Origin of the sequence: Rhodopila globiformis (assembly GCF_002937115.1) — a bacterium.
Classification (GTDB): domain Bacteria; phylum Pseudomonadota; class Alphaproteobacteria; order Acetobacterales; family Acetobacteraceae; genus Rhodopila; species Rhodopila globiformis.
In genome coordinates this window covers 1-45,525 of sequence record NZ_NHRY01000032.1, presented here as the reverse complement: position 1 = coordinate 45,525, position 45,525 = coordinate 1, and the positions used below count along the sequence as shown (strand labels likewise).

43 protein-coding genes and 2 pseudogenes are annotated in these 45,525 nt (G+C 68.5%); 26 read left to right on the top strand and 19 right to left on the bottom strand.

Going from position 1 to position 45,525, the window contains the following annotated elements; translation table 11 throughout:
• Positions 1-208: 208 nt before the first annotated feature.
• Positions 209-877, bottom strand: coding sequence for a hypothetical protein (locus CCS01_RS32485; protein ID WP_146101523.1), 669 nt, complete (start codon positions 875-877; stop codon positions 209-211).
• Positions 853-2,028, bottom strand: coding sequence for a CaiB/BaiF CoA transferase family protein (locus CCS01_RS01300; RefSeq protein ID WP_104517022.1), 1,176 nt, complete (start codon positions 2,026-2,028; stop codon positions 853-855). Before CCS01_RS01300 ends, CCS01_RS32485 begins: the two co-directional genes overlap by 25 nt.
• Positions 2,029-2,226: 198 nt before the next feature.
• Between CCS01_RS01300 and CCS01_RS01295 the strand changes: the two genes are divergently transcribed.
• A complete protein-coding gene (locus CCS01_RS01295; RefSeq protein WP_158258178.1) occupies positions 2,227-2,526 on the top strand; it encodes a hypothetical protein in 300 nt (99 codons plus the stop codon).
• 284 nt (positions 2,527-2,810) lie between these two features.
• On the opposite strand, the gene CCS01_RS01290 is transcribed toward CCS01_RS01295, so the two are convergent.
• From CCS01_RS01290 to dapA, 4 genes are all read right to left on the bottom strand, one after another.
• Positions 2,811-3,140 carry an addiction module antidote protein gene (locus CCS01_RS01290; RefSeq protein ID WP_104517021.1) on the bottom strand — a complete coding sequence of 110 codons (330 nt, stop codon included), beginning with the start codon at positions 3,138-3,140 and terminating at the stop codon, positions 2,811-2,813.
• Between the two features lie 24 nt (positions 3,141-3,164).
• A complete protein-coding gene (locus CCS01_RS01285) occupies positions 3,165-3,470 on the bottom strand; it encodes a type II toxin-antitoxin system RelE/ParE family toxin (RefSeq protein WP_104517020.1) in 306 nt (101 codons plus the stop codon).
• A 353-nt stretch (positions 3,471-3,823) separates the two neighbouring features.
• Positions 3,824-4,306 carry an SsrA-binding protein SmpB gene (smpB, locus tag CCS01_RS01280; RefSeq protein ID WP_104517019.1) on the bottom strand — a complete coding sequence of 161 codons (483 nt, stop codon included), beginning with the start codon at positions 4,304-4,306 and terminating at the stop codon, positions 3,824-3,826.
• 480 nt (positions 4,307-4,786) lie between these two features.
• On the bottom strand, positions 4,787-5,665 hold the full coding sequence (gene dapA, locus CCS01_RS01275) for a 4-hydroxy-tetrahydrodipicolinate synthase (RefSeq protein ID WP_104517018.1): 879 nt from the start codon (positions 5,663-5,665) through the stop codon (positions 4,787-4,789).
• An 86-nt stretch (positions 5,666-5,751) separates the two neighbouring features.
• Here dapA and CCS01_RS01270 point away from each other — a divergent pair, with 86 nt between their 5' ends.
• The 4 genes from CCS01_RS01270 to CCS01_RS01255 all read left to right on the top strand — a co-directional run bounded on the left by CCS01_RS01270 (position 5,752) and on the right by CCS01_RS01255 (position 10,479).
• Positions 5,752-7,719 (top strand): lytic transglycosylase domain-containing protein, encoded by a 1,968-nt coding sequence (locus CCS01_RS01270; protein WP_104517017.1) that lies wholly within the window; start codon positions 5,752-5,754, stop codon positions 7,717-7,719.
• Positions 7,707-8,546 carry an alpha/beta fold hydrolase gene (locus CCS01_RS01265; RefSeq protein ID WP_104517016.1) on the top strand — a complete coding sequence of 280 codons (840 nt, stop codon included), beginning with the start codon at positions 7,707-7,709 and terminating at the stop codon, positions 8,544-8,546. Before CCS01_RS01270 ends, CCS01_RS01265 begins: the two co-directional genes overlap by 13 nt.
• Positions 8,543-8,998 carry a phosphatidylglycerophosphatase A family protein gene (locus CCS01_RS01260; protein ID WP_104517015.1) on the top strand — a complete coding sequence of 152 codons (456 nt, stop codon included), beginning with the start codon at positions 8,543-8,545 and terminating at the stop codon, positions 8,996-8,998. The genes CCS01_RS01265 and CCS01_RS01260 overlap by 4 nt, the downstream gene beginning before the upstream one ends.
• A 104-nt stretch (positions 8,999-9,102) precedes the next feature.
• Positions 9,103-10,479 carry a DUF2252 domain-containing protein gene (locus CCS01_RS01255; protein ID WP_104517014.1) on the top strand — a complete coding sequence of 459 codons (1,377 nt, stop codon included), beginning with the start codon at positions 9,103-9,105 and terminating at the stop codon, positions 10,477-10,479.
• A 300-nt stretch (positions 10,480-10,779) separates the two neighbouring features.
• On the opposite strand, the gene CCS01_RS01250 is transcribed toward CCS01_RS01255, so the two are convergent.
• Positions 10,780-11,064: a hypothetical protein gene (locus CCS01_RS01250; RefSeq protein WP_104517013.1), complete on the bottom strand. Its 285-nt coding sequence runs from the start codon at positions 11,062-11,064 to the stop codon at positions 10,780-10,782.
• A gap of 551 nt (positions 11,065-11,615) precedes the next feature.
• Complete coding sequence (locus CCS01_RS01245) at positions 11,616-12,467, bottom strand: SH3 domain-containing protein (protein WP_104517012.1); 852 nt, start codon at positions 12,465-12,467, stop codon at positions 11,616-11,618.
• Positions 12,468-13,083: 616 nt separating this feature from the next.
• On the opposite strand from CCS01_RS01245, the gene CCS01_RS01240 reads away from it, so the two are divergent.
• From CCS01_RS01240 to CCS01_RS01230, 3 genes are all read left to right on the top strand, one after another.
• Positions 13,084-14,445, top strand: a complete 1,362-nt coding sequence (locus CCS01_RS01240; RefSeq protein ID WP_104517011.1) for an aminotransferase family protein — start codon at positions 13,084-13,086, stop codon at positions 14,443-14,445.
• Positions 14,446-14,664: 219 nt separating this feature from the next.
• Positions 14,665-16,422, top strand: a complete 1,758-nt coding sequence (gene ggt / locus CCS01_RS01235) for a gamma-glutamyltransferase (protein WP_104517010.1) — start codon at positions 14,665-14,667, stop codon at positions 16,420-16,422.
• Positions 16,423-17,075: 653 nt separating this feature from the next.
• Positions 17,076-18,026: a hypothetical protein gene (locus tag CCS01_RS01230; protein WP_104517009.1), complete on the top strand. Its 951-nt coding sequence runs from the start codon at positions 17,076-17,078 to the stop codon at positions 18,024-18,026.
• 138 nt (positions 18,027-18,164) lie between these two features.
• On the opposite strand, the gene CCS01_RS01225 is transcribed toward CCS01_RS01230, so the two are convergent.
• Positions 18,165-19,409: a cytochrome P450 gene (locus CCS01_RS01225; RefSeq protein WP_104517008.1), complete on the bottom strand. Its 1,245-nt coding sequence runs from the start codon at positions 19,407-19,409 to the stop codon at positions 18,165-18,167.
• 191 nt (positions 19,410-19,600) lie between these two features.
• On the opposite strand from CCS01_RS01225, the gene CCS01_RS01220 reads away from it, so the two are divergent.
• Genes CCS01_RS01220 through CCS01_RS01210 form a run of 3 tightly spaced genes read left to right on the top strand, consistent with a single transcriptional unit; the run spans position 19,601 to position 20,689 of the window.
• Positions 19,601-20,086 carry a CinA family protein gene (locus tag CCS01_RS01220; protein ID WP_104517007.1) on the top strand — a complete coding sequence of 162 codons (486 nt, stop codon included), beginning with the start codon at positions 19,601-19,603 and terminating at the stop codon, positions 20,084-20,086.
• Positions 20,083-20,358, top strand: a complete 276-nt coding sequence (locus CCS01_RS01215) for a hypothetical protein (RefSeq protein ID WP_204848097.1) — start codon at positions 20,083-20,085, stop codon at positions 20,356-20,358. Before CCS01_RS01220 ends, CCS01_RS01215 begins: the two co-directional genes overlap by 4 nt.
• A gap of 49 nt (positions 20,359-20,407) precedes the next feature.
• Positions 20,408-20,689: a DUF427 domain-containing protein gene (locus CCS01_RS01210; RefSeq protein ID WP_104517006.1), complete on the top strand. Its 282-nt coding sequence runs from the start codon at positions 20,408-20,410 to the stop codon at positions 20,687-20,689.
• A 508-nt stretch (positions 20,690-21,197) separates the two neighbouring features.
• Here the strand turns inward: CCS01_RS01210 and CCS01_RS01205 are convergent.
• A complete protein-coding gene (locus CCS01_RS01205) occupies positions 21,198-21,620 on the bottom strand; it encodes a hypothetical protein (RefSeq protein WP_239991964.1) in 423 nt (140 codons plus the stop codon).
• 189 nt (positions 21,621-21,809) lie between these two features.
• Positions 21,810-23,180, bottom strand: a complete 1,371-nt coding sequence (locus tag CCS01_RS01200) for a TIGR03013 family XrtA/PEP-CTERM system glycosyltransferase (RefSeq protein ID WP_158258177.1) — start codon at positions 23,178-23,180, stop codon at positions 21,810-21,812.
• Between the two features lie 772 nt (positions 23,181-23,952).
• Here CCS01_RS01200 and uvrB point away from each other — a divergent pair.
• The 3 genes from uvrB (at position 23,953) to CCS01_RS01185 (ending at position 28,265) form a co-directional block, all read left to right on the top strand.
• On the top strand, positions 23,953-26,145 hold the full coding sequence (uvrB, locus tag CCS01_RS01195) for an excinuclease ABC subunit UvrB (RefSeq protein ID WP_104517004.1): 2,193 nt from the start codon (positions 23,953-23,955) through the stop codon (positions 26,143-26,145).
• Between the two features lie 1,075 nt (positions 26,146-27,220).
• The gene (locus tag CCS01_RS01190) at positions 27,221-27,553 is read left to right on the top strand and encodes a PepSY domain-containing protein (protein ID WP_104517003.1); all 333 of its coding nucleotides are present in this window, start codon (positions 27,221-27,223) and stop codon (positions 27,551-27,553) included.
• Between the two features lie 10 nt (positions 27,554-27,563).
• Positions 27,564-28,265: a general stress protein gene (locus CCS01_RS01185; RefSeq protein WP_146101522.1), complete on the top strand. Its 702-nt coding sequence runs from the start codon at positions 27,564-27,566 to the stop codon at positions 28,263-28,265.
• 297 nt (positions 28,266-28,562) lie between these two features.
• Here the strand turns inward: CCS01_RS01185 and CCS01_RS01180 are convergent, their stop codons facing one another.
• A complete protein-coding gene (locus CCS01_RS01180; protein WP_104517001.1) occupies positions 28,563-29,246 on the bottom strand; it encodes an NrsF family protein in 684 nt (227 codons plus the stop codon).
• Positions 29,239-29,841 (bottom strand): sigma-70 family RNA polymerase sigma factor, encoded by a 603-nt coding sequence (locus CCS01_RS01175; RefSeq protein WP_104517000.1) that lies wholly within the window; start codon positions 29,839-29,841, stop codon positions 29,239-29,241. The genes CCS01_RS01180 and CCS01_RS01175 overlap by 8 nt, the downstream gene beginning before the upstream one ends.
• 176 nt (positions 29,842-30,017) lie before the next feature.
• Between CCS01_RS01175 and CCS01_RS01170 the strand changes: the two genes are divergently transcribed.
• The 5 genes from CCS01_RS01170 to CCS01_RS01150 are packed head-to-tail and all read left to right on the top strand — an operon-like array spanning position 30,018 to position 33,429.
• Entirely contained in the window at positions 30,018-30,314 is a 297-nt protein-coding gene (locus tag CCS01_RS01170; RefSeq protein WP_104516999.1) for a BufA1 family periplasmic bufferin-type metallophore, read from the top strand.
• An 11-nt stretch (positions 30,315-30,325) separates the two neighbouring features.
• Positions 30,326-31,210, top strand: coding sequence for an MNIO family bufferin maturase (gene bufB / locus CCS01_RS01165; RefSeq protein ID WP_104516998.1), 885 nt, complete (start codon positions 30,326-30,328; stop codon positions 31,208-31,210).
• On the top strand, positions 31,194-31,985 hold the full coding sequence (locus CCS01_RS01160; protein WP_104516997.1) for an HvfC/BufC N-terminal domain-containing protein: 792 nt from the start codon (positions 31,194-31,196) through the stop codon (positions 31,983-31,985). The genes bufB and CCS01_RS01160 overlap by 17 nt, the downstream gene beginning before the upstream one ends.
• Complete coding sequence (locus CCS01_RS01155; protein WP_104516996.1) at positions 31,982-32,464, top strand: DoxX family protein; 483 nt, start codon at positions 31,982-31,984, stop codon at positions 32,462-32,464. The genes CCS01_RS01160 and CCS01_RS01155 overlap by 4 nt, the downstream gene beginning before the upstream one ends.
• A complete protein-coding gene (locus tag CCS01_RS01150) occupies positions 32,464-33,429 on the top strand; it encodes a hypothetical protein (RefSeq protein WP_104516995.1) in 966 nt (321 codons plus the stop codon). The genes CCS01_RS01155 and CCS01_RS01150 overlap by 1 nt, the downstream gene beginning before the upstream one ends.
• A 64-nt stretch (positions 33,430-33,493) precedes the next feature.
• Here CCS01_RS01150 and CCS01_RS01145 read toward each other — a convergent pair whose 3' ends face one another.
• From CCS01_RS01145 to CCS01_RS01135, 3 genes are all read right to left on the bottom strand, one after another.
• Positions 33,494-34,219 carry a transporter substrate-binding domain-containing protein gene (locus CCS01_RS01145; protein WP_104516994.1) on the bottom strand — a complete coding sequence of 242 codons (726 nt, stop codon included), beginning with the start codon at positions 34,217-34,219 and terminating at the stop codon, positions 33,494-33,496.
• Between the two features lie 89 nt (positions 34,220-34,308).
• The gene (locus CCS01_RS01140; RefSeq protein WP_193540093.1) at positions 34,309-34,977 is read right to left on the bottom strand and encodes a DsbA family oxidoreductase; all 669 of its coding nucleotides are present in this window, start codon (positions 34,975-34,977) and stop codon (positions 34,309-34,311) included.
• A 450-nt stretch (positions 34,978-35,427) separates the two neighbouring features.
• Positions 35,428-35,922 carry a hypothetical protein gene (locus CCS01_RS01135; RefSeq protein ID WP_104516993.1) on the bottom strand — a complete coding sequence of 165 codons (495 nt, stop codon included), beginning with the start codon at positions 35,920-35,922 and terminating at the stop codon, positions 35,428-35,430.
• A gap of 248 nt (positions 35,923-36,170) precedes the next feature.
• Between CCS01_RS01135 and CCS01_RS01130 the strand changes: the two genes are divergently transcribed.
• The 3 genes from CCS01_RS01130 (at position 36,171) to CCS01_RS01120 (ending at position 39,763) form a co-directional block, all read left to right on the top strand.
• Positions 36,171-36,908, top strand: coding sequence for an enoyl-CoA hydratase/isomerase family protein (locus CCS01_RS01130; protein WP_104516992.1), 738 nt, complete (start codon positions 36,171-36,173; stop codon positions 36,906-36,908).
• 6 nt (positions 36,909-36,914) lie between these two features.
• Positions 36,915-38,369: a class I SAM-dependent methyltransferase gene (locus CCS01_RS01125; protein WP_104516991.1), complete on the top strand. Its 1,455-nt coding sequence runs from the start codon at positions 36,915-36,917 to the stop codon at positions 38,367-38,369.
• An 86-nt stretch (positions 38,370-38,455) separates the two neighbouring features.
• A complete protein-coding gene (locus CCS01_RS01120) occupies positions 38,456-39,763 on the top strand; it encodes a murein hydrolase activator EnvC family protein (protein ID WP_104516990.1) in 1,308 nt (435 codons plus the stop codon).
• Between the two features lie 91 nt (positions 39,764-39,854).
• Here the strand turns inward: CCS01_RS01120 and CCS01_RS35865 are convergent.
• From CCS01_RS35865 to CCS01_RS32480, 3 genes and pseudogenes are all read right to left on the bottom strand, one after another.
• Positions 39,855-40,277 (bottom strand): annotated as a pseudogene (locus CCS01_RS35865) (putative toxin-antitoxin system toxin component, PIN family).
• Positions 40,261-40,521, bottom strand: coding sequence for a hypothetical protein (locus CCS01_RS01105; RefSeq protein ID WP_104516987.1), 261 nt, complete (start codon positions 40,519-40,521; stop codon positions 40,261-40,263). The pseudogene CCS01_RS35865 and the gene CCS01_RS01105 overlap by 17 nt, the downstream one beginning before the upstream one ends.
• A gap of 83 nt (positions 40,522-40,604) precedes the next feature.
• The gene (locus CCS01_RS32480) at positions 40,605-40,817 is read right to left on the bottom strand and encodes a hypothetical protein (RefSeq protein ID WP_146101521.1); all 213 of its coding nucleotides are present in this window, start codon (positions 40,815-40,817) and stop codon (positions 40,605-40,607) included.
• A 1,164-nt stretch (positions 40,818-41,981) separates the two neighbouring features.
• Here CCS01_RS32480 and CCS01_RS01100 point away from each other — a divergent pair.
• From CCS01_RS01100 to CCS01_RS34930, 4 genes and pseudogenes are all read left to right on the top strand, one after another.
• Entirely contained in the window at positions 41,982-43,373 is a 1,392-nt protein-coding gene (locus tag CCS01_RS01100; RefSeq protein WP_104517024.1) for a S41 family peptidase, read from the top strand.
• Between the two features lie 11 nt (positions 43,374-43,384).
• A complete protein-coding gene (locus CCS01_RS01095; protein ID WP_104516986.1) occupies positions 43,385-44,497 on the top strand; it encodes a divergent polysaccharide deacetylase family protein in 1,113 nt (370 codons plus the stop codon).
• Positions 44,494-44,979 (top strand): RNA pyrophosphohydrolase, encoded by a 486-nt coding sequence (locus tag CCS01_RS01090; RefSeq protein WP_104516985.1) that lies wholly within the window; start codon positions 44,494-44,496, stop codon positions 44,977-44,979. Before CCS01_RS01095 ends, CCS01_RS01090 begins: the two co-directional genes overlap by 4 nt.
• A gap of 450 nt (positions 44,980-45,429) precedes the next feature.
• Positions 45,430-45,525: pseudogene (locus tag CCS01_RS34930) on the top strand (IS5/IS1182 family transposase); the annotation flags it as partial.

Below are 45,525 nucleotides of genomic sequence, written 5' to 3'. Positions count from 1 at the left end.
ATCGGGGCGGCAGTCAGACGGGGCATGAAGGCTCCGGTGAATCAGGGCGAGGCGTGAGCCTGTGGCCTGCCATATTCAGGCCGCTCCTGACTCGCCAGAACGGCTCCTGACGGCGGCTGGTCACGGCGATTGCCGCCAGACTGTGGCAAACCAGACTCACCCGCGCCGGGCCACCCATCAACGGAGTCGCCACTTCCGGCGAGGTGTACTAGTCAGGCGGCATCTGCCAGCTACCCATCCCGTCCGTCGAAGGCTCGGTGACATGGAACTGATCCAGATCGACCAAATAACAGTCCACCACCTGCCGCAGCGCGGCGGCCAGGTTATGCTCGCCTGAGCGATGCGGCCCCTTGCCTCCGACATTGATCTCTACCCCACCCGGGTCGTGCCTCTGCTCCAGCATCGGCATCATGACGATGCAGGAATGCCGGAACCGGAACACCTCGGTGCCGAACCAGGCGCCTGCCTGCCTGCGCAGCCGATCCGACGAGTTCCCCATGTCGGGTTGGCGCAAGTACAGCACCACCGGATACCGCCGGGCGGGATCATGATGCGCCGGCAACAAGACGTCGTCGCGCATCCCGTTGACCGCGCGGGCGATCCAGCGGGGCTGCTCCGCCTCGGCCCATCGTCCCGTCACGATAACCGGTATGGCGCCCAGGACGGCAATCCCGAGAACGAGTCCGTGCAGCAGCCACCTGCGCCGCAGCTTGTTTGTACCGGGCGCGGCCGCCCCGCCAACCCCGCGCGAGACATTGGTTTCACGTGCGGCCGCCCCGCCAAACCCGCGCGAGACATTGGTTTCACGCGCGGCCGCCCCGCCAACCCCGCGCGCAAAGCACTCCGCCAGTGTCAGATCACGCCATCCCGCCGCCATGCCGCCCGTTCCGCCTCGGAATAATCCAGCTCGGCCAGCACCTCGTCCGAGTGCTCGCCCAGTCGCGGGGCGGACCGCCGCACGCGGCAAGGGGTTTCGGACAGCTTGATCGGGAAGCCCAGCATCCGCACCATGCCATAACCGGGATGGTCAACGTCGATCACCATCTGCTGCGCCCGGATCTGCGGATCAGTAAATACGTCCGCGACGCTGTTCACCGGCCCGCACGGCACGCCGGCCGCGTTCAGCGTCTCGACCCAGTGCGCCGTGGTGTTCCCGGCCAGCCTGCCGCCGACGATGGCGTTGATCCGCGCGCGGTTCGCCACCCGTGCCGGCTGCGTCGCATACAAAGGATCGGTCTTCAGCCCCGGCTCTCCCAGCGCATCCGCCAGCCGCCGGAAGAAGGCGTCGTCCGCCGGCGCCAGGGCGATCTGTCCGTCGCGCGTCGGAAACAGCCCATAAGGCGCGGCGATCGGGTGGTCGTTGCCGCTGCGCGGCGGCGTCATGCCGGTGGCGAAGGTGTTGGTCGCGATATAGGCCAGCAGGCTGACCAGCCCGTTGGTCAGGCTGACCTCCGCCCGCTGCCCCTGCCCGGTTGCCCGCGCGTGCAGCACCGCGGCCGTGATGCTCAGCGCCGCATACAGCCCCGCCACAAGGTCGCCGATCGGCAGGCCGGAGCGCAATGGGGGGTCGTCCGGGCCGCCGTTGACGCTCATGAATCCGCTGATCGCCTGGGCGATGAAGTCGAACGCCGGACGGTCGCGATACGGCCCGGTGCTGCCGAAGCCGTTGATCGCGCAGGTCACCAGGCGCGGCTGCAAGGCCTGCAACCGGTCGTCGTCGAATCCCAGCCGCGCCAGCACGCCGGGACGGAAGTTCTCCACCAGCACGTCCGACCGCGCGATCAGCCGCGCCAGGATCGCCTTTCCCGCCGGCGTGCGCAGGTCCAGCCGCAGCGAGCGCTTGTTGCGGTTGAACTGGGCGAAGTACCACGACAGCCCGTCCCGGCCTGCGCCCTGCCCGCGCACCGAGTCGCCCTCGGGCGCCTCCACCTTGATGACGTCGGCCCCCAGGTCGCCCAGCAGCGCGGTGCAGAAAGGGCCCGACAGAACGCGCGTCAGGTCGAGAACCCTGACTCCGGACAGCGGCATGGACGATTTTCCCCTGGTTGCAGGAGCCAGTGTTCCATCGATGGCGTGGCGGCGCAAAGATGGCGCATATTTAATGCGTCCACGTATCGTTTACCACGATTCGGCCACCCGCTGATCCCTGTCGCGTCATAATTGCCGTGTGCTATTGGTCCCACACCGGGGCCAATCACGATTCCCTCGGTAGAAAGGACAACGAGTATGACACGCACGTCTAGACTGGCTTCCAGCGCTCTTGCCATCAGCCTGGCGATCCTGCCGGCCGCGGCGTTCGCGCAAGCGACCGCGCCGGAGCAGGCTCCGGCGGCTGCTCCGCAGTCCCAGCCCGCTGCCGCGCCGGAGGCGCAGGCCACCAAGGCCCCGGCGGCAGAGACTGCGGCGACCAAGCCGGCCGCCAAGACGCACGAACATCACAGCAAGAAGGCTACCCACACCAAAGCGTCGCACAGCAAGACGCATCACGCCGCTCCGGAAAAGACCGCCGAACCCAACAAGTCGTGACCTTGCGGGCGGCGCGGCACAGGGGCAAGCCCTCCGTGCCGGCACGCAATCCGTGATCCATCGGGGCCTGATCCGCGCATGCGGCAGGCTCCGTTCGGATCCGGGATCAACATGGACTAAAGAGATGGTTGCGCGGGAATGCGCCCGGCCCGCTGAGGCGGGTGGCCGCCACGGGCGAGCCTGACCTCGCTTCACACGCGCAATCGTCACGCCTGGGTATGGGCCGCTGTGCCGCCATATCCCAGGGCGCCCGCCGGAACGTGAGATAGCGGGCAGATCGGGTGTCAGCAGGCCAGCGCCGCCTTGTTGTCGTGATCCCGGGCCGTGTTGGCTGGTTGGGCTGACATGCGCAAGCCAAGGGCGTCGAAGACGCGCAGAATCGTCTCAAATTCCGGATTGGCGCCTGGCTGGAGCGTCTTGTACAGGCTGGTCCGGCCGACCTTGGCGACCTCCGCAACGCGCGCCATGCCTTCCGCACGGGCGACAACGGCAATGGCGTCCAGGATGAACGGCATGTCTCCGGTTTCGAGCGCCGCGCTGAGGTATTCAGCGCGGGCTTCGGGGCTGTCGAGGTAGTCCGCTGCATCGAAGCGGGATAAGTTGCTGTTCGCCATTTTTGTGATCTCTGGCTGGCCTGGCTACACGGTCGCGGCCAGTTCCCTGGCTTGTCTTATGTCCCGGTCCTGGGTGGACTTATCGCCACCGCAAAGCAGGATTATGACGGTGCGGCCCGTTTGTTTGTAATAAACCCGATATCCCGGGCCGTAGTGGATACGCATCTCTAGGACCGATTCGCCTACCGCTTTAAAGTCGCCGGCATTTCCCTGGCTGAGGTATGCGATACGCATGACAATACGCGCTTTTGCTTTTGCGTCCCGCAGTGAGTTGAGCCAGTCACGAAACACGACATGTTGGAGGACTTCAAAGGGCCTCGTTTGAACCATATCCTTTGTATCCCATAGGATATGAAGAGTCTAATCACAAACGGTTAAAGCGCAGTTAACCGGCGAAAGCGCTCGCAACGTGCGCCATCTCAATCGTATGCCTGCTTAAACTCCAATGCGGCCCTTGCAACGCAGGCTGAAAATTCCTCGCCCTGTCTCAACCTACCTGCGGTCTGCTGTAGCTTGATGGAACCTGCAGCGCAGCTGACCGTGTAGGGCTCACGGGCACGGTTGGGCAGATCTCCGCCGCTCTGTCTCGTGGGCAATGACAGGGAACAGGATACTGCCGTATCGCGACCATACTTCAGTAGCGTGTGGGCTGCCCGAACAGGGCGAGTGAGGTACCTATTCTATTACCCCCGCGCCCGCATCAGCCGCGCCTTGTCGCGCGCCCAGTCGCGATCGGCGATATAGGCCCGCTTGTCCTGCTTCTGCCGCCCCTCGCCCACGCCCAGCAGCACCTTCGCCCGGCCCTGCTCGTTGAAGTGGATATCCAGCGGCACCAGAGTCACGCCCTGCCGCGCCACAAGACCCAGCAGCTTGTCGATCTCCTTCTTCTTCAGCAGCAGCTTGCGCGGCGCCCGCACCTCGAAGCGCGACAGCACGCCGCCCTGGTATTCGGGGATGTAGGCGTTGAACAGGTACATCTCGCCGTCGCGTTCCCCCGCCCAGGCCTCGTTCAACTGGGCGCGGCCAAGGCGGAGGGATTTCACCTCCGGCCCCTTCAGCACGATGCCGGCCTCCACGGTGTCCTTGATGGCGTAGTCGAACCGCGCTTTGCGGTTCTGCGACGCCACGCCGTGGGAGATCAGGCCCTTTTTCCTCGGTTCAGCCATTTCTCCCTCTCGTCACGGCCGGGCGTGTCCGCATAGGCGCTACAGCAAACCGCAGGTAGGTTGGGACAGGGCGACGGTGCACCGACACCGTCATGGCCCGGCTTGTCCGGGCCACCTGTCGCGGCATCGGTGCTTGAACAGGTGGCCCGGACAAGCCGGGCCATGACGGTGAAGACAGGACGCCTGTGCGTCCCAACCGACCTGCGGTCTGCTGTAACTTAACGGGCGGGCGGCACGGCCGTTGCCTCATCGTCATGCCGGGCGCAGGCCCGGCATCCACGCCTTCTGCCGATACCGGCACCGCAAGGCATGGATGGCGGCCCTTCGGCCGGCATGACGCGGAAGCAAACGCCGCCGCTAAGTTAGCGCCTACAGGGCGTGTCCCGGCCATCCGCCCCCGACCGCCGCAGCGCAGATGGCCGGGACAAGCCCGGCCATGGCGGTGAGGTAAAGGGCCGCGCCCGGCTGCGACGCCCATCATCAATTAAGCAGCCCAACCTCGGTCATCGCCGCCTTCACCTTCTCCCGCGTCGCCGGCATCAGCGGGGCCAGCGGCAGGCGGCAGCGCTCCGACGTCTTGCCCAGCAGCGAGGCCGCGAACTTCACCGGCCCTGGGCTGGTCTCCGCGAACAGAGCGTCATGCAGCGGCACCAGCCGGTTCTGGATGGCGATCGCCTCCTGGAAGCGGCCCTCGGCCCATGCGGTCTGCATCTCGCTGCACAGCCGCGGCGCGACGTTCGCGGTGACGCTGATGCAGCCGACGCCGCCGGCGGTGTTGAACGCCAGCGCGGTATGGTCCTCACCGGAAAGCTGCACGAACGACTCGCCGCAGGCCCGGCTTGTGTGCAGCGGGCGCGTCAGGTTCGCCGTCGCGTCCTTCACGCCGATGATGTTCCTGTGCTTCGCCAGCCGCGCCATGGTCTCGACGCTCATGTCCACGACGCTGCGGGGCGGGATGTTGTAGATGATGATGGGCAGGTCCACCGCGTCGGCAATGGCGGTGTAGTGCAGGTACATCCCCTCCTGCGTCGGCTTGTTGTAGTATGGCGTGACGATCAGCGCCGCATCCGCCCCGGCTTCCTTGGCGTGGCGGGTCAGGGCGATGGCTTCCTCGGTGCTGTTCGACCCCGCCCCGGCGATCACCGGCACGCGGCCCTTGGCGACATCGATGGCGATCTCCACCACCCGCCGGTGCTCCTGATGCGACAGCGTCGGGCTTTCGCCGGTGGTACCGACCGGAACCACCGCATGGGTGCCTTCCTTGATCTGCCAGTCGACGAATTCGGCATAGGCCTTCTCGTCGACGGATCCATCCTCCCGCATGGGCGTGATCAACGCGACGAGCGAACCCTTGAACATAACCCCTCTCCCAAACCGGCTGCGCGAACGCCGGAAGCTAGGCGCGAGATTGATGCGCCGCAAGGCCGCACTTGCTAGAAGAAGACATGTGCGTTCCGATTCGTTGTGTCATCGTCGGCCTGGCGCTGCTGCTGGCGGGACAGGCCTGTGCGCAGGAGGCCGGTCCCAACCCGATCGCCGCCATCCGCGCCAACCGCTGGGCCGATGCCCAGGCCGAGGCCGCCCGCTTCGCCGATCCCGTGCCGGAGAAGCTGGTGCTGTACTGGCGGCTGCGCGCGCCCGGCGCCGCCACCGCCGAGGAAATCGCCAGTTTCATGCAGCGCAATCCCGACTGGCCGCAGCAGGAGGCGCTGGAACACCGCCGCCAGGAAGCCATCGCCTCCGACCCCGACGACGCCGCGGTGCTGGCGCAATGCACCCCGCCGCCAGCACTCGGCAGCGCCCTGCTGCGCTGTGCCGAGGCCACCGCCAATGCCGGCCGCGCCGCCGATGCCACCAATCTCGCCCGCCGCGCCTGGATCGACGCCATTGACGATGCCGCCTCCGAGGCCGCCTTCGCGCATCGCTGGAACGGCATCATCACCCCGGACGAACAATGGGCGCGCTTCCAGCGCCTGGCCTGGCACAACGACCACGCCGCCGCACGGCAGGTCGCCCGGCTCGACGCGGCGCACCGCAAGGCGGCCGAGGCCCGCCTCGCCGTCCGCCGCGACGACCCGCGGGCCGAGGCGCTGGTCGCCGCGCTGCCGGCGTCGCTGCAGGACGATCCCGGGCTGATGCTCGACCGCGCCCGGGCGCTGCGCCACGCGGACCAGATCCAGCAGGCCGTCGCGCTGTGGCTGAAGCAGGGCACGCAGGCGCAGCAGGAAGCGCCCGCCCACCTGCCCGCCTTCTGGGCCGAGCGGAGCCGGCTGGCCCGGCGCCTGCTGCATGACGGGGATGCCGCCAACGCCTATGCCGCCAACGCCTATGCCGCCAACGCCTATGCCATCGTCGCGGCGCATGGCCAGACCGCGCCCGAGCCGAAGGCTGACGCCGAGTTCCTCGCCGGCTTCATCGCGCTGCGCATGCTGCACGATCCGGCCCGCGCCGTGCCGTATTTCCAGGCGCTGGCGGCTTCAGAATCGGCGATCACCCGGGGCCGGGCGCACTACTGGCTGGGCCGCGCCGCCGCGGCCGCCGGCAGGGACCCGAAGCCGGAATACACCAAGGCCGCCGCCTGGCCGGAGACGTTCTACGGCCAGCTCGCGTCCCTGGCGCTGGGCGAGAGCCAGGCGACTCTGGACGCGCGCATCCGGGCGCTGCGCGATCCGCCCTGGACATCGCAGGCCGCCATTGCCTTCGCCGGGCACGAGGTCGTCCGCGCCGCCGTCTGGCTGATGGTGTGGGGCGATTTCCAGCGCGCGCGGGTGTTCCTGCTGCGCGTGGACCAGCTGTCCCCGACCGTGCCTGAACGCACCCTGACCGCGACCCTCGCCCTGCGCGCCGGGATGCCGGACGGCGCCGTCTTCATCGCCCGCCGCATGGGCCGCGACGGCATCGACCTCCCGCGCGTCGGCTGGCCGGCGCCGTATGAGCCAGCGGCGCCGCCGGACCCGGCCTTCTCGCTCGGCATCATGCGGCAGGAGAGCAGCTTCGACATCGCCGCCGTCAGTCCCTCCGGCGCGCGCGGGCTGATGCAGCTGATGCCGCCGACAGCACAGGGAATTGCGCGCGAGCTGGGCATCCCGGCCGCCGTCGCGGCATTGACATCCGATGCCACGCACAACATCCGCCTGGGTACCGCTTATCTACAGGAGGTTCTGACGCGCTTCGACGGCTGCCTGCCGCTGGCCGCAGCGGCGTACAACGCCGGGCCCAACCGCGTGAGCCAATGGCTCGCCGACAACGGCGACCCGCGCACCGGGCCTGTCGACATGGTGGACTGGATCGAGCTGATCCCGTCGGCTGAAACCCGCAACTACGTGCAGCGGGTGACCGAGAACGTGGTGATGTACCGGGCGAAGCGCGGTGACAGGACGCCGATCCTGACGAACACGCCGTGGACCCGCTGATCCACGACATCGTGGCCTGGGACGGGCTCAGGCTGCGGGTCCACATCTGGCACGGCGGCGACCGCCGGCCGCCGGTGCTGTGCCTGCCGGGCCTGGTCCGCACCGCGGGCGACTTCGCCCCGCTGGCACCGTCGATCATGCAGGACCGCCTGGTCATCGCCGTGGACTATCCCGGGCGCGGCGGCTCCGGCTGGACCCGCCAGATCGGCCGCTATGGGCCGGAGGCCTGTGTCCGCGACGTGCTGGACATCTGCGCCGCGCTGCACGTGCACCGGGCGGTGGTCATCGGCACCAGCTTCGGCGGCCTGCTGACGATGGGCCTGGCGGCGGCCAGTCCCGGCCTGATCCGCGCCGCCGTGCTGAACGACATCGGCCCCGACATCGGCCCGGACGGCGCGGAGTTCGTCCGCACGTTCGTCGGCGTCGATCCGGCGCTGGACAGCCTGGACGCCTGCATCGCCATGCTGCGCGAATCCCTGCCGCCGCTGTCGCTGGAAACCGAGTCCGAATGGCGGCAGATGGCGGAACTGACCTACCGGCCGGGCGCCGACGGCCGCTACCATCCGGTCTGGGACATCCGCATCGCATCGCTGCTGCACGGCCCGACGCCCGACCTCTGGCCGCTGTTCGGGGCGCTGGCGCACGTGCCTGTCCTGCTGCTGCGGGGCGAGGTCTCCAACATCCTGCTGGTGGATACGGTGACCCGCATGCAGGCCGAGCGGCCCGACATGCAGGTCGTGACCCTGCCCGGCATCGGCCACGCGCCGATCCTGACCGAGCCGCCGGCGCTGGCGGCGATCCAGGCCTTCCTTGCGCGGCACGCATGAGGCTCGCGCGCCTCATCGCGGCCGGGTTCGGCACCGGCTACGCTCCGCGGGCGCCCGGCACGGTTGCCTCGGCGGCGGCGTTGCTGGTTGGCGCCGTGCTGCTGGCGGTCTCGCCGCTGGCCCTGGCGCTGGCGGCGCTGGCGGCGACGATTGGCGGGTTCATCGCCGTCGAACTGGCCGACGTCACCGGCGATCCCGGCTGGGTGGTGATCGACGAGATCGCCGGGCAGTGGATCGCGCTGCTGGCGCTGGCATGGCCGACGTTGCCGGGCCTGGCCATTGCCTTCGTGCTGTTCCGGCTGTTCGACATCGCCAAGCCGGGCCCCGTCGGCTGGGCGGACCGCAAGCACGGCACGTTCGGGATCATGACGGACGATCTCATCGCCGGCGTGCTCGCCGCGGCGATCCTGGCCCTGCTGCGGCTGCTGTGGCCGGGCCTGCTGTTGTTGTGACAGGCCAATGATGTTTCGTTGAAATCTATAGCGGCTCTTTGCGAGACCGCTTGCGGCCTGTGCATAGTACGATGTGAGATAGGTCAAATTCGACGGAGCCACCAATGCCTCTGGAGCACATGCAGACGGCGGGCGTGCTGCCGCGCGCGGAACGCCGGCAGGCTGGCCGGGCGCTGCGCAAGATCGTCCCACGCAGCCTGCATGGGCAGTGGGCGCCGTCACCCAAGCGCCGCGATCCGGTGGACCTGCTGGTCGAGACCGGGCGCCACCGGATCGCCAGCCTGCTGCCCATCCGCTACGACCGCATGCGCGCCTCGCCCTTCGCCTTTTTCCGCGGCGCCGCGGCGATCATGGCGGCGGACCTGGCGGACACGCCCAGCAGCGGGCTGTGGGTGCAGGCCTGCGGCGACTGCCACCTGGCGAATTTCGGCGTCTTCGCCTCGCCCGTCGGCAATCCGGTGTTCGACCTGAACGACTTCGACGAAACCCTGCCGGCGCCGTTCGAGTGGGACGTCAAGCGCCTCGCCGCCAGCTTCGCCATCGATGCGCTGTCCCGCGGCCTGGGCAATACCGCCGCGCGGCAGATGGCGGCGCAGGCGATGGAGGCGTATCGCCGGCACCTGCAGGACTTGGCGCGGCAGGACCCGCTGCGCGCCTGGTGGTCGCATGTCGGCGTCGCCGAACTGCTGGGCGGCATCGACGACGCCAGGCTACGCGAGCGCGAGATGCGCCGGCTGGAAACCGCGGTGGAGGCGGGGCACCAGGGCTATCCCAGGCTGGTGGAAAAGAGCCGCGGCCTGTGGCGGATCAAGGAGAAGCCGCCGCTGGTCGTGCCACTCAGCAGCCAGCGCGACGACACGCACGAGATCGTCGCCCGCACGGCCTTCGAGGCCTACCGGCTGTCGCTGCCGGAGGAGCGGCGCGTCCTGCTGGACCGCTACGAACTGGCGGATGTCGCCTTCAAGGTCGTCGGCGTCGGCAGCGTCGGCACTTTCTGCGCCATCGGCCTGTTCGTCACCCGCGACGACCAGACGCTGCTGCTGCAGCTGAAGGAGGCGCAGGCCTCGGCGCTGGCGCCCTATGCCGGGTCGAGCCTCTACCACAACCAGGGCCAGCGCGTGGTGGTCGGCCAGCGGATGATGCAGAGCCAGCCCGACCCGTTCCTGGGCTGGACGCAGGAAAGCGGCAACGACCAGCACTGCTATGTCCGGCATTTCCGCGACAGCCGGCTGTCGCCGATTGGCCAGGACCTGGCGGAGGAGGCTCTGCCCTATCATGCCACGCTGTGCGGCATTGCCCTGGCGCGCGCGCATGCCCGCTCGGGCGATGCCGCCCGGATCGCCGGCTACCTGGGCACCGGCAGGGCGTTCGATGTGGCTGTGGCGCGGTTCGCCCTGGCCTATGCGGCGCAGAACGAGCTCGACTGGCGGCTGTTCCTGGAGGCGATCAAGGCGGGTCAGATCGAGGCGCGGGCGGCGTAGGCGGTATACCGCCGGGGACTGGTTGGAACCACGGCCTGGCGGCCGCCGGCGCAACGCGACGCGACGGCGCCGCCCGCGCATCGTCCGCCCAGCCTGCACGCGGCCCGTTGCCGGGATCGGCCTTGCGCGCCGGTTGGCAAGATCGTTACTTTAAGGCCACATAAAAAGGCGCAGCCATTGCAAGCCCGGGCAGCCGCAGGACGAGCCTGCCGAGCGCCAGGAAAGATGTTGCAGAGCGGCCCGAAACGATGACCGGTAGGCGCGGGATTCGGGCCGCTGGTATTACGCTTTCCTGCCGCTTCAGAGTTTGCGGTTGACCGAGCCCGTCGCGTCAACCGTGCGGCTGGTCCGGAACGACGGATAAAGACCGGCAAGCCCGATCAATCCCAGCAGACCCCACCAGCCAGCGCCGCCACCGCCTCGGTTGGCCATGTCACCGTTCGTCGTGGTGGTCATGCCGGCGTTTGTCCCGGCAACACCGTCCCTGGTCTGCGCGACCGCCAGAGTGGGACCCGCCGCCAGACCTACGGTCATGACGACGGCCGCAAGCAATGACAGTTTCGATTTCATCGGATTGGTGCTCATACCTCCTCCTTTCCTGTAGCTTCCGACTGGTGCCGCAACGCCCTGAACGGGACAGGGTTTCGGCGCACCGGTTTCTATGTTTGGCATTCTGCCCGGCGTTTCCCAGGCTCCGGTCTCATCACCACCCGAGGATGACGGCCGTGAGGATGACTTCGGAAATCCCAATCCTGCCGGAAGACGAGCCCGCATTCATATTTGCGTTCATGCCGCGCATGGCCTGGCCGCCACCTGCAAGTGAACGCCGCCTGACCGCCCCACGCCGGCGTGACATCGCGCCGTCATGCAGGCGCAGATACACACGGATGACGATCGTGCCGACGGACCAGCGCTTGCTGCATTGCCCCGGCACGCTCCGCTGATGCGCGTTCGCGGTCAGGCCCCTGTTATCGGACCGGGATGCCGGTACGCGACCGGTCGCTGCCGCATGACGTCACCGGCAGGCAGGGCGATGGGCGCCGCCACGAGCACGGCAGTCATTGCTTCTCCATCATGACCGGGGGCGAAGAACCGGTTCCACCGCGGATGCGCGCACAGGCCCGGACGACGCTGCGTCAATGCACGTCGAGCATCGTCCCATGGATCCATCCCCAGGGCCCCGCCTCGTCGCCGACCTCGTACCAGCCGCCGGCGGCCTGCGCGAAGACACGCAGTTCGGCGCCCTTCGGCACCACGCGGGAGACCGGGCCGTGAGGCTCGGTATGCAGGTTGACATTCTGCCGCGGCACCGCCGTCTCCCCCGGCGGCACCTCCATGGTCGCCACGGTGGCGGCCGGCGCGGTCTCAACCGGGGCACGGACCACCGGCGCTGGCGTGGTGGCATACACCTGGGCCTGGCGCGGGGTCGGCAGCGGGTTCGCCGCCTGCTCGGGACGCGGTAGCCCGTCAGGCATCGGCGGCAGCGGCTCGGTGATGAAGTGGTGCGGGCCCAGCGGGCGCGGCCCGCCGTCGTCCAGGCAGCGCGCGACCATCTCGCCGTAGACCCGGGTCGCTTCGACGTTCGTGGTCGCCGCGTGCTGTTCGATGTGGATCGGCGACGGATCGCGGCCGCCGCCGAATTCGATCACTGCGACGAAGGGCACGAACGGATCGGCGGCGCTGCCCGTGGGGTTGACCTGGCCGCACACCGCGACGGTGCGGGGGATCGCCTGCCGCCAGGTCTGGATGGCCCGGAACGTGGCCTCCGCCGGCGCACGCACGCCGGCGGCCACCGCCTCCCGCGCGGCGGCCTCGGCCTTCGCCGTCAGGTCCGGCGGAGGTGGCTTCGCCGCCTGCTGCCGCGGCTGCTCCTTGCAACCCGCCAGCGCCACCGCCGTGACGGCGGCCAGGGCCAGGAACCCCGGGGCATGGCCTCGGCGGCCACGCCTGGTCCTGGCCTCGCGCTTCAGGCGGTCAGTTGCTTGCATCTGTTCTGTGGCCTCCAACTCGTCCGGACAAAAGACCCGCGCCGCTGAGGCGGCTAGATGCCAATAATGTCGTAAATGAGACGGTATGGCGAAGTGCGCGCGGGGAGAGTCCGATCCGCCGGGGGCGCATGGCGCACGCGACTCTGTTACTTGCAGGCGCGCGGCCGGGATTGGCGGTCATTCGCCGCTGGAGCGCGGCATGGTTATGCACATCCGGTGTGCACCCGGGTACGGCGTCATGGTAGTTGGCCAGCCGGCGCGCCGGCTGGCCAACGCCGTGTTAAAAAGCGGTCGCCAATCCAGGCTCTGCCGCTGCCTTGTACCCCCGGAAACGACACCGCCGCTCGTTGCAGGAGTTCTGACGGAACAGGGGTGGAATCTTCGGCCGCCGGACTGCCCGCCAGCCAGCGCTCGGCGGGCGCATGAGGGGCAGGCCGCAAGGTTACCCCACGGATCGCACCAGGGACTGCCCCTGAGACCGCCACCCCGGCGGCAGGCTTCGCCTCAAGCCCGTCCAACGGCCAGCCATGCCCGGTCCGCCGGACAACGCCCGGTGACCGCCCTTCCACCCGCCGCCGGACATCGTCTAGCCTGACCGCAAACGCAGGAGGAAACCATGAACGATCGCGTGCCGGCTGACGATGTCCTGGTGACTGCCGACCAGCGCCACATGATCCACCCGCTGCATTTCGCCGCGGACCATGCCAGCCCGAAGATCTTCACCGCGGCCCGGGGCAGCATGCTGCGCACCAGCGACGGGCGGGAGTATATCGACGGCCTGTCCGGGCTGTGGAACGTGCATATCGGCCATGGCCGCAGGGAACTCGCCGAGGCGGCGGCGACGCAGATGCAGACGCTGGACTATGCATCGGCCTATGCCGGCTACTCCAACGCGCCGGCAATCCGGCTGGCGGAGCGGCTGGTCGGCCTCGCCTACGACAATATGGCGGCGGCGTACTTCACCACCGGCGGCGCGGAGTCCAACGAAAGCGCCTTCAAGTTCGCCCGCTACCACTGGAAGCGCCTCGGCCGGCCGGACAAGGTGAAGATCATCTCCCGCCGCTATGCCTACCACGGCGTCACCATGGCGGCGATGAGCGCCACCAGCCTGCCGAACTACCAGACCATGTTCGGCCCGATGGTGCCGGAGTTCCTCCAGGTCGCCCCGCCCTACCCGTATCGCTGGACCGGCAACGGCGATCCCGGCATCGGCGCGGCAGATGCGGTGGAGGAAGCCATCCTGGCCGCCGGCGCCGGCACCGTGGCCGCGGTGATCGCCGAACCGGTGATGGGCTCGGGCGGCGTCATCGTCCCGCCCGACACCTACTGGCCGCGGCTGCGGCAGGTCTGCGACCGCCACGACGTGCTGATCATCGCCGACGAGGTGATCACCGGCTTCGGCCGCACCGGCACCTGGTTCGGCCTGACCCACTGGGGCGTGCAGCCGGACCTGATGTCGTTCGCCAAGGGCGTCACCTCCGGCTACCTGCCGCTGGGCGGCGTTATCGTCTCCAAGGCGATGCACGACGTCATCCAGAGCGCGCCGGCGAGCGAAAAATTCATGCACGCGGCGACCTATTCCGGCCATCCGGTGTGCTGCGCCGTGGCGCTGGCGAACCTGGACATCCTGGAGAACGAGGGTCTGGTCGAGCGCGCCCGGGTGCAGGGCGACCGCTTCCGCGCCGGGCTGGAAACACTGCGCAGCCTGCCGGCGGTGGGCGAGGTCCGCGGCATCGGCATGCTCGCCGCCGTCGAACTGGTCGCGGACCAGGCCAGCAAGGCGCCGGCGAAGGGCCTGGGTGCCCGCGTCATGGCCGCGGCCACCGAGCGCGGCCTGATCACCCGGCTGCGCGGCGCCGCCGACGGCCCGCCGGCCAGCGGCGACACGATCTGCTTCGCCCCGCCGCTGAGCACGCCGGAGGCGACGCTGGACCGCATCGTGCAGATCATCGGCGAGTCGATCCAGGCGGCGTCCTGACGAACCCGTGCCCGGTTCGCTGGCAGCTGCCCCCCGGCCAGGGGGTTGCCCGGTTTCGGGAGGCTCCCTGGCGGCAAGGCCATCCGGTGCCGGTCCGTTGAACCGGGCGGCATGGGTGGTCCGGCGGCGCGCCATCCCGCTGCGTCATCACGGACGCGGCCGGGGTTCCTCGCTGCCGATTGGCCGCCCGGGCGTGCGGCTGCAAAGGTCCCGCCTGCCATGAGATGTCGTCTTGCTGTGCTGGCGCTGCCCGTGCTGGCGCTGCTCATCATCGGCACGGGCGCCCGCGCCGCCTCGCTGCCGCCGACGGAATCCACCACCGGGCTTGTCGTCTCCTCCCAGCGCCTCGCCGCCGAAGCGGGGATCGACATGCTCCGCCGGGGCGGCAATGCCGTCGACGCCGCCGTCGCGGTGGGCTACGCCGAGGCGGTGGTCAACCCGTGCTGCGGCAATATCGGCGGCGGCGGGTTCCTGGTGGCGCATCTCGCCGGCGGCCGCGACGTCTTCCTGAATTTCCGCGAGACCGCGCCGGCCGCCGCCAGCCGCGACATGTATCTCGGGCCGGACGGCCAACCGGTGCGCGGCGCCTCGCGGTTCGGCTGGAAGGCGGTGGCCGTCCCGGGCACGGTGCTGGGCCTGGACACCGCGCTGGCGAAATACGGCACCCTGCCGCGGGCCACGGTCATGGCGCCGGCCATCCGCCTGGCGCTGGAAGGGTTCGTGCTGACCGGGGCGGACGCCGGCATCCTGCGCCATGTCGCCCCGCTGCTGCGCCGCGACCCCGCCGCCGCCGCGGTCTTCCTGCACCCGGACGGCAGCCCGGAGCGTGCCGGCGAACGCCTGCGCCAGCCCGCGCTGGCGGCGACGCTCGAGGCGATCGCCGATCACGGGCCGGACGCGTTTTATGCGGGCGCCATCCCGCAGGCGGTCGCGCAGGCGGCGCGGGCCGGCGGCGGCCTCATCACCGCGACCGACTTCGCCGCCTACCATGTAACCGAGGCGCCGCCGCTGCGCTGTTCCTATCGCGGCTATGTCATTCTCTCAGCGCCGCCGCCCTCCTCCGGCGGCGTGACGCTGTGCGAGACGCTGCACGTCCTGGAGGGCTACGACCTGCGCGGCCTGGGCTTCCACAGCGCCGAGTCCGTGCACCTGCTGACCGAGGCGCTGCGCCTCGCCTTCTTCGACCGCGCCATCTACCTGGGCGATCCGGCCTTCGTCACGATGCCGCTGGACCGCCTGCTGTCGCGCGACTACGCTGTCCGATTGCGCGGGCTGATTGGCGACCGCGCGACGTCCTCGGCCAGCCTCGGCCCGGCGGTGCCGCCGCCGAACGAGAAGCCGGAGACGACGCATTTCTCGGTGCTGGACGCCGCGGGCAACGCGGTCGCCGTCACCACCACGATCAATGGCGCGTTCGGCGCGGGCGTGGAGGCGCCGGGCACCGGGTTTCTGCTGAACGACGAAATGGACGACTTCACCGTCAAGGCCGACACGCCCAACATGTTCGGCCTGGTGCAGGGCGCCGCCAACGCCATCGCCCCCGGCAAGCGGCCGGTGTCGTCGATGACGCCCAGCATCGTGCTGAAGGACGGCGCGCTGCGGATGGTCATCGGCTCCCCGGGTGGCCCGCGCATCATTACCGCGACGCTGGAGACGATACTGAACGTCGTCGAGTACGGCATGAACGCGCAGGAGGCGGTGGACGCGCCGCGGCTGCACCACCAGTGGCAGCCGGACGTGCTGTTCGCCGAGCCGTATGCGCTGTCGCCTGATACCAAGGCGCTGCTGGAACGCATGGGCTATCGCATTGTCGAGCAGCGGCCCTGGGGCGCGGTGGCGCTGATCGCGGCGGCCGGCGCGACGACGCAGCAGACTGACGTCCCGGCTGATTCGGTGGTGCCGCACGTCGTGCCGGGTGGCGCGTTCCAGGGTGCGGCTGATCCGCGGCGCCCGGCCGGCGCGGCCCTGGCGCCATAGGCAAAGCCAGCCACCAAGGTTCCAGCCCAACCGCCGTGGGCCGTGCAGTCCATTATTGCCGCTGGCCGGGCGTGTCCCCGATACCCATAGGCGCCATCATAGCGAGGCACGTTCCCCCTGCGTCATGGCCCCGGCTTGTCCCGGGCCACTCATTCCAGCATGTGTGCCGCGACAGGTGGCTCGAACAAGCCGGGCCATGACGAGAAGGTAATGGCCATGCCGTCAGCCCGCTTTGCTGGCGCCTGTGTTCGCAAGACCGGCCATGGGCGGGGAACGCTCAATGCCGCTGCGGCGACGTCCCTGCCAGACCTCCCTGCCAGACCAGAGGCTGGGAGACCAGAGGCTGGAAGACGAGGAAAATTTTCACTGATCGGAAAGATTTCTGTTGTGTTCTTTTGCAACTTGTAGTAGCACTAGAACATAATAAGAACTTAGGCTTGCCACCGTCAGCCATCTGGACCCGAGCGGTCCGATGACATCCGCCCGGCGACAGCCAGGCCGCCCGGCCTGGTCCCACTGCCCGTGTCGCCGGAACACAGTGGCCAGGCTCGCCGGCGAACCAACGACCGCGGCCGGATCAGCGAACCCGCCGTGGAGACCGTCACTCGCTTATTGTCCCCGCAACAACCAATACCAAGGTCGTCATTTCTCCCATGTCCCTGCTGCCCATCAGGCCCGTTGACGCGCCGCTCTATGTCGTTACTCCGATCATCAACCCGTCGCGCTACCGCTCGCGCTATGCGCTGTATCGCGACTTTGCGCAGTACATTACCGATGCCGGGGCCGTGCTCTATACCGTCGAGGCCGCGTTCGGCGACCGCGACTTCGAGATCACCGACGCCGACGACCCCCGCCACATCCGCGTCCGCACCAGCCACGAGATGTGGCACAAGGAGAACCTGATCAACATCGGCGTCGCCCGCCTGCCGGCGGACTGGAAATACCTGGCGTGGGTCGATGCGGATGTCCGCTTCGCCCGCCCCGACATCGTCGAGGAGACGATCCACCAGCTCCAGCATTTCAGCGTGGTGCAGATGTTCGCGCAGGCTACCGACCTTGGCCCGCGGCATGAGCCCATCGGCGCGTTCGACGGGTTCGTCGCGCAGTGGATGCGGTGCGGCGCCCGGGTGCCGACGGCAATGCGCCCCTATGGGGTCTGGCATCCGGGCTATGCCTGGGCCTGCCGCCGCGACGCCTGGGACCAGCTCGGCGGCCTGATCGACTTCGGGATCGTCGGGTCCGCCGACACCTACATGGCGCGCGGCCTGATCGGCGACATGGAAAGCTGCCTGACCGCGGATATCGTTCGCGAATGCCCGACCTATGCCGCCTGGTGCCTGGAGTGGCAGAACCGGGCGGAGACCTATATCAGGCGCAACATCGGCTACGTGGATGGCCTGCTGCTGCACTATTTCCACGGCTCCAAGGCCAGGCGCGGCTACGAGCGCCGGTCCGACATCCTCTCGCAGAACCGGTTCGATCCCACGACGGACCTCAGGCGTGACTGGCAGGGTGTTTGGCAGCTTACCGACCGCAAGATCCCGCTGCGCGACCAGCTTCGCGCCTATTTCCGCAGCCGGGACGAGGACAACGTGGCGATCTGACCGCCCGTCGCGCCCACGCCGCATCCGCGGGATCGCGTCCACCCGTCGCGCCGGCCGGGACCGGCGCGACGCTACAGCAGACCGCAGACTGCTCATAAAATAAGAAGCTGGAGTGTTTCCAGGCAGGCCGAAAGCGCTCTACGCCGGAATCCGCACCATCATCGCGGTAATGCCGTGCACGAACGCCGAATACGTCCGCTTCGGCTTCTCCACCACCTCGATCACCGGGAAGCGCTTCAGGATCTCCTCCCACAGGATGGTCAGCTGCAGTTCCGCCAGCCGGTTGCCGACACAGCGATGGATGCCGAAACCGAACGACAAATGCTGGCGCGGGCGCGGGCGATCGACAATGAAACGATTGGGTTCGGGGATCGCATCCGGGTCGCGGTTGCCGGAGATGTACCACATTGCCACCTTGTCGCCCGCGCGGATCGTCTTGCCACCCAGCTCGTAGTCGCTCAGCGCCGTCCGCCGCATGTAGCCAATCGGCGTCTGCCAGCGGATGATCTCCGGCACCATGCCGGGGATCAGGCCGGGATTGTCCCGCAGCTTGCTGTACTCGTCGGGGAAATTATGCAGCGCCCACAACCCGCCGCTGATCGCGTTGCGCGTGGTGTCGTTGCCGCCGACGATCAGCAGGATACAGGTCCCCATGAACTCCATCGGGTCCATGTGCCGCGTCGACTCGCCATGCGCCAGCATCGAGATCAGGTCGGGGCGCGGCGGCGCGTTCACCCGCTCGTTCCACAGCGGCATCATCGCCGTCGCCATCTTGCGCAGTTCGTCCAGGCGCTCGTCGTCGTTCTTCACCAGCGAGTCGGGGTCGTTGAAGTTGGTGACCGCGACGTTCGACCAGTAGGTCAGGTCGCGCCGCCGCTCGAACGGGTAGTCGAACAGCGTCGCCAGCATCTGCGTCGTCAGCTCGATCGAAACGCGCTCGACCCAGTCGAAGGTCTCATTGCGCGGCAACCCGTCCAGGATCGTCGCCGCGCGCTGCCGGATCGTTCCCGCCATCCTGGCCAGATTCTCCGGCGCGACAATCGGCGACACCACGTTGCGTTGCACGTCGTGCTTCGGCGGATCCATGGCGATGAACATCGGCGTGCGATACTCGTCCGGCTGCGTCAGCAAGGTGATCCCGGACGCCGAGGAAAACACCTCAGGCCGTGTCTCGACGTGCATGATGTCCTTGTAGCGGGTTACCGACCAGTATGGCCCGAATTCGCTTTCGGCGGTGTAATGCACCGGGTCGTCGCGCCGCAGCCGGGCGAACCAGTCGTACCAGATGTCATCACGGAAAAGTCGCGCATCTGAAACGTTGACCCGGTCGAGCGGCGTGGCCCAGGGATCTCCCAGCGGTTCAAGGCTTACGGGTGCGTTCATGCTGCCTCCCAAATTTTGTCGCAACGGCACCCACGGCTGCCGCCATCGTTACGATCAGCGAAGCGATACGACATTCTGCCGGCGCATCACCCCGAATGAACAAGATATTAGATCGCACCCTGGCACGCATCCAGTGGACAGGCCCTGACTATGGCGTCACGTTCACCGGCGAACCGTGAATCGGGCCCGCTATGCTGCCAGACGCCACCCTCGCCGAAGCCGAATCCCTGCTCGCCGCCTGCCGCGCCAAAGGCATCATGCTGGCAACGGCGGAAAGTTGCACGGGCGGCCTGATCGCCGCCGCGCTGACCGCCATCGCCGGATCTTCCGACGTCGTGGACCGCAGCTTCGTCACCTACTCCAACGAGGCCAAGAACCAGATGATCGGCGTGCCAATGGCGCTGATCGAAGCCCGCGGCGCGGTCAGCGAGCCGGTGGCCGCCGCCATGGCCGAGGGCGCCCTGGCCCGCTCCCGCGCCGCCATCGCCATCGCCGTCACCGGCGTCGCCGGCCCGTCGGGCGGCAGCGCGGAGAAGCCGGTGGGGCTCGTGTGGTTCGGCCTCGCCCGCACCGGCGTGCCGCCGATCACCGAGCACCAGGTCTTCCCCGGCGACCGCACCGCCATCCGCGCCGCCACCGTGGCGCATGCGTTCGCAATGATACGGGCGGTCCTGTGATCTGGACGGCGCTGCGTGCCATCGATCCGCTGACTGCCGCCGGGGTGGTTGTTGCCACTGCGGCCACCGACGCGGTCTATGTCATGTTCGCCTCGGCGGTGGCGACCCGTCGGCGCCTCGCCGCGGCGAACTGGAGCAGCGTGTGGTACCTGCTCTCGTCCTTCGCGGTGATCAGCTACACGCAGAACTGGGCGTATGTCGGATTTGCCGCGCTCGGGTCGTGGCTGGGCGCGTTCGCCTCGATGACGTTCCTGCATCGCGGCCAGACATAGCGAATCCGCCATCCGTGCCTATCTCTGCGGATGGAAGGAGGACCGCACCATGAAAGCTATCCTGAACGGTCACGTGATCGCCGAGAGCGACGACATTGTGAAAAGCGGCGGCTACGTCTATTTCCCGCCCGGCGCCACCCGCCTCGACTGGCTGGAGAAGGCGGAAAAGACCGACTCCGACAAGGCCTGCCCGCACGGCGTGCAGTTCTACGACGTGGTCGTCGGGGGTCATCGCTATCCCCGCAACGCCTGGAGCTACGAGGCGCCCCGCCCGGCCATGCAGGCCGTCGGCGGCCGGTTCGGTTTCTGGGAGGACGTGAAAGTCACCTGATCGGGGACGCAACGGGGACGTCGTGCCTTTTCCTGGCACCGCCCGGAAAAGGCACCGTCCCTCCCCTGATCGCGACGCCGCCTGGCCGGTCTGTTTAGAGCCCGTCCGCCATAACCGCGGCATCGGGTGCACGGCACCGGCCCCTCCGCGTCATGGTGGGCGAAGGCCCACCATCCACGCCTTTGCCGCGATCCGCACCGCAAGGCGTGGATGGTCCGCCTTCGCGGACCATGACGGGGAGAGGATAGTGGCTCACACCCAATGACGCGGCAATTCCCTGATGGCCCCTCGGCGTGTCGCCCGCCGGCACGTTGGCTGAAGCGGTGGCTCGGCTGAAGGCGGAGAGGATCTGCGCCCGGGCCGCGGAACGCCTGGGGGTACGGCGGCAATCACAGCACCAGAAACCGGCGCGCCGCGGCGTGGACGGGTCCATGGCGCCCTGACGGGACTGGGCAGCGAAGGGTGCGCGTGAAGTATAAGCGCACGATGGTCCTGTCAGGTGCGGCCCCTATGGCCCCCAGGGCCAAGGTCCCCAGGGGCCCCAGTCCCATCCGGCGTCTGACCACGTTTCCGCGGTCACCTGCTGCTCGTCGGCCAGTTGCTTCTGCTGCATGTAGCGCCTGTAGGCGTCATAGGCCTGCTGCGTGCCGATATAGAGGCAATTGCACACCAGCGGATCGGCATAGACGAAGCTGACTGTATTGCCGTGCGCCCGCTGCACGATCCGGTTTGGCGGCAGGCTCCGCAGCATGGCCTGGCGCTGCGGCGTGTTGGCCGGGCGGATGACGAAGCCGGCGGCCGCGAGGTTGTCGTCCTTCTCCGCCGCCCGTTGCTGCGGCGTGGCGCACCCCGCCAAGGCCAGGATGGCCAGAAGACCGAAAGCGAGACCGCCCCGTCCGGTCACCGCCGCCCATGACTTCGATATCATCATGAATGTCTCCCTGACGCTTGTTCGAACATGGTTGCCTCGCGACACGCAGCCACGGGCGTTGACGCGGCGGTGTTCGCGACTGCACGCGAATTGATGTCCACACTGGGCAGAACCGGCATCACGCACACCTGGCTGCTGGCAGCGCCAAAGGAGCCGCGACCGATCGCCATGACGAGGCGGCAAACGGCTCTACCGCGCCCCGCTCGGCCACAGGACCTCGCGCAGGGTCTGCAGCAGAATGACGCAATCGAACACGATGGAGAAATTCTTCACGTAGTACAGGTCGTAGCTGAGCTTCGACCGGGCGTCGTCGATCGAGGCGCCGTATGGGTAATTGATCTGTGCCCAGCCGGTCAGGCCCGCCTTGACCATGTGCCGCTCGTTATAAAGTGGAATCCGCGTCGCCAGGTCCGCCACGAAGACCGGGCGTTCCGGGCGCGGGCCGACGAACGACATCTCGCCACGCAGGATGTTGATCAATTGCGGCAGTTCATCGATCCGCGTCCGTCGCAGAAAGGCGCCGACCTTGGTGACGCGGTGGTCGTTCTGCGCCGCCCAGACCGCACCTGCCGCCTCCGCATTCACCCGCATAGTGCGCAGCTTCATGATCCAGAACACGCGGCCGTCCCGCGTCACCCGCTCCTGCCGGTACAGCACCGGACCGAGCCCCTCCCAGCGCACCGCGATCATGGCGCCAAGCAGCAGGGGCGCGGTCAGCACCAGCATGGTGGAGCTGACCACGAGATCGAAACCCCGCTTGAGGACGCGGTCGAGGACGCCGAAGGTGAAGCCACCGCTATAGACCAGCCAGCCCAGCTCCACGCGCTTGAGGTCGATGCGACGGATCTCCTGCTCCACGAAGCTGAGGTACTGGATGACCGGGAAGCCGGCGCGCTTGCACTCCAGCAGGCGCTCCAGGTTCATGCCCCGACGTTCGTCCGGCGCGACGATGACCAGGTCCGCCCCCACCGCCCGCGCCACAGTGGCGACATTGAACGCCTCGGGACAATGGATGCGCCCGGGTGGATCGGCCTCCAGCCGCGGATCGATCGCGCCGAGCGCCGGGTTGTGCAGCAGCGTGACGTGGTCGTGCAGGCTGTTGCCCTCGCGCTTCAGCATCAGCAGCAGTTCCCAGGCGCGCTGGCCGGCGCCGATGATCAGCAACCGGCGGCGCAGCACGCGGCGGCGCACGAGAAAGGTGAGCACGAGGCGCGCGACGAAGGCGCAGACGGAGAAGGTGGAGAAGGCCAGCGCGAACATCAGCGCCTGGTGCGACAGGTCAGGCAGGCCCCGCGCCTGCGCCAGCGAGAGCAGCAGGCCAAGGCCGGCCCCCAGACCCACGACCAAGGGCGCACGGCTGACCGAGCGTGCGACATCCAGGACCGCGTCGCGCCGGTACAGGCCGGTGGCAAACAGCATCAGCAGGTCGAACGCGGGATAGGTCAGGACGCAGGTGTCCTGCGACAGCGACCCCGGCGCCAACACGTCCGGGTAGGCCAGAAGCAGCACAAGCGGCCAGAGCGCAAGCACAAGCAGGACGTCGAGTGCGAACAGCACCATTCCGGTCGTTGTCTTGGAGAATCGAATTGTCATGATCCTGGCGGCAGATGTCGTGGCGATATCCTAACGGCGCATGTGGTAACAGAAACGGATATGATCTTGCAGTGAAATTCTCACGATGCCAGCACGATGTGGTGAGCATGCCACGCCGCCGCCAGTGCCGGCCAGGGTCAATCCGGCGTGGCGAGCATACACACGGCTGTCGGAGCCTCCCGCTCCACGGCACGATCCGGCATCCAGCTGGAGGACCTCATGCTACAGCAGGCCGCAGGTCGATTGAGACAGGGCGACGGCGCTCCCTCATCGTCATGGCCCGGCTCGTCCCTACGCAATGCACACATCTCGGAAACGAGTCGGAAATGACCGTAAAATCAAGTGCTTGCCTGGGCGCCAAGAGCGCTCCACCATCGTCATGGCCCGGCTTGTCCGGGCCACCTATTCCAGCACGTGTGCCGCGACAGGTGGCCCGGACAAGCCGGGCCATGACGAAAGGGAAACGCAGCGGCGGACCGTTTCCGAGATCTGTGCATCCCGTAGGGACGAGCCGGGCCATGACGATGAGGACAGGGGGCCTCAGTGTCCCAACCGACCTGCGGTCTGCTTTAGCGCCCCTGGCCGGCGCCCCGGGCCAGCACCGCGGGCCATCGGCCGCTTTCGCTCGGCTGCCGCCATGGTTTCCGACCGGGTTGGCGCGTCATGGCGGGCGCAGCATGCCTGCTGCCCCCTCGACGCCGCGGCCTCGGGGGGCCATGTGTTGGTAGAGGAGCCACGTATGTCCCAGACCCTTCTCCGCACGCCGCCCATGCTGTTCATGCCGCAGAAGCAGCCGGCCAAGCCGCTGACGCGGGCGCTGCGCGTCGTCTCGGAGTACCAGCCCGCCGGCGACCAGCCGACGGCGATCGCCGATCTGGTCCGCGGCGTCGAGGCCAGCGAGCGCGACCAGGTGCTGCTCGGCGTCACCGGCTCGGGCAAGACCTTCACCATGGCCAAGGTGATCGAGGCGGTGCAGAAGCCGACATTGATCCTGGCGCCGAACAAGACACTGGCGGCGCAGTTGTATGGCGAGATGAAGGGCTTCTTCCCCGACAACGCTGTGGAATATTTCGTCAGCTACTATGATTATTACCAGCCGGAGGCCTACGTCCCGCGCACCGACACTTATATTGAGAAGGACGCCCAGATCAACGAGCAGATCGACCGCATGCGCCACGCCGCGACGCAGGCGCTGCTGGAGCGGAACGACGTCATCGTCGTCGCCTCGGTGTCCTGCATCTACGGTATCGGCTCGGTTGAAACATACGCGAAGATGGTGGCGAAGCTGGAGACCGGCGGCCGGATCGACCGCGACAAGCTGGCCAAGGCGCTGGTGGACCTGCAGTACCGCCGCAACGACACCGCCTTCCAGCGCGGCAGCTTCCGCCTGCGCGGCGAGATCGTCGACATCTTCCCCAGCCACTACGAGGACCGCGCCTGGCGCATCACCCTGTTCGGCGACGAGATCGAAAGCATCCGCGAGTTCGACCCGCTGACCGGCGAGGCGACCGCGGAGCTGAAGGAGATCACCGTCTACGCCAACAGCCACTACGTCACCCCACGCCCGACGCTGACGCAGGCGGTCCACGACATCAAGATCGAGCTGAAGCAGCGCCTGGCGAAACTGACCGCCGAAGGCAAGCTGCTGGAAGCGCAGCGGCTGGAGCAGCGCACCACCTTCGACATCGAAATGATGGAAACCACCGGCTCCTGCAAGGGGATCGAAAACTACTCGCGCTACCTCTCCGGCCGGAATCCCGGCGAGCCGCCGCCTACCCTGTTCGAGTACCTGCCGGAAAACTCGCTGCTGATCGTCGATGAAAGCCACGTCACCGTGCCGCAGCTCGGCGGCATGTACCGCGGCGACTTCAACCGCAAGTCGGTGCTGTCGGAGTTCGGCTTCCGCCTGCCCTCCTGCATCGACAACCGGCCGCTGAAGTTCGAGGAGTGGGAGCGCTTCCGGCCGATGACCATCTTCGTCTCGGCCACCCCTGGCCCCTGGGAGATGGAGCGCACCGGCGGCGTGTTCGCCGAGCAGGTGATCCGCCCCACCGGGCTGATCGATCCGGTCACCGAGGTCCGCCCGGTGGAGTACCAGGTCGATGACCTGATACATGAATGCAAGACCGTCGCCACCCGCGGCGGCCGCGTGCTGGTCACCACCCTGACCAAGCGGATGGCGGAGCAGCTGACCGAGTACATGACGGAGAACCAGATCAAGGTCCGTTACCTGCACTCCGACATCGACACGCTGGAGCGGATCGAGATCATCCGCGACCTCCGCCTGGGCGTGTTCGACGTGCTGGTCGGCATCAACCTGCTGCGCGAGGGGCTGGACATCCCCGAATGCGCGCTGGTGGCGATCCTGGATGCCGATAAGGAAGGCTTCCTGCGCTCGCAGACGTCGCTGATCCAGACCATCGGCCGCGCCGCGCGCAACGTGGAGGGCCGGGTGATCCTGTATGCCGACACCATGACCCGTTCCCTGCGCACTGCCATCGAGGAGACCGAGCGGCGCCGCAACAAGCAGCGGGCGTGGAACGAGGAACACAACATCACGCCGATCTCGGTGCGCAAGAACATCAGCAAGGTGCTGGAGAGCGTGTACGAGCAGGACTACGTCACCGTGGCGCCGGTCAAGGGCGCCGAGACGACGGAGTTCGTTGGCAAGGACCTGAAGGCGGCGATCGCCAACCTGGAGAAGCAGATGCGCGTTGCCGCCTCGAACCTGGAGTTCGAGCAGGCCGCCCGGTTCCGCGACGAGATCAAGCGGCTGGAGGCGCTGGACCTGGGCCTGCCACCGCCGCCGATGCCCAGCGCGGCGCTGCGGACCGGCCGAAGCCGCTCGCCGGAGCCGCTGGGACCCGGCGGTGGCGGCTACGACCCGTCGAAACGGCGCGGACGCGGCAAGATGCGGCGCAGCGGCCCGTGATAAAGCCGGCGCCGCTTTAGAGAGGAACATCGCCCTCTCGTCATGGCCGGGCGTGTCCCGATAGGCGCTACTTAGGCGACGGGACGCGGCGCACTGGCCCGTCGTCATGGCGGCCGCAGGGCCGCCATCCACGCCTTACGGTGCTGATATCAGCAAAAGGCGTGGATGGTGGGCCTTCGCCCACCATGACGGGATAGCAACGGCCGTGCCCCTGGCCGCCTAAGTTAGCGCCGTCTATGGGGCGTGTCCCGGCCATCTGCGCTCCAACGGCGGTGGGTGGATGGCCGGGACACGCCCTACGGCATGCACACATCCACCCAGGCCGCCTTGGCCGGATACCGCGGAAATGCCTTCGTGCCGGTCCCACGCCGTTACGGATCGGCAAGGGGCGACCGAGGGCATGACAGGCCGCCGCCACCCCGGACAGCGACGGGGATCTCCGGTATCTTGGCGTCTTGGCGTTTTATCGGTGGAACCAACCGCACGGGCCAGCGGCGCAGCGCACCCATCAGCGCCGGGCGCGGTGGCACCGTTCCTGTTCAACGCCAAGACGCCAAGATACCGGGGGTTCCCGTCGCCGTCCGGCCCCGTGTCACGCGCCTGATCGCGGCAGGCGGCGGCATGCTGGCCATGACGATGGGGCCCGGGCCGCAGCAGACCGTTTCCGAGATCTGTGCATGCGGTAGGAACATGCCCGGCCATGACGGAGCGGCAATGGATCCGGCCCTGTCTCTCCAGGTTGGCGCCGATGCGGCCTGCCCGGCCATCACGGTGGAGTGACGTCCTCTACCCTGGCGCACCATGCACATGCCCCCGGCTGCGTCCGCCGCGCAGCCTGTCACCAGCTTCAACGAACGGACGCGGAATCGCCCGGCAACCCGGGCGCGGGTGTCAGCGTTAATGCAGCAGAGAACAGGCGTGGAGCACTCTCAGCCAGACTCTTGCAACGCACGTATCCGCTGAACAGTCATGGCGCGCCGGAAAAGCGTGACCGCGCCGGTTGACCTTCCGCCAACCGGGTCAGGACGAGAGGTCAAGGCCTGTTTTCAGCGAACACAACATCCAGGAGAGCACAATGAAATCCGTGATCCTCGGGGTCGCCACTGCGGCGATCCTGGCTGGCGGCCCATGTCTTGCCGAGACGACGCAGAACGGCCAGGCAGCGGCATCCGGCGACACCAACCAGGCCGTTGCCACCACCAACGCCAATGCCCCCACGCCCGCCAGGGGCGCCAACAGCTTCACCATGAACGAGGCGAAGTCGCGGCTGGAAAAGCAGGGCTTCTCCAATGTCAGCAACCTGCACAAGGACCACAACGACATATGGCGGGGTAAGGCAGAGAAGAACGGTATGACCGACAGTGTCTGGGTTGACTACAAAGGCAACGTCGGCATCGCGCAACGATAGGAGCATCCTCATGGCACAACGTACCGTTGCCCGTATGTATGACAACTATGACCAGGCGCGCGCCGTGGTGAACGAGCTGGAGACGGCCGGGGTCCCGCAAAGCGACATCAGTCTGGTCGCCAATGACAGGGCGCAGTCGGCCGGCTCCACCACCGCCGGCACCGCGGCGGGCGCCGGGCCCGTGACAGACCATCGCGCGCCGGCCACCGAGGCAAGCACCGGCGCGGGCGCCGTACTCGGCACCGCCGTTGGCGGCGGCCTCGGCCTGCTGGCCGGCATCGGCGCCTTGGCCATTCCGGGCGTCGGGCCGGTGGTGGCCGCCGGCTGGCTGGTCGCCACGTTGACCGGTGCCGGCATCGGTGCGGCCGGCGGCGGATTGCTCGGCGCCCTGACCGGCGCCGGCCTCAGCCGCGACGAGGCCAACGTGTATGCCGAGGGCGTGCGAGGCGGCGGTTCGCTGGTCACGGTGCGCGCGAATGACGCCATGGCCGGGCAGATCGAGGATATCATGGCGCGCCACAGCCCGGTCGACTGGCAGCAGCGGCGCGCCGCCTATGGGCCGGAGTGGACCGGCTTCGATGAGACGTCGCATAGCCGGGTGCGTCGCTACAGGAACGCGGACCCGAGCACCGGAACCGGACCGGATGTGCCGGCTCCTGGTACCGGCGGCAGTAGCTACGCGCCGGGCACCGACCCGGGCCGCCGGCTGTAAGCCGGTTTGTGCCTTCCGGCCTCGGGCGCCGGAAGGCACTGTCCCGTCCTGAATGGGAGTTGGGGCCGGATTCGTCCGGCCCGGCTTCCGGGAGCGTCCCCCATCGTCTCATGACCCAGCTTGTCCGGGTCACCTATTCCAGCAAGTGTGCCGCGATAGGTGGCCCGGACAAGTTGGGCCATGACAAAAGGGAAACGCCGCGGCGTTTCCGAGATGTGTGCATCGCATAGCGACAAGCCGGGTCATGACGATGGGGCCAGGGACGGAGGCGTCTCCAGCCGCCGGCCGCAGTCAGCCTTAGCCTGGGCGTGGTTTCTCGTGGAATGAGGACAAGCGCGCGAACCGGGCAAGCAGCCGTCGCCCCGCGGCGCCCTCGAGCGTGACCAGCAGGGCAGCCGTTCCCAAATTCCATATCAGGATCATGATGCTCGCATCCAACGGATGGAACAGCGACAAGGCCGTGGAGGTGATCGCCGCGACCGCCAGCCCGGCGGTTACCGTCAGCGCGGCCGGGCGCAGCCGGGCGGCGTGGCGCAGCATCGCGAACATCGCCAGCGACAGCGGCAGGCTCACCACCAGCAGAGTAACGAAGCACCGCACCGCTTCGCCCGGGTGCATGCCGGTCGAGTCGATGGAAACCCAGTCGGTCAGGCAGCCATAGCCGATGGTGGACACCCACAGTGCCAGCGATGGCAGCGGCAGCAGCAGCCAGCGCCGGGACCGGTCGGGCAGACTGGCCATCAGGCAGCCAATGGCGGCCAGCACGCCGGTCAGCAGCGAGGCGGCGATGCCAAGCACGAAGGACGGCTTCTGCAATTGCGTGCCGATATCCGGCCGGATGCCGTGCGCGATGCCCAGCAGGAGCATGATCGCCGCCGCCAGCAGCAGCCAGCCACCCGCGCGCGCCAGGGGAGAACGCACCGGCCGCAGCCTGCGTGTGTCCCGCGCCAGGCTCTCGATCAGGTCGGGGGTGTCAATCATCGCCACCGCCCGGCTGCGCCAGTAGCCTGCGCAGGGCCTTGATGCCCCGGTGGGTGGCCACCTTCAACGAGGCAATGGACGTGCCGCTCACCGCCGCAGCCTCCTTCAACGACATCTCCCGCAGCTTCAACAGGGTCACCGCCTGGCGCTGGTTCGCCGGCAACGCCTGAAGCGCCGCGCGCAGGGCGTGGTGGTCGAGCGTCGTTTCAATATTCGTGTCCGGCGCGGCAAAAGTTTCATGCTCCAGGTCCAGCGCCACTTCCCGGCTTGCGGCAATCCCCATCGCGCGCAGCCGATCGGCGATGCGGTAGCGGGCGATGCCGGCAAGCCAGGGCTTGAACGGCCGGGTCCTGTCGTACGTGTCGCGGATGGCATGCAGGGTCAGCAGGATGTCCTGCACGGCGTCCTCGGCGTCGCCCGGGTTGCGGTGCGCCCGCAGGGCGATGGTGCGCAGATAGGGCGTGATCCCAAGCAGCAGGCGCCGGTAGGCGGCCGCATCGCCGTCCTGGCTGCGCGCCATGAGGTCCGACCACTCAGCCGGGCTGGTGGCGGGCGGCTCGGTCCGGGACGGCGGCGGCTCCATGGTGCCGAGCATAAAGCAATATCGATCCGGCCGGAAATCGAGGAACCATCTCCGGCCGGTGGAATTGCTCGCGAAACATAAGCCGGCGCCGGCGAAAAAAATTTCGCCCCGCGGTAACCTCGGCGCGTCGGACGGAGAACCTTGCACAGCAGCCCAATGCCGGGCGGCTGATCTCAAGGAGACGCCCCATGAACCGCAGACAACCCACCACGACCCTCGCCGCCGCTCTCGGCCTTGCCATGGCCGGGGGCGTCACCGCCGGCCACGCGCAGATGAAGGACCCCAGGGCCATGACCATGGAGCGGATGGCACAGGGTCACCTGCAGAAGTGCTTCGGCGTCGCCGCGCGAGGCCGGAACGACTGCGCGCAGGGCGCCCACTCCTGCGCCGGCCAGGCGACCCGCGACCGTGACCCGGGGTCGTTCGTCCTGTTGCCCGCCGGGGATTGCAGCAAGATCGCCGGCGGCAAGTTGTCCGCCACCTGAGGCGACCGGCCATGACCGGCCCGGGCGCCAGCCCACCGTCGGATCGTGCGATTCCCGCTTCGGCGGGAATCGGCCTGCGGTTTCAACATCATGAAGCGGTCCTGCGCGACAGGCCGCGCATCGGCTGGATGGAGGTGCATTCCGAGAACTACATGGGCGGCGGGGTGCCGCTGCGCTGCCTCGACGCCATCCGGCGGGATTATTCGGTCTCCCTGCACGGCGTCGCCCTGTCGCTCGGCAGCGCTGACGGCCTGGACAGCGCACACCTTGATCGGCTGGCCGCTCTCACCCAGCGCATCGAGCCCGGTCTGGTGTCCGAGCACCTGGCATGGAGCGTGGTCGATGGCACCTACCTGGCCGATCTGCTGCCCCTGCCGATGACCGAGGAGGCGCTGGAGGTGGTGTGCCGCAACGTCGATATCGCGCAGGCCCGGCTGCGCCGCCGCATCCTGGTCGAGAACCCGTCCTCGTACCTGCGCTACCGCCACGCGACCATACCGGAATGGGTGTTCCTGGCCGAGGTGTCCCGGCGAACCGGCTGCGGCCTCCTGTGCGACGTCAACAATATCTATGTCTCAGCGTGCAATCATGGCTTCGACGCGGCGGCCTATCTGGCGGCGCTGCCGGTGGCGGCCGTCGCGGAGATCCATCTCGCCGGGCATACGCGGCGGGACCTTGGCGAGGGGCGCAGCATCCGCATCGACGATCACGGCTCCCCGGTCCGCGCCGAGGTCTGGGCGCTGTATGAGGCGGCACTCGCCCGGTTCGGCCGGGTGCCGACGCTGATCGAGTGGGACAACGACATCCCGCCCCTGCCAATCCTGCTGGCAGAAGCCGGCAAGGCTGAGCGCAGGTTGGCCAAGGCCGGGGAGGCACGCCATGCCGACGCTGCGTGAGATCCAGCGCGGCTTCCGCGACAGCCTGCTCGACAGCGGGCGTGAAGCGATCGCGGGCGCCATTGCCGGGGACGAGATCGCCGCCGTGGATCGGCTGTGCATCCACCGCAACACCATGCGCTCGGTCCTGACCGGGAGCCTGCGGCTGAGCTATCCCGCGGTTGACCGCCTCGTGGGCGGCGATTTCTTCGACATGGCCGCGGCCCGGTTCATCCGGACACATCCGCCGGTCTCCGGCTGCCTGGACGATTACGGCGAGGCGTTTGCGGCGTTTCTCCAGGCCATGCCGGAAACGGCGGGGTTGCCTTACCTTGGGGATGTCGCGCGTTATGAATGGGCGCTGACCCGGGCGGCGCACGCAGAGGACCGGGCGGCACTCGACCTGATGGCGCTGGGGGATATCGCGCCGGCGCTGCACGACGGCCTGCGGTTCATGCCGCATCCTTCGGTCAGCCTGCTGGATCTGGATTATCCCGCCGACGCGATCGCCGACGCGGTCATGGCCGGCGCCGACGACGCCATGGCCGGGATCGCGGTTTCCAGCGGTCCGGTCCGCCTCGTCGTCGACCGGGCCGGCGACGGTGTCCGGTCGGAGCGCCTGGAGGCGGACGCCTTCCGCTTTCTTCAGGCGCTGTTCGGCGGCCAGACGCTGGGCGCGCTGGCGGCATGGGGCGACAGCGACGTCGCCCGGTATCTTGCAGAACAATTTACCAAGGGACGTCTCGCCGGGTTCACCACCGAACCGGCGGCCTCTCTGTCCGGGAGCCTGTCATGACGTCGATAGCCGAAACGTCCGCGCCGCGCTTTTCCGCCATTGGTGCCGTTTTGCAGATTCGCCGGTACCTGGAGGCCGTTCCCTACAGTGTGCTGGCCCTGCCGCTTCGCCTGGCGATCGCCACCGTGTTCTGGAATTCCGGCATGACCAAGCTGGCCGACTGGAACACGGCCCTGGCCCTGTTCACCGACGAGTACCACGTGCCGCTGCTGCCGCCCGAGGTGGCGGCGTATCTCTCGGCGACGATCGAACTGACCGCGCCGCCGCTGCTCGTCATGGGCCTGTTGACGCGGCCCGTCGCCTTCGTTCTGCTTGGGATGACGACCGTCATCGAGGTCTTCGTCTATCCCGAGGCCTGGCCGACCCATATCCAGTGGGCCGCCATGCTGCTGGTTCTGCTGTTCCGAGGGGCTGGTTCATTGTCGCTGGATCATCTTGTTTATCGCCGCGTCGCGTCATCGCCGGATCTGCCGGCCTGATGGGCGGGTTCAGCCGGCTGTGGTCATTCGTCTCCAAGGCAGGACTCTTTGGCGACGCCGCGACGGCGGCCTATATCGCGCTGGTTGCGGCGATCGCCCAGGCCACCGGCCTGTTCTACGTCCTGTTTCCGGAACTCGGCGCGCTGTCCAACGACATCCTGCGGCGGCCGCACGGCACCTGGGCGCGGGCGCCGGTCCTGCTGGTGGTCACGCCGTTCCTGACCGCCATCGTCGGCACCCTGGTGACCCGGCATATGGCCTACGACCTGTCCTCCGTGCTGCTGACGGTGGGGTGTGCGATCCTCATCATCCGGGTGCTGAAATCGCCGATCGCCCCGGCGATTTCCGCCGGCCTGCTGCCGCTGACGCTGGGCCTGCCGGACTGGCGCTACCCGCCGTCGCTGCTGGTTGGCACCGGCCTGCTGGCCGTCCTCGCCGGTATCCGGCACCGGGCTGCTCCGGTCCCCCTGACACTCGTCCGGGCCCGAGACCGGGCGGACGACATCGTCGAGGAAGCGCCGATCGACTATTCCTGGGCACCGTTCTTCCTGCTGTTCCTGCTGGTGGCGGGGCTGGCCGCCAGCCTGACGGGGCAGCGCTTCATCCTGTTCCCGCCGCTCGTGGTGATCGCCTTTGAGATGTTCGCCCATGCCGCGGTCTGTCCCTGGGCCGGGCGTCCCCTGATCCTGCCGGTCGCCTGCGGCCTGACCGCGGCCGGGGGCGTCATTGCCGTCAGCCTGCTGGGCGCCGGACCGCTGGCCGCCGCCTGCATCGCGATCCTGGGCGTGATCGTCCTGCGCCTGTTCGACCTGCACGTGCCGCCGGCGCTCGCGGTCGGCTTGCTGCCGTTCGTGATGCCGGACCCGACCTATGCGTATCCGGTCGCGGTTACATTCGGCACCGCGCTGCTGACGCTGACGTTCCTGGCGTGGCGGCGGCTGGTGGCCGCCCTCGGCCGGAGCTGAGAGCCTCTGCCGTCCCGGCCGAACGCGGTGCCGGGCCGCGCGGCAGGGAGCGGGCGCGCTGGACTCAAGCCGGTGGGGCGACGGACAGGCCGTTGACCTTGTGCTGGGCGATCAGGCGCGCGACCAGGCCGGATGCTTTGGCGTCCTCCACAAAATCATGCAGCCAGGCGGCCGCCGCGGTGTTGGCGCGCGCCGTGCCGACCGCCTGTTGCACCGCGGTGAACTGGCCGGGCAGGATCGTCGCGCCCGGCAGCTTTGCCACGTCGCTCAACAGCCGCGGCCGCAGCCCGGCCAGGGCGTCCAGCTTCTCCGCCACGAACTGCTCGAACGCCGAGTCCAGGCTGGCGGACTGCACCAGGATCGCGTGCCGGATGTTGCGTTCCAGCCAGAGGCCATAGGCGCTGCGCGCGGTCACCGCGATGCGCATGCCCGGCCGGTCCACTTCGGCGATCGCCGTCAGCGGCGAGCCGGGCGGCACCAGGTAGGTCGCCTCGATCTCGGCATAGGCGGCGGTGAAGGCGATCGTCTCGGCGCGGGTCGGCTCGGCGCCGATCAGGCCGATGTCCCAGACGTCGCGGCCGGCCTGGTCCGCGAGTTCGCCGGGCTTCGGGAACGGGACATATCTCACCGGCACCCCAAGCCGATCGGCGATGGCGCGCGCCATGCCGGGGGCGACGCCCTCCGGGTTGCCGGCGGCGCTGCGGCCGGTGACGAGCAGGAAGTTGGACAGGTTGATCCCGGCCCGCAGCACGCCATGCGGCGCGAGTTGGGCGACGATGTCAGGGTTCATCAGGACGGTTCCGGTCTTGCTTATGTCTGCGATCGTAGGCAGGAGCGGCACGCCCGGGCAAGGCCGGGCCGGCCGCCGTCACGCGGCGGTCAGAAGCGGATTGCGTCGATGGTGGCGATATCCAGCAGGCGTTCGATCACCTCGGGTTCCTGGGCGCCGGCGATCGCATGCATGCCGTCGACGACGAAGCAGGGCACGCCGTTGATCCCCAGCCGGTGGGCGCGCAGGTTGTCGGCGTGGACCGCCTCGATCTCCTCGTCCGATGCGAGGAAGCGGCGGACCGCCATCGGGTCCATGCCACAGGACGCGGCGACAGCGGCGAGGATCGCGTGATCGCCGATATCGTAGCCATCGGTGAAATGCGCCGCGAACAGCGCCTCGACCAGCCGATCGGCCAGGCCATAGAAGGCGGCGTGGCGGACGAGGCGGTGGGCGTCGATCGAGGAAGGCGTGCGGCGGATGCGGTCGAAGCGGAAATGCAGGCCTTCCTGCCGTCCCACGTCGGTGATGGTCGCATACAGGCGGCGGGCGCGATCCTCACCGCCGAACTTGCGCACCACATAGTCGGGACGCGCCATGCCGAGGCGCGGCATGTCGGGGTTCAGCAGGAAGGGCCGCCAGATCAGCTCGAAGCCGATGTCGGGGCGGCGGCGGAGCGTGCGGAGCAGGCGGCGGATGCCGAGGTAGCACCAGGGGCAGACGAGATCGTGGACAATCTCGATCTTCAGCCGGGCTTTCGGAGGGGCGAGGACGTTCACGCACGGAGTTTGCCGCTTTTGCGGCAAAATGTCACGCGAACATCATGGGGCAACACTCCCGATTCGGGTCGCCGGCGTTCCGGGTGTCTGCCCCGTTTACGCCCGCCCGCGCCGCGGATGCCGCCTTTCCGCGGGGCGTTGGCCGGCCGACGGGGGCGCCATCGCGATGGCGGGAAAATGGCCGTTGCCTTTCCGTCATGCCGGGCGCAGGCCCGCCATCCACGCCTTCTGCCGGTATCAGCACCGCTAGGCGTGGATGGCGGCCCTGCGGCCGCCATGACGGGGTGAGCCGCGGCCACGGCGGGTCGTTTCCGAGATCCGTGCATGCGGTAGGGACACGCCCGGCCATGACGGAGAGACGGGGCCGCTGCGCGAAATCCTTCTCCAACCGTCGCCTTATCCTGCTACGCTTGGGCCTCCGCCCGGCATGGCGCCGTGCCACCGCCCGCCTCACTTCGCCTTCCGGTACCCGGCCGGGACCACGAACAGATTGGCCGGCTGCTTCCCGATCCTGATATCGTTCAGGTATTCCAGGTGGTGCTGGTTCGCGCCATACACGCCCTCATCGTATTCGCGCCGCACCATGATGCCGCTGTCGGTCAGCCAGTACGTCCCCGCCGCCGCCAGCTCGCCATCGTCGCCGAACGCGTATTTCGTCACTTCGAAGCCATCGAAACGGGTCCGCCCGGTCTTGACCGCACCGCTCATGGCCGGCGTGCGGGCGATGAAGTGGCGGAACAGCTCGTCGTCCAGCGGCAGTACCAGATAGGTGCGGTTCACCATCAGCAGGCACTCCGTCCCGGTGTCCAGGTCGAGGATCGTGCTGCTGAAGCCGTTGCCCCGGTCGATGCGCAGCTTGCCCGCGGCATAGTGGATGGTTTCGACGATCCGCACCGCCCCGCTCTCATGCACCGCCGTCGCGCTGAAATCGACTTTGGGCAGCACAAGATCGCTCTCTGCCCTGGCCGCGCCACAGACCAAAAACATAAGCAATACAAGCACGTACCGCATGCCGCCCGCGCCCCTTCCGGAAGCCGGCAGCCTCGCGCCGATCCTGTCGCTCTGTCAACGATCTCCGCGTCTTTTGATCGCCTCGCCTCGCCGCGGCGGCCCGGACGCCCCGGCCATGGACAGTCCAGGCATTTGCTGACCCAATCCCCCGCGGACCATCTGCCCCAGGGAGAAACCCACCCATGCCCGTCGTCACCGTCGAGGACCGCGGCGCCGTCTCGATCATCCGCATCAACCGGCCGGAACGCCTGAACGCCATCAACCAGGCCGTCGCGGTCGAATTGCAGGCCGCGTTCCAGGCGTTCGACGCCGACGCCGGCAAGCGCGTCGCCATCCTCGGCGCCACCGGCACCCGGGCCTTCACCGCCGGAGCCGACGTCGACGACATACCGGAACTCTGGCGCGCCGTGCCCACTGTCGGCTTCACCACCGACAAGCCGATCATCGCGGCGACCGCGGGCTGGGTCGTCGGCGGCGGGATCGTCCTGGCCATGATGTGCGACCTGCTGGTCGCCACCGAGGACACGCAGTTCTACTATCCCGAGGCGAAGCTCGGCGTCACCGCCGGCGGCATCAGTTCCCTCGCCGCCCGGATGCCGCACCACCTGGCGATGGAGGTCATGCTGCTGGGCGCGAAAATCCCCGCCCGCCGCGCCTACGACGTCGGCTTCGTCAACCGCGTCGTGCCCGCCGGCGCGCACGAGGCCGAGGCGCTGGCGATGGCGGAGCAGCTTCTCGACTCCGCCCCGCTGGTCATCGGCGCCTTGAAACGGCTGGTCAACGACGTCATGCCAACCGGGCCGATCGAGCGTATGGTGGCGACCAGCCAGACCGTGGCCCGAGTCCGGCAATCCGACGACCTGCAGGAGGGTATCCGTGCCTACAAGGAAAAGCGCAAGCCGCGTTTCGCCGGGCGTTAGCGCGGCATGACCCTGCCGGACTGGCTGCACTGCCCCGCCTGCCAGGGCCGCCTGACATCGGCCGCCCCGGCCCTGCTGCGCTGCACGGCTTGCGGTCGCGACATCCCGGTGGTGGACGGAATCGCCGATTTCGTCGGCGGCCAGGCCATCGCGGCCACCGACCCGCAGCGCTGGGGCGTCGATCCGGCGTTCGGCGAAGCGGCCATCGGCGACCTGCCGGCGCAGATCCGCGGCGCCGCCGGGAGGCGCTGGCCGGACTATCTCGGCCAGGTGCTGGAGATCGGCTGCGGCATCGGCCAGATGACCCGGGCGCTGGTTTCCGGCCAGCCGATGCGCGGCCTGCTCGCCGTCGACACGGCCATGCGGAACGTGCGGGCCTGCCGCCACCGGCTGTCTCCGCTGGCCGAGGCCGAGATCGCATTCGCCACGCTGAGCGGCCACCAGAACGCGATCCGCGACGCCGTCGCCGACACCGTCTTCGGCACGGATCTGCTGGGGCAGATCGGCGACCTCCGCGGCTTCCTGGCCATGGTGCACCGGGCGCTGAAGCCCCGCGGCCGGGCGTGGTTCGTCGTCCCCAACCGGCGCTACCGCCAAGCGGTCTGCCACGCCCTGGCCGAGGCCCTGGTGCAATGTTTCGCCCGCGACGGCGCATGGCCCAACGAGATTCACGGCGCCGCCGGCCTCCTGGGGCGATCCCGGCGGCTGCTGGCGCATCAGGGCGATGCCGCGTTCCTGGCCGGGCTCGAGCAGAAGCACCTGTTCGACAGCGAGACGCTGGAAGACCTCGGGCGGGAAGTCGGCTTCGCCACCGCCGAGGCGATTCCGCTCGACCCCGATCCGGTGGGCGCGCGGTCCCTGCGGCGCCTGCTGGAGGCCGCCAACCTGTCCGAGGCGTTCATCACCGCCACCGTGCCGCTGGCCGCCTCGGCCGGGCAGCCGTATTTCGGTCTGCTCGGGCGGCAGGATGCCTCGGCCGCCACGCTGCTGTGGCTGACCAAGGCCGCGGGCCCGGAGGTAACCGTGTTCACCGCCCGCCCCAAGCCGCCGCCGATCGGCTTTGCCGGCGCCGAGTCGGTGGTGGGCGGCCCGCCACCGCGCTGGTCGCTCGAACTGCTGGCGTCCGACACGCCGCAGGGCGTCGCGCTGAAACTCGGGGGATGGTGCCTGGCCAACACCGACGTGAAATGGGTGCGCGTCACGCTGGACGGCATGACCCGCCACGCCCCCGTCTGGCGGCCGCGCCCGGATGTGCACGAGGTGATAAACCGCGCCGGGCTGTACCATCCGTTCAATGCCCTGTGCAGCGGCCTCGACGCCGAGCTGCTGTTCGACGGCCTGCATCCCGCCGCGGGACAGTGCGCGCTGCATCTCGACGTGGTGCTGGGCAACGAGATGGTGCTGCGGGGCCCGGCTCCGGCGGTATTGCGCATGCATGAGCCGATTGTGGTCAACCAATGAGAACCGCTTGAACCGCAGGCCCGATACCTGCTGAAACGTGCCGGCACATCGGCGGGAGATCGGCGATTCGGTGCGATCGTACAGGCATGGCGTGGGTGCTGGCCGGGCTGCTGCTCGCGCCGGCGGTTTTGCATGCCGCCTCGCCCACGGGAAAGAAGGAAGAGGAGACCCGGCGCGCCCTACAGGACGCCCAGCGGCAGAACGCCGAGCAGCTCGCCGCGCAGAAAGAGGCCGCCGACCGCGCGGCGCGCGCCGCGGCCGAGTCGCTGCGGCTGGCGCAGGCGCTGGCGGATGCGGCGGCGAAGCTGCGCCTGGCCGAGGCGGCGACCGCCGACGCCGCGGCGCGGATCGACGCCCTGGCGCAGCGCCGCCGCGACGCCGAGCAGCGCCTGAAGCAGCGCGGCCAGGCGATGCAGCCGCTGCTGCCGCTGATCGAGCGGCTGTCGCTGTTCCCGGCCGAGACCCTGCTGGCGGTGCCGGCGCCGCCGGAATCGGCGGTGCGCGGCGTGCTGGTGCTGCAAGGCCTGTCGCGCCAGCTGGAAACCGAGGCGGAAGCGCTGAAGCGCGACCAGGCGGACCTGGACGCCGCGACCGAGGCCCTGCGCGCGGAACAGCCGCGCCTCGCCGAGGCCGAGGCGGCGCAGAAGCGCGAGGCCGACGCGCTGGACCAGCAGATCGCCGCGTCCCATGCGCAGCAGTCGGCGGCCGAGCAACAGGCCAGCCAGGCCGCCAGCCAGGCGGCCGCCGCCGCGGCCCGCATGGACACCCTGCGCTCGGTCCTGGCCGCGCTGGAAGCGCAGCGCCGTGCCGAGGAGGCCCGGGCGCGCGCGGAAGCCGCCCGTGCCGTGGCCCGCGCGCGCGAACAGGCCGCCCGCGCCGAACGCGACAAACGCGCCGCCGAGACCCAGGCGGCCCGCCAGCGCCTGGCCGACGCCCAGGCCGCGCGCGAGCGTGTGGCACAGGTAGGCCGATCGGCCGGCTCGCTGTCGGGTGGCGCCGGGCCGCACGGGCAGCTGCAGCCGCCGGTCATCGGCGTGGTGGTGCGAAGCTGGGGCGAGCAGACCGACGGCGGCCCGGCCACCGGCCTGTCATACCACGCGCCGCCGGGGGCGCACGTGATCTCCCCGTGCGGCGGCCGGGTGGTGTTCGCCCAGCCGTTCCGCAGCTATGGCCTGCTGCTGATCGTCGATTGCGGCGGCGGCTACCATGTCGTGCTGTCCGGCTTCGACCACCTGGACGTCCGGCTGGGCCAGGCCATCGTCGCCGGCGAGCCAGTGGGGGTGATGCCGAACTGGGAACCGGGATCGACGACGGGGCGCCCGGCGCTGTATGTGGAACTGCGGCACGACGGGCAGCCGATAAACCCGGCGCCGTGGCTGCGGGCCAGCAGTTGAATCGACGGCGCTGGTCGTCGCATCGCCGGGCGGGAAAAACCGAAAGACGCGCCGGTCAGTCCCGGCCCGCCATGAATCAGTCTTACCCGCCCTACGACACGCCGATCCGGGCGATGGCCTCGGCGGGGGTGACGATGCGAATGTCGCCATGGTGGCCAAGCACCAGTAAGTCGCTGTCGCCGGTGACGATCAGGTCCGCTTCGGCGGCGACGGCAGCGGCGATGACGTGATCATCGTCCGGATCGGCCGCGACTACCGCCGGAACCGCGATCGGTGCCACCATTTCGACGAAGCCGACATAGTCGGCCAGAACCGCCTCGGCAGTCTACCCAAACGCCGCGAGGCGTTTGGACGCAACAGGTCGGGTCAACCCATCGGCCAGCTCGGCTAGCAGCGCCGCGCTGCTGAACAGGCGATGTCCGGTCTGGCGGCGGATGGTCTCAATCAGCCGATAGGGTGTGCCGCGCCAGAGCAGCGCCGACAAGGCGACATTCGTATCAAGTACGATCCGCATCGCCACTTCCGGTCTGGCGCGCCCGCCTTTCGGTCCGCGCGGCCCTGACCTCGGCCATGATCTCGTCCTCGGTGACTGGCGGCACGCCGGCGGCCTCCAGAGCCGGCGCCACCGCCAGAAAACGGTCCATCGCCGCCAGCCGCCGGTTCCGCGCGGTCAGGAAGTCAATGAAATCCTCGACCTCGCCGAGCTGCTCGGCCGGCAACGCCTGGATTTTCTCCAACAGGGTCTGGGTATCGGGCATGGGTGCCTCCGTCAGCGCGCGAGGGTCTGACTCTGCCGCCTGGTCAGGAAGGCGTTCCGGGGGGCCTGACGACATGCGTGTCCTCATGTGGGCAGGCGTTCGATTGCCTGGAACCGCTTGAGCAACCCGCGATCCTCGGACCTCGCCCCGGCGGCTTCGCCGGCGGCGCCCTTCGGCAGATAGTCATTAGTGACGTCAAGCGCATCGGCCACCCGCCTGATCGGTTTGAATGGCGGCATTCTGCCGGAAACAACCGGCAATCGCCACACCTGCATGCTCGAATACAGACCTGGCATGGCTGGCGCGATACAGCGTTATCGCTGCAGTCCCCCCAGTCCGCCCGCGGGTCCCACGATGGGTGAAAATGACAGCCGGCGTTGCCCTTCTGCCGTTGCCCCTCCGTCATGGCCGGGCGTGTCCCTACGCAATGCACACATCCTGGAAACGAGTCGGAAATGACCGTAAAATCAAGTGCTTGCCTGGGCGCCGAGAGCGTTCCCCCATCGTCATGGCCCGGCTTGTCCGGGCCACCTGTCGCGGCACAAGTGCTGGAATAGGTGGCCCGGACAAGCCGGGCCATGACGAAAGGGAAACGCAGCGGCGGACCGTTTCCAAGATGTGTGCATCCCGTAGGGCGTGTCCCGGCCATCCACCCCCGCCGTCGCAGCGCGGATGGCCGGAACACGCCCTACGGGATGCACAGATTTCGGAAACGGTCCGCTGCAGCCATGCCTCATACTGTCACGGCCTGTGCCGGTTTCACCGGCAGCAATCAAGCGAACACGGGGTTACACGGGGTTGGCACGGAGTTTCACGGAGTCGTCCGGGGTGCCCCCAACATGGTCGCCCCTGTGGCAGCGTTCGATGATTTCAGGCGCTTCGCGCGAAGCGCAATATCCACTTCCTCCGTGAAACGCCGTGCAAACACCATGGAACTCCGTGTCCGCTTGATTGCGGCGGCAGACCCGATCCCGCCCCATCCCGATGGGCAGGATGCCCCACACCGGATGTGCGAGCGACGCACGCCACGGCGCCGCGTCCCTGCGTACCCTCGGCCGGCCGCTTGCCAGCCAAACGGCGCCGCCGCGACAGAGCGGCAACGGTCCCGGGCACCGGGCGAGCGCCTGGTTTTGCAGTTGTTTCCAGGATGTTTGCATGCGGTAGGGACACGCCCGGCCATGACGGAGAGGCGATGACCCTGCGGACCCGCATTTTCATGGCAGCAGGATAATGCCTCTGGGCCTGATGCAGAATAACCGCTCCAGGTGCCGCACGGACGCGGTACCGTGCGAGCATCGCACCCGCATGTTACAAACTTACGAAATCAACACTGGACGAGGGCACGGCTGCCGGGTGAGAATTGCGTGAACGTCAATGGCTCTCATCAGGTCCGCTCTCCGATCCTTGGAAGGCTGATCATGCGCCCGGACCGGGTCCGCGGCGCCGAAGGGAAAGAACGCATGGATTTCCGCGCGCGTTACTGGCGCTATGGCTTGTTGATCGGAACCGCCTTCGTCGCGGGCCTGGCCGCCGGCCCGGCCTTGAACACCCTGGGTGCCGGCTCGCTGGGCCTGGCACTGGCCCAGGACAGCAGCCACACCGACATGTACCAGTTGCTGAAGGTGTTCGGCGACGTGATGCAGCGGGTCCGCGCCGAGTACGTCGATCCGGTCGACGACAAGGAACTGATCGAAAACGCGATCAACGGCATGCTGACCGGGCTCGACCCGCACAGCTCGTACATGAACGCCAAGGCGTTCAGGGATATGCAGATCCAGACCAAGGGCGAGTTCGGCGGCCTTGGCATCGAGGTCAGCGAGGACAAGGGCGTCATCAAGGTCGTCTCGCCGATTGACGACACGCCCGCCGCGCGCGCCGGCATCAAGCCGGGCGACATCATCACCGCGCTGGACGGCAAGTCGGTCATCGGCCTGACGCTGAACGACGCGGTGGACAAGATGCGCGGCCCGCCGAATTCCAAGATCGTGCTGACGCTGAAGCGCCAGGGCGTGGACAACCCCATCGAGGTGCCGCTGATCCGCGAGACCATCCACATCCAGGTGGTGAAGTCGCGGATGGAGCCGAACGACATCGGCTACGTGCGGCTGAGCCAGTTCACCGAACAGGCGGACGCCGGCATCAAGCAGGCGGTGAAAAAGCTGAAGGCGGAGAACAACGGCCACCTGCGCGGCCTGATCCTGGATCTGCGCAACGACCCGGGCGGGCTGCTCGACCAGGCGGTGGCCGTGGCGTCGGACTTCATCGACCAGGGTGAGATCGTCTCCACCCGCGCCCGCCACCCCGAGGACAGCCAGCGCTGGGACGCCAAGGGCGACGACATCCTGAATGGCGCGCCGATGGTGGTGCTGATCAACGGCGGCTCGGCCTCGGCGTCGGAAATCGTCTCCGGCGCGCTGCAGGACCATCACCGCGCGGTGCTGGTCGGCACCCGCAGCTTCGGCAAGGGTTCCGTGCAGACGGTGATCCCGCTGCCCGGCAACGGCGCGATGCGACTGACCACGGCGCGTTACTACACGCCCTCCGGCCGCTCGATCCAGGCACGAGGGATCGCGCCCGATGTCAAGGTGCAGGAGACGCGGGAAGCGCGCGGCGACTTCGGGGGCGAGTATGAGGCCGATTACAGCCGCGCACTGAGCAACGCCGGCGGCACGACGCAGGTGGCGCCGCCGCGCACCGACCTGCCGGCGATCGTCAAGCAGATCCCCAACAAGCCACCCGAGGGCTTCCCGAAGTTCGACCCGGCCAAGCCGGACGCGACGGACTTCCAGTTGCAGCAGGGCCTGGCGGTGGTCAACGCGATGGCGGCGCAGAAAAGCGCCTCGGCCAACTAGACACCGCGGCCATGGCGGTCAACGCGCGGCAGGGTTTCCTGGCGGGTTGGCGTGGCCTTGGCCGGTTCTGGCTTCTGGTACTGACGGCGCTCGGGTTGGGCGCCGTCGTGCTGCAGTCGCTGGGTCCGCCCGCGGCGACGCAGCAGCCGCAGCAGGCAGCGGCGAAGCAACAGCGGCAGGCAGCAGCCGGGCCGCCGCAGGTGGCGCCGCCGCCCCGGGTCGTCCACCCCGATCAGGCCGTCAGGCCAGCCGGTGAGGCGGTGCCCCGGGAACGGCGGCCGGGCCGCGATACCCCCGGCCCGGTGGCTGATCCCGATCCGGCGCTGTCGGAGCCAGACCCCGCGGCGCCGGGCCGCTCCCTGCCCTGCATCGCCGTCGATGGCCGTGCGCCGATGCACGTCTATGCCGCCGGCTTCGACCCAACCACCACCCGGCCGCGCGTCGGCATCCTGGTCGCCGGGATCGGCATGAACCAAGCCGACAGCATGGCAGCGATCCAGACCCTGCCCGGCGCCGCCACCCTGGCGATTTCGCCGTATGCCGGCAACCTCGACAAACTGCTGGTGGCCGCCCGCCTGGCCGAGCATGAGTATCTGCTGTCCGTCCCGATGGAGCCGCAGGGCTTCCCGATGAACGATCCGGACAACCACCACGCCTTGATGCCGGCGCTGCCGCCGCAGGACAACGTCAAGCGCCTGCGCTGGGTGCTGTCGCGCCTCGCCGGCTATGCCGGCGTTACCGATGCACTCGGGCCGATGCGTGGGGAGCGGCTGATGGACGAGCCGGAACAGCGGGACGTCATGCTGGCCGAGCTGGCCAAACGCGGCCTGCTGTTCGTCGATGCGCGGCCGGGGCAGCCGGGCCTGCCGCTGGCGTGGAACCGCTCGATCGACGTGGCGGTGGACGCTGATCCGGCCGATGACGCCAGCCTGGACGCGCGGCTGGCGCAACTGGCGAAGCTGGCGCGGGACAAGGGGTCGGCGCTGGGGCTGGTCGCGGTGCCGCGGCAAAAGACTCTGGAGCATATCGCGGCGTGGAGCAAAACGCTGCTTGACAACGGGCTGATCCTGGCGCCGGTCAGTGCCCTGGTTCAGCCACCGGTCAAACAGGATGGGAACAAGTGACGGATCTGCCTTACCGGCCCAATGTCGGCGCCGTTCTGTTCAACCGCGACGGTTTGGTGTTCGTCGCCCGCCGCGCCGACATGCCGTATGCCGAGGGTCCGGCCGGCGGCTGGCAACTGCCGCAGGGCGGCATCGACGCGAATGAGGACCCTCGCGCCGCCGTCCTGCGCGAGCTCGAGGAGGAGATCGGCACCCGCAACGTCGCGATCATCGGCGAGCATCCGGACTGGCTGACCTACGACCTGCCGCCGGACCTGCTGGGGATTGCCTGGCGCGGCAAGTACCGTGGCCAGCGGCAGCGCTGGTTCGCGATGCGGTTCCTGGGCGAGGATGCCGAGATCCGGCTGGACCTCGACCCGCATCCCGAGTTCGACGCCTGGCGCTGGGTTCCGCTGCCGGCGCTGCCGGCGCTGGCGGTCGGGTTCAAGCGGCCGATCTATGAGGTGCTGACCGAGGCGTTCGCGCCGTTTGCCGGGCGATAGCAACGCGGCTTCCCATAGGCGCTAACTCAAGCATCGAGCCTGAATAACTGCTCTATGATGCCGTTTCGTACCTTGCTGGCAGGGCGTGTTCCTGCTCGCGGCGTTGCCGATCGTATCGCTCCGGCGGATCGGAGCATTCCCGGGCGCCGCAAGACGCTGCTATTCTTAGTGGCTTAGTGTCTTTGTGTTAAAGCCATCGGTTGTAGCAGCACGGACGGTGCCCGTGGGACACGGACAGGCCCGTGCGGTTTCTTCTGCTGCTTCAACACAAAGACACCAAGCCACTAAGAACAGCGTGACGGCCAAGCTAGGGCGTGTCGTCAATTGGAGCCAGCCGAGTGAGTCTGGGCTGCAACAGTGCGGCGGAATCGTTGATCAACAAGCGGCTTCCCGATTCCAGCAGCCCCGGTTCTTCGATGCATAGGCAGTCAGCTTTGGAGAGGCTGACCGATGCATCGACATGCCTTGCGCGACGACCAGTGGGAGCGGATCAAGGACCATTTGCCGGGCCGTCCGGGGTCCGTTGGCGTGACCGCTGCGAACAAC

Coding starts and splice junctions, on each gene's coding strand:
- CCS01_RS01125 (WP_104516991.1), top strand. CDS start 36,915: ATGACCCTGCCGGACTGGCTGCACTGCCCCGCCTGCCAGGGCCGCCTG.
- CCS01_RS01160 (WP_104516997.1), top strand. CDS start 31,194: ATGCCGACGCTGCGTGAGATCCAGCGCGGCTTCCGCGACAGCCTGCTC.
- CCS01_RS01200 (WP_158258177.1), bottom strand. CDS start 23,180: ATGGTGCTGTTCGCACTCGACGTCCTGCTTGTGCTTGCGCTCTGGCCG.
- CCS01_RS32480 (WP_146101521.1), bottom strand. CDS start 40,817: ATGCCAGGTCTGTATTCGAGCATGCAGGTGTGGCGATTGCCGGTTGTT.
- CCS01_RS01150 (WP_104516995.1), top strand. CDS start 32,464: ATGGGCGGGTTCAGCCGGCTGTGGTCATTCGTCTCCAAGGCAGGACTC.
- smpB (WP_104517019.1), bottom strand. CDS start 4,306: ATGGCTGAACCGAGGAAAAAGGGCCTGATCTCCCACGGCGTGGCGTCG.
- CCS01_RS01170 (WP_104516999.1), top strand. CDS start 30,018: ATGAACCGCAGACAACCCACCACGACCCTCGCCGCCGCTCTCGGCCTT.
- CCS01_RS01120 (WP_104516990.1), top strand. CDS start 38,456: ATGGCGTGGGTGCTGGCCGGGCTGCTGCTCGCGCCGGCGGTTTTGCAT.
- CCS01_RS01105 (WP_104516987.1), bottom strand. CDS start 40,521: ATGCCCGATACCCAGACCCTGTTGGAGAAAATCCAGGCGTTGCCGGCC.
- ggt (WP_104517010.1), top strand. CDS start 14,665: ATGAGATGTCGTCTTGCTGTGCTGGCGCTGCCCGTGCTGGCGCTGCTC.
- CCS01_RS01250 (WP_104517013.1), bottom strand. CDS start 11,064: ATGAGCACCAATCCGATGAAATCGAAACTGTCATTGCTTGCGGCCGTC.
- CCS01_RS01300 (WP_104517022.1), bottom strand. CDS start 2,028: ATGCCGCTGTCCGGAGTCAGGGTTCTCGACCTGACGCGCGTTCTGTCG.
- CCS01_RS01185 (WP_146101522.1), top strand. CDS start 27,564: ATGGCACAACGTACCGTTGCCCGTATGTATGACAACTATGACCAGGCG.
- CCS01_RS01260 (WP_104517015.1), top strand. CDS start 8,543: ATGAGGCTCGCGCGCCTCATCGCGGCCGGGTTCGGCACCGGCTACGCT.
- CCS01_RS01270 (WP_104517017.1), top strand. CDS start 5,752: ATGTGCGTTCCGATTCGTTGTGTCATCGTCGGCCTGGCGCTGCTGCTG.
- CCS01_RS01290 (WP_104517021.1), bottom strand. CDS start 3,140: ATGGCGAACAGCAACTTATCCCGCTTCGATGCAGCGGACTACCTCGAC.
- dapA (WP_104517018.1), bottom strand. CDS start 5,665: ATGTTCAAGGGTTCGCTCGTCGCGTTGATCACGCCCATGCGGGAGGAT.
- CCS01_RS01240 (WP_104517011.1), top strand. CDS start 13,084: ATGAACGATCGCGTGCCGGCTGACGATGTCCTGGTGACTGCCGACCAG.
- CCS01_RS01100 (WP_104517024.1), top strand. CDS start 41,982: ATGGATTTCCGCGCGCGTTACTGGCGCTATGGCTTGTTGATCGGAACC.
- CCS01_RS32485 (WP_146101523.1), bottom strand. CDS start 877: ATGGCGGCGGGATGGCGTGATCTGACACTGGCGGAGTGCTTTGCGCGC.
- CCS01_RS01180 (WP_104517001.1), bottom strand. CDS start 29,246: ATGATTGACACCCCCGACCTGATCGAGAGCCTGGCGCGGGACACACGC.
- CCS01_RS01255 (WP_104517014.1), top strand. CDS start 9,103: ATGCCTCTGGAGCACATGCAGACGGCGGGCGTGCTGCCGCGCGCGGAA.
- CCS01_RS01130 (WP_104516992.1), top strand. CDS start 36,171: ATGCCCGTCGTCACCGTCGAGGACCGCGGCGCCGTCTCGATCATCCGC.
- CCS01_RS01230 (WP_104517009.1), top strand. CDS start 17,076: ATGTCCCTGCTGCCCATCAGGCCCGTTGACGCGCCGCTCTATGTCGTT.
- uvrB (WP_104517004.1), top strand. CDS start 23,953: ATGTCCCAGACCCTTCTCCGCACGCCGCCCATGCTGTTCATGCCGCAG.
- CCS01_RS01205 (WP_239991964.1), bottom strand. CDS start 21,620: ATGATGATATCGAAGTCATGGGCGGCGGTGACCGGACGGGGCGGTCTC.
- CCS01_RS01225 (WP_104517008.1), bottom strand. CDS start 19,409: ATGAACGCACCCGTAAGCCTTGAACCGCTGGGAGATCCCTGGGCCACG.
- CCS01_RS01210 (WP_104517006.1), top strand. CDS start 20,408: ATGAAAGCTATCCTGAACGGTCACGTGATCGCCGAGAGCGACGACATT.
- CCS01_RS01145 (WP_104516994.1), bottom strand. CDS start 34,219: ATGAACCCTGACATCGTCGCCCAACTCGCGCCGCATGGCGTGCTGCGG.
- bufB (WP_104516998.1), top strand. CDS start 30,326: ATGACCGGCCCGGGCGCCAGCCCACCGTCGGATCGTGCGATTCCCGCT.
- CCS01_RS01175 (WP_104517000.1), bottom strand. CDS start 29,841: ATGCTCGGCACCATGGAGCCGCCGCCGTCCCGGACCGAGCCGCCCGCC.
- CCS01_RS01285 (WP_104517020.1), bottom strand. CDS start 3,470: ATGGTTCAAACGAGGCCCTTTGAAGTCCTCCAACATGTCGTGTTTCGT.
- CCS01_RS01190 (WP_104517003.1), top strand. CDS start 27,221: ATGAAATCCGTGATCCTCGGGGTCGCCACTGCGGCGATCCTGGCTGGC.
- CCS01_RS01220 (WP_104517007.1), top strand. CDS start 19,601: ATGCTGCCAGACGCCACCCTCGCCGAAGCCGAATCCCTGCTCGCCGCC.
- CCS01_RS01155 (WP_104516996.1), top strand. CDS start 31,982: ATGACGTCGATAGCCGAAACGTCCGCGCCGCGCTTTTCCGCCATTGGT.
- CCS01_RS01245 (WP_104517012.1), bottom strand. CDS start 12,467: ATGCAAGCAACTGACCGCCTGAAGCGCGAGGCCAGGACCAGGCGTGGC.
- CCS01_RS01095 (WP_104516986.1), top strand. CDS start 43,385: ATGGCGGTCAACGCGCGGCAGGGTTTCCTGGCGGGTTGGCGTGGCCTT.
- CCS01_RS01295 (WP_158258178.1), top strand. CDS start 2,227: ATGACACGCACGTCTAGACTGGCTTCCAGCGCTCTTGCCATCAGCCTG.